Source organism: Rhodococcus phenolicus, assembly GCF_001646785.1.
Lineage (GTDB): Bacteria > Actinomycetota > Actinomycetes > Mycobacteriales > Mycobacteriaceae > Rhodococcus > Rhodococcus phenolicus.
Window position 1 is genome coordinate 1 of sequence record NZ_LRRH01000073.1, and the last position, 46,910, is coordinate 46,910.

At 69.6% G+C, this 46,910-nt stretch carries 44 protein-coding genes, 1 tRNA gene and 1 pseudogene; 31 read left to right on the plus strand and 15 right to left on the minus strand.

The window, feature by feature from the left end:
• Nucleotides 1-150 precede the first annotated feature (150 nt).
• From A8G15_RS19805 to A8G15_RS19905, 21 genes are all read left to right on the plus strand, one after another.
• A tRNA-Val gene (locus A8G15_RS19805) sits at nucleotides 151-222 on the plus strand.
• A gap of 205 nt (nucleotides 223-427) precedes the next feature.
• Nucleotides 428-1,027, plus strand: coding sequence for a DUF742 domain-containing protein (locus A8G15_RS32545; RefSeq protein ID WP_068163470.1), 600 nt, complete (start codon nucleotides 428-430; stop codon nucleotides 1,025-1,027).
• 170 nt (nucleotides 1,028-1,197) lie between these two features.
• Nucleotides 1,198-3,264, plus strand: a complete 2,067-nt coding sequence (gene thrS / locus A8G15_RS19815; RefSeq protein ID WP_068163473.1) for a threonine--tRNA ligase — start codon at nucleotides 1,198-1,200, stop codon at nucleotides 3,262-3,264.
• Complete coding sequence (locus A8G15_RS19820; protein ID WP_068163475.1) at nucleotides 3,261-3,824, plus strand: ATP adenylyltransferase; 564 nt, start codon at nucleotides 3,261-3,263, stop codon at nucleotides 3,822-3,824. Before thrS ends, A8G15_RS19820 begins: the two co-directional genes overlap by 4 nt.
• Nucleotides 3,825-3,945: 121 nt before the next feature.
• On the plus strand, nucleotides 3,946-4,617 hold the full coding sequence (gene pgsA, locus A8G15_RS19825) for a phosphatidylinositol phosphate synthase (RefSeq protein WP_068163478.1): 672 nt from the start codon (nucleotides 3,946-3,948) through the stop codon (nucleotides 4,615-4,617).
• Nucleotides 4,614-5,516, plus strand: coding sequence for a phosphatidylinositol mannoside acyltransferase (locus tag A8G15_RS19830; protein WP_068163480.1), 903 nt, complete (start codon nucleotides 4,614-4,616; stop codon nucleotides 5,514-5,516). Before pgsA ends, A8G15_RS19830 begins: the two co-directional genes overlap by 4 nt.
• Complete coding sequence (locus A8G15_RS19835; protein ID WP_068163482.1) at nucleotides 5,517-6,644, plus strand: glycosyltransferase family 4 protein; 1,128 nt, start codon at nucleotides 5,517-5,519, stop codon at nucleotides 6,642-6,644.
• The gene (locus A8G15_RS19840; protein ID WP_068163486.1) at nucleotides 6,641-7,660 is read left to right on the plus strand and encodes an NUDIX hydrolase; all 1,020 of its coding nucleotides are present in this window, start codon (nucleotides 6,641-6,643) and stop codon (nucleotides 7,658-7,660) included. The genes A8G15_RS19835 and A8G15_RS19840 overlap by 4 nt, the downstream gene beginning before the upstream one ends.
• Nucleotides 7,661-7,898: 238 nt before the next feature.
• Complete coding sequence (pdxS, locus tag A8G15_RS19845) at nucleotides 7,899-8,801, plus strand: pyridoxal 5'-phosphate synthase lyase subunit PdxS (RefSeq protein WP_068163487.1); 903 nt, start codon at nucleotides 7,899-7,901, stop codon at nucleotides 8,799-8,801.
• Between the two features lie 120 nt (nucleotides 8,802-8,921).
• Nucleotides 8,922-9,743, plus strand: a complete 822-nt coding sequence (gene tesB, locus A8G15_RS19850; RefSeq protein ID WP_068163488.1) for an acyl-CoA thioesterase II — start codon at nucleotides 8,922-8,924, stop codon at nucleotides 9,741-9,743.
• Between the two features lie 50 nt (nucleotides 9,744-9,793).
• A complete protein-coding gene (pdxT, locus tag A8G15_RS19855) occupies nucleotides 9,794-10,459 on the plus strand; it encodes a pyridoxal 5'-phosphate synthase glutaminase subunit PdxT (RefSeq protein ID WP_068163490.1) in 666 nt (221 codons plus the stop codon).
• A gap of 62 nt (nucleotides 10,460-10,521) precedes the next feature.
• On the plus strand, nucleotides 10,522-11,274 hold the full coding sequence (locus tag A8G15_RS19860; RefSeq protein WP_068163492.1) for a YebC/PmpR family DNA-binding transcriptional regulator: 753 nt from the start codon (nucleotides 10,522-10,524) through the stop codon (nucleotides 11,272-11,274).
• 101 nt (nucleotides 11,275-11,375) lie between these two features.
• Nucleotides 11,376-11,954, plus strand: a complete 579-nt coding sequence (ruvC, locus tag A8G15_RS19865; protein WP_068163494.1) for a crossover junction endodeoxyribonuclease RuvC — start codon at nucleotides 11,376-11,378, stop codon at nucleotides 11,952-11,954.
• Nucleotides 11,951-12,544 carry a Holliday junction branch migration protein RuvA gene (gene ruvA, locus A8G15_RS19870; protein WP_068163495.1) on the plus strand — a complete coding sequence of 198 codons (594 nt, stop codon included), beginning with the start codon at nucleotides 11,951-11,953 and terminating at the stop codon, nucleotides 12,542-12,544. Before ruvC ends, ruvA begins: the two co-directional genes overlap by 4 nt.
• Entirely contained in the window at nucleotides 12,541-13,656 is a 1,116-nt protein-coding gene (ruvB, locus tag A8G15_RS19875) for a Holliday junction branch migration DNA helicase RuvB (RefSeq protein ID WP_068163497.1), read from the plus strand. The genes ruvA and ruvB overlap by 4 nt, the downstream gene beginning before the upstream one ends.
• A 203-nt stretch (nucleotides 13,657-13,859) precedes the next feature.
• Nucleotides 13,860-14,210 carry a preprotein translocase subunit YajC gene (yajC, locus tag A8G15_RS19880; RefSeq protein WP_068163498.1) on the plus strand — a complete coding sequence of 117 codons (351 nt, stop codon included), beginning with the start codon at nucleotides 13,860-13,862 and terminating at the stop codon, nucleotides 14,208-14,210.
• A gap of 106 nt (nucleotides 14,211-14,316) precedes the next feature.
• A complete protein-coding gene (gene secD, locus A8G15_RS19885) occupies nucleotides 14,317-16,092 on the plus strand; it encodes a protein translocase subunit SecD (protein WP_068163499.1) in 1,776 nt (591 codons plus the stop codon).
• Between the two features lie 2 nt (nucleotides 16,093-16,094).
• A complete protein-coding gene (secF, locus tag A8G15_RS19890; RefSeq protein WP_169833919.1) occupies nucleotides 16,095-17,276 on the plus strand; it encodes a protein translocase subunit SecF in 1,182 nt (393 codons plus the stop codon).
• A gap of 1 nt (nucleotide 17,277) precedes the next feature.
• Nucleotides 17,278-19,032: an ABC transporter substrate-binding protein gene (locus A8G15_RS19895; protein ID WP_068163501.1), complete on the plus strand. Its 1,755-nt coding sequence runs from the start codon at nucleotides 17,278-17,280 to the stop codon at nucleotides 19,030-19,032.
• Complete coding sequence (locus tag A8G15_RS19900) at nucleotides 19,029-19,586, plus strand: adenine phosphoribosyltransferase (RefSeq protein ID WP_068163502.1); 558 nt, start codon at nucleotides 19,029-19,031, stop codon at nucleotides 19,584-19,586. Before A8G15_RS19895 ends, A8G15_RS19900 begins: the two co-directional genes overlap by 4 nt.
• 88 nt (nucleotides 19,587-19,674) lie before the next feature.
• Entirely contained in the window at nucleotides 19,675-21,981 is a 2,307-nt protein-coding gene (locus A8G15_RS19905) for a RelA/SpoT family protein (RefSeq protein ID WP_068163503.1), read from the plus strand.
• Between the two features lie 19 nt (nucleotides 21,982-22,000).
• On the opposite strand, the gene A8G15_RS19910 is transcribed toward A8G15_RS19905, so the two are convergent.
• From A8G15_RS19910 to A8G15_RS19925, 4 genes are all read right to left on the minus strand, one after another.
• On the minus strand, nucleotides 22,001-22,807 hold the full coding sequence (locus A8G15_RS19910) for a peptidylprolyl isomerase (RefSeq protein ID WP_245687912.1): 807 nt from the start codon (nucleotides 22,805-22,807) through the stop codon (nucleotides 22,001-22,003).
• Nucleotides 22,808-22,878: 71 nt separating this feature from the next.
• The gene (locus A8G15_RS19915; protein ID WP_245687913.1) at nucleotides 22,879-23,724 is read right to left on the minus strand and encodes a peptidylprolyl isomerase; all 846 of its coding nucleotides are present in this window, start codon (nucleotides 23,722-23,724) and stop codon (nucleotides 22,879-22,881) included.
• A gap of 178 nt (nucleotides 23,725-23,902) precedes the next feature.
• Nucleotides 23,903-24,688, minus strand: coding sequence for a peptidylprolyl isomerase (locus A8G15_RS19920; RefSeq protein WP_068163505.1), 786 nt, complete (start codon nucleotides 24,686-24,688; stop codon nucleotides 23,903-23,905).
• Nucleotides 24,688-25,560: a peptidylprolyl isomerase gene (locus tag A8G15_RS19925; protein ID WP_068163506.1), complete on the minus strand. Its 873-nt coding sequence runs from the start codon at nucleotides 25,558-25,560 to the stop codon at nucleotides 24,688-24,690. Before A8G15_RS19925 ends, A8G15_RS19920 begins: the two co-directional genes overlap by 1 nt.
• 152 nt (nucleotides 25,561-25,712) lie before the next feature.
• On the opposite strand from A8G15_RS19925, the gene A8G15_RS19930 reads away from it, so the two are divergent.
• The 3 genes from A8G15_RS19930 to A8G15_RS19940 are packed head-to-tail and all read left to right on the plus strand — an operon-like array spanning nucleotide 25,713 to nucleotide 28,348.
• Nucleotides 25,713-26,396, plus strand: coding sequence for an MBL fold metallo-hydrolase (locus A8G15_RS19930; protein WP_211270204.1), 684 nt, complete (start codon nucleotides 25,713-25,715; stop codon nucleotides 26,394-26,396).
• Between the two features lie 46 nt (nucleotides 26,397-26,442).
• Nucleotides 26,443-27,717, plus strand: coding sequence for a histidine--tRNA ligase (gene hisS, locus A8G15_RS19935; RefSeq protein ID WP_068163509.1), 1,275 nt, complete (start codon nucleotides 26,443-26,445; stop codon nucleotides 27,715-27,717).
• On the plus strand, nucleotides 27,704-28,348 hold the full coding sequence (locus A8G15_RS19940; protein WP_068163511.1) for a hypothetical protein: 645 nt from the start codon (nucleotides 27,704-27,706) through the stop codon (nucleotides 28,346-28,348). Before hisS ends, A8G15_RS19940 begins: the two co-directional genes overlap by 14 nt.
• Nucleotides 28,349-28,363: 15 nt before the next feature.
• Here A8G15_RS19940 and A8G15_RS19945 read toward each other — a convergent pair whose 3' ends face one another.
• From A8G15_RS19945 to A8G15_RS19975, 7 genes are all read right to left on the minus strand, one after another.
• Nucleotides 28,364-29,494 (minus strand): amidohydrolase, encoded by a 1,131-nt coding sequence (locus tag A8G15_RS19945; protein WP_068163513.1) that lies wholly within the window; start codon nucleotides 29,492-29,494, stop codon nucleotides 28,364-28,366.
• The gene (locus tag A8G15_RS19950; RefSeq protein ID WP_245687914.1) at nucleotides 29,491-31,359 is read right to left on the minus strand and encodes an alpha/beta hydrolase family protein; all 1,869 of its coding nucleotides are present in this window, start codon (nucleotides 31,357-31,359) and stop codon (nucleotides 29,491-29,493) included. The genes A8G15_RS19945 and A8G15_RS19950 overlap by 4 nt, the downstream gene beginning before the upstream one ends.
• Nucleotides 31,360-31,365: 6 nt before the next feature.
• Nucleotides 31,366-33,192 carry an N-acetylglutaminylglutamine amidotransferase gene (locus A8G15_RS19955; protein WP_068163515.1) on the minus strand — a complete coding sequence of 609 codons (1,827 nt, stop codon included), beginning with the start codon at nucleotides 33,190-33,192 and terminating at the stop codon, nucleotides 31,366-31,368.
• 22 nt (nucleotides 33,193-33,214) lie between these two features.
• Nucleotides 33,215-35,830: a glutamate--cysteine ligase gene (locus A8G15_RS19960; protein ID WP_156665479.1), complete on the minus strand. Its 2,616-nt coding sequence runs from the start codon at nucleotides 35,828-35,830 to the stop codon at nucleotides 33,215-33,217.
• A gap of 67 nt (nucleotides 35,831-35,897) precedes the next feature.
• Complete coding sequence (locus A8G15_RS19965) at nucleotides 35,898-37,106, minus strand: hypothetical protein (RefSeq protein ID WP_068163516.1); 1,209 nt, start codon at nucleotides 37,104-37,106, stop codon at nucleotides 35,898-35,900.
• Nucleotides 37,103-37,459: a type VII secretion target gene (locus tag A8G15_RS19970; protein ID WP_068163519.1), complete on the minus strand. Its 357-nt coding sequence runs from the start codon at nucleotides 37,457-37,459 to the stop codon at nucleotides 37,103-37,105. The genes A8G15_RS19965 and A8G15_RS19970 overlap by 4 nt, the downstream gene beginning before the upstream one ends.
• A 103-nt stretch (nucleotides 37,460-37,562) precedes the next feature.
• Complete coding sequence (locus tag A8G15_RS19975) at nucleotides 37,563-37,925, minus strand: RidA family protein (RefSeq protein ID WP_068163521.1); 363 nt, start codon at nucleotides 37,923-37,925, stop codon at nucleotides 37,563-37,565.
• An 86-nt stretch (nucleotides 37,926-38,011) separates the two neighbouring features.
• Here A8G15_RS19975 and A8G15_RS19980 point away from each other — a divergent pair, with 86 nt between their 5' ends.
• Both A8G15_RS19980 and A8G15_RS19985 read left to right on the plus strand, forming a co-directional pair.
• On the plus strand, nucleotides 38,012-39,031 hold the full coding sequence (locus A8G15_RS19980; protein WP_068163524.1) for an Rv2578c family radical SAM protein: 1,020 nt from the start codon (nucleotides 38,012-38,014) through the stop codon (nucleotides 39,029-39,031).
• Nucleotides 39,032-39,139: 108 nt separating this feature from the next.
• Nucleotides 39,140-39,466 carry a hypothetical protein gene (locus A8G15_RS19985; protein WP_156665480.1) on the plus strand — a complete coding sequence of 109 codons (327 nt, stop codon included), beginning with the start codon at nucleotides 39,140-39,142 and terminating at the stop codon, nucleotides 39,464-39,466.
• Nucleotides 39,467-39,473: 7 nt separating this feature from the next.
• On the opposite strand, the gene A8G15_RS19990 is transcribed toward A8G15_RS19985, so the two are convergent.
• Nucleotides 39,474-40,733 (minus strand): sigma-54-dependent transcriptional regulator family protein, encoded by a 1,260-nt coding sequence (locus tag A8G15_RS19990; RefSeq protein WP_068163531.1) that lies wholly within the window; start codon nucleotides 40,731-40,733, stop codon nucleotides 39,474-39,476.
• A gap of 156 nt (nucleotides 40,734-40,889) precedes the next feature.
• On the opposite strand from A8G15_RS19990, the gene A8G15_RS19995 reads away from it, so the two are divergent.
• Together A8G15_RS19995 and A8G15_RS20000 are read left to right on the plus strand one after the other, a co-directional pair.
• Nucleotides 40,890-42,710 carry an NAD(P)/FAD-dependent oxidoreductase gene (locus A8G15_RS19995; protein WP_068163535.1) on the plus strand — a complete coding sequence of 607 codons (1,821 nt, stop codon included), beginning with the start codon at nucleotides 40,890-40,892 and terminating at the stop codon, nucleotides 42,708-42,710.
• Between the two features lie 82 nt (nucleotides 42,711-42,792).
• Nucleotides 42,793-43,563 carry a nucleotidyltransferase domain-containing protein gene (locus A8G15_RS20000; RefSeq protein WP_245687915.1) on the plus strand — a complete coding sequence of 257 codons (771 nt, stop codon included), beginning with the start codon at nucleotides 42,793-42,795 and terminating at the stop codon, nucleotides 43,561-43,563.
• 1 nt (nucleotide 43,564) lies between these two features.
• Here A8G15_RS20000 and A8G15_RS30750 read toward each other — a convergent pair whose 3' ends face one another.
• A complete protein-coding gene (locus A8G15_RS30750) occupies nucleotides 43,565-43,717 on the minus strand; it encodes a hypothetical protein (protein WP_156665481.1) in 153 nt (50 codons plus the stop codon).
• A gap of 174 nt (nucleotides 43,718-43,891) precedes the next feature.
• Here A8G15_RS30750 and A8G15_RS20005 point away from each other — a divergent pair, with 174 nt between their 5' ends.
• The 3 genes from A8G15_RS20005 to A8G15_RS20015 all read left to right on the plus strand — a co-directional run bounded on the left by A8G15_RS20005 (nucleotide 43,892) and on the right by A8G15_RS20015 (nucleotide 45,690).
• Nucleotides 43,892-44,605 (plus strand): GNAT family N-acetyltransferase, encoded by a 714-nt coding sequence (locus A8G15_RS20005; protein ID WP_156665482.1) that lies wholly within the window; start codon nucleotides 43,892-43,894, stop codon nucleotides 44,603-44,605.
• A gap of 72 nt (nucleotides 44,606-44,677) precedes the next feature.
• Complete coding sequence (locus tag A8G15_RS20010) at nucleotides 44,678-45,061, plus strand: VOC family protein (RefSeq protein WP_068163543.1); 384 nt, start codon at nucleotides 44,678-44,680, stop codon at nucleotides 45,059-45,061.
• A 113-nt stretch (nucleotides 45,062-45,174) separates the two neighbouring features.
• A complete protein-coding gene (locus tag A8G15_RS20015) occupies nucleotides 45,175-45,690 on the plus strand; it encodes a nuclear transport factor 2 family protein (RefSeq protein WP_068163546.1) in 516 nt (171 codons plus the stop codon).
• A gap of 55 nt (nucleotides 45,691-45,745) precedes the next feature.
• Here the strand turns inward: A8G15_RS20015 and A8G15_RS20020 are convergent, their stop codons facing one another.
• Both A8G15_RS20020 and A8G15_RS20025 read right to left on the minus strand, forming a co-directional pair.
• Nucleotides 45,746-46,036, minus strand: a complete 291-nt coding sequence (locus A8G15_RS20020) for a hypothetical protein (RefSeq protein WP_068163549.1) — start codon at nucleotides 46,034-46,036, stop codon at nucleotides 45,746-45,748.
• Between the two features lie 193 nt (nucleotides 46,037-46,229).
• Nucleotides 46,230-46,795: pseudogene (locus tag A8G15_RS20025) on the minus strand (LLM class flavin-dependent oxidoreductase); the annotation flags it as partial.
• Between the last annotated feature and the right edge of the window lie 115 nt (nucleotides 46,796-46,910).

The window sequence follows — 46,910 nt, forward strand, 5'->3', positions numbered from 1 at the left end:
GGCGGGGGTGAGTCCCGGGCTGCGGATCGGCATGCGAGATCTCGCCCGAATCCCACCGTTCGTCCGGAATTACACTCTGACCTGGCGATTCGTGTTCATCCGGTTGTCGTGTTAGTGTTCCTTCTCGTTCGAGCCGCTGCGAAGCGGCACGGTCCCGTGGCTCAGTGGAAGAGCGTCCCGTTCACACCGGGGAGGTCGCTGGTTCGATCCCAGCCGGGACCACAACAACTGCACGAACGCCAGAGCACCCCGGTGGGGTGCTCTTTTTCGTATTCGCCCCTCGCCCGCCTGTGCTCGTTGCGTCTGCAGATCCGGAAGTGTCCGATGAGGATCCGGATGCTCCTGTGACGGCTGTGACCTGCGCAACCGCCCTCGATGGGGCGACTGATGGCAGGATCGTCCTCACCGCGAGGAGGATGGGGCTGAGATGAGTGTCGCCGACAATCAATGGCCGGCCGTGGGGGCGACGGGGGCCCGATTCGGCACTGCAGGGCGCCGGCGCCGGACCTACGTTCCGAAACACGCCGCGGCGTCCACCCCGGAAATCGACGCCCAGGCGCCGTACATGGGCCATGATCCTGTGGCGGACGAGCCCATCGGAGGGCATTCTGTGCAATCGGTGGGGGTGACACCGCCGGGGGTGTCCGAGAATTTCGTGGGGGACAGGACAATGGATCAGGAAGCGCCGTCGTTCGTGCGCCCGTTCGTGCGCAGTCAGGGGCGCACCAGGGCCGAAGTGGATCTTCCACTCGAGGCGCTGGTGTCGACCTCGGCGCTGGTGGCGTCGTCCGAGAAGACCGGATCGATCCCGGGGCTCGACGAACACCGCGTCGTGCTGGGGCTGTGCTCGCAACCGCGCTCGATCATGGAAGTCGCCGCCCTCGCCGGAATCCCGCTCGGGGTTGCGCGCGTGCTCGTGGGCGACCTGGCGGCCTCGGGCGAGCTCACCGTCCACCGGACCGTCGATCGGGTCGGCCCCGGCGCGGAACTGCTTCGGCGGGTCCTGACCGGACTCAACGAGCTCTGACAGCGGCCCTCGCGGTCGCGTCGGCGCGCGCGTCGGCGACGGAGGTGCTGCACCGTGCCGCTAGCGGGGGGATCCGGCCGTGCCGATAGCATGGGGAGGTTGCCGACGCGCGCATTCGCGCGATCGGTCACCGTCCATCGTCAGGCATCGAGCCGGAGGAGTTCACCACAGTGACCACGCCCGCATCCGCGAAAACAGCCACGCTCGTCCGGGTGCCCGCGGGAACCACTGCCGGTGCCGCCGTGCGCGAGGCAGGACTGCCAGTCAAGGGACCCGACACGATCGTCGTCGTCCGGGACGAGGACGGCGCACTGCGCGACCTGTCGTGGACGCCCGACGCCGACGTCGAGGTCGAGGCGGTCGCCGCGGACACCGAAGACGGCCGCAGCGTCATCCGGCATTCCGCCGCGCACGTCCTCGCGCAGGCCGTGCAGCAGGAATTTCCGGAGGCCAAGCTCGGCATCGGCCCGCCGATCAAGGACGGCTTCTACTACGACTTCCAGGTCGAGCGCCCCTTCACCCCGGAGGATCTCACGAAGCTCGAGAAGCGGATGAAGAAGATCGTCAAGGACGCGCAGCGCTTCTCCCGCCGCGTCGTCGAGAACCTCGAGGACGCGCGCGACGAGCTGAAGAACGAGCCGTTCAAACTCGAGCTGATCGACGACAAATCGGGGATCGACGATCCCGAGATCATGGAGGTCGGTGGCGCCGAGCTGACCATCTACGACAACCTCAACCCGCGGACGGGCGAGGTCGTCTGGAAGGACCTGTGCCGCGGCCCGCACCTGCCGACCACGAAGTTCATCCCCGCGTTCAAGCTGACCCGCAGCTCCGCCGCCTACTGGCGCGGCGACCAGGACAACGCGGGCCTCCAGCGTGTCTACGGCACCGCCTGGGAGTCCGTCGAAGCGCAGGACCGGCACCTCGAGCTGCTCGCCGAGGCCGAACGCCGCGACCACCGCAAGCTCGGTGCCGAACTCGACCTGTTCTCCTTCCCCGACGAACTGGGCTCGGGCCTGCCGGTGTTCCATCCCAAGGGCGGAATCATCCGCCAGGAGATGGAGAACTACTCCCGCGAGCGGCACGTGAAGGCCGGCTACGACTTCGTCAACACCCCGCACATCACCAAAGGCCATCTGTACGAGGTCTCCGGTCACCTCGACTGGTACCGCGACGGCATGTTCCCCGCGATGCACATCGACGAGGAGCTCAACGAGGACGGCACGATCCGCAAGCCGGGTCAGGACTACTACCTCAAGCCCATGAACTGCCCGATGCACGATCTGATCTTCCGTTCTCGCGGCCGGTCGTACCGGGAGTTGCCGCTGCGGATGTTCGAGTTCGGCTCCGTCTACCGGTACGAGAAGTCCGGTGTCGTGCACGGTCTGACCCGCGTTCGTGGCATGACGCAGGACGACGCGCACATCTTCTGCACCCCGGAGCAGATGCGCGACGAGCTGACCACGGTCCTGAACTTCATCCTGGACCTGCTCAAGGACTACGGCCTCGACGACTACTACCTGGAGCTGTCGACGAAGAACCCGAAGAAGTTCGTCGGCAGCGACGAACTGTGGGAGACGGCCACCGAGACGCTGCGCGAGGTCGCCGAGGCGTCCGGCCTGAACCTGGTGCCGGACCCGGGCGGCGCCGCGTTCTACGGACCCAAGATCTCCGTGCAGGTCAACGACGCGCTCGGCCGCAACTGGCAGATGTCGACGATCCAGCTCGACTTCAACCTGCCCGAGCGGTTCGAACTCGAGTACACCGGCACCGACGGCGCCAAGCACCGGCCGGTCATGATCCACCGCGCACTGTTCGGCTCGATCGAACGCTTCTTCGGTGTGCTCACCGAGCACTACGCGGGCGCGTTCCCGGCGTGGCTGTCCCCGGTGCAGGTCGTCGGTATCCCGGTCGCCGAGAACTTCGCCGACCATCTGCTGGACGTCACGCGGCAGCTGAAGGCCGAGGGCATCCGCGCCGAGGTCGACCTCAGCGACGACCGCATGCAGAAGAAGATCCGTAACCACACCACCCAGAAGGTGCCGTTCATGCTGCTCGCCGGCGAACGCGACGTCGAGGCCGGTGCGGTGAGCTTCCGGTTCCGGGACGGCACACAGGTCAACGGTGTGCCGGTGGCCGACGCCGTGCGCATCGTCACGGACTGGGTCCGGCGCCGCGAGAACGCATCGCCGACCGCCGCGCTCGTCGCGCCCGACGGCGCGGAGCTCGGGTCGTGACCGGCGACCGGGTCGGCGGTCCCGCCGAGACCGACGCGCTCGTCGACCGGGGCGTCGGCGAGTCCGACCATCTGCAGCGGCTGTGGTCGCCGCACCGCATGTCGTACATCACCGAGTCGCCGCGGGCGGAGGACGGACCGTACGAGCCGTTCACCGACATCCCGAAGATGACGGACGAGGAGGGGCTCGTCGTCGCGCGCGGCGAGTTCGTGTACGCGGTGCTCAACCTGTACCCGTACAACCCGGGACACCTGATGGTGGTGCCGTACCGGCGGGTGGCGAACCTCGAGGACCTGACCTTCGAGGAGAGCACCGAGCTGATGGCGTTCGCGCAGCGCGCGCTGAAGGTCATCAAGCGGGTGTCGCGTCCGCACGGCTTCAACGTCGGCCTCAATCTCGGTGCGGCGGCGGGCGGTTCGCTTTCCGAGCATCTGCACCTGCACGTGGTTCCGCGGTGGGGCGGCGACGCCAACTTCATCACGGTCCTCGGGGGTTCGAAGGTGATGGTGCAGTTGCTGCGCGACACGCGGGCACTGTTGGCCTCCGCATGGGACGAGTGACACCCTCCACCCGGGAACGCGGCCCTCGCGGGTTCGATGTGACCAGCGAACGGACGGCCGCGGGGCGTGGCAGGATCGGGTCCCGAACGGGACGAACAGAGCGGGAAACGGGGGTCGCGAGATGCTGAGCTTCTTCGGGCGGGCATCGGTGTCGAAGGTCACCGCGCCGCTCGGCAGGGCACTGATCCGCACCGGCCTGACCCCCGATGCGGTGACGCTGATCGGCACGGTCGCGACCATCGCCGCCGCCCTGACACTGTTCCCGATGGGACAGCTGTTCTGGGGCACGATGGTCATCTGGCTGTTCGTGATGTTCGACATGCTCGACGGCGCCATGGCCCGCGCCCGCGGAGGCGGAACCCGGTTCGGTGCCGTCCTCGACGCCACCTGCGACCGGGTCGCCGACGGCGCGATCTTCGCGGGCCTGGCGTGGTGGGCGGTCTACGACGAGCAGAGCCGGCCGCTGCTGGTGGCCACGCTGATCTGCCTCGTGTCGTCGCAGGTCATCTCGTACGCGAAGGCCCGGGCGGAGGCCAGCGGCCTGTCCGCCGACGGCGGCCTGATCGAGCGGCCCGACCGGCTCGTCATCGTGCTCGTCGGCGCCGGGTTCACCGGCCTGGGAATCGACTGGGCGATCCACGTGGCGATGTGGCTGCTCGCGGCGGGGTCCGTGATCACCGTCTTCCAGCGGGTCCTCGCCGTGCGCCGCTCACCCGGAGCCCGGGACCTGCTGCCGATGACACCGGCACCGGCACCGGCACCGGCCACCGGCACCGACGGTGAGGCCGCATGACGCCCGGCGAGCGCCTGTCCGACCTCGGATACGGCGCCGGATGGCGGCTCGTGCGTGCGCTACCGGACCCGGTCGCCCGGGCACTGTTCGACGCCGGCGCCGACATCGCGGCCCGGCGGGGCGGCGGACCGCACCAGTTGCGGCGCAACCTCTCTCGCGTGGTCGGTGTCGCCCCCGAACACGTGCCGGACGATCTGATCCGGCGCTCGATGCGTTCCTACGCTCGGTACTGGCGCGAGGCGTTCCGGTTGCCGTCGATGGACCTCGACGCGACCGCCGCGGCCATCGACTCGTCGATCGAGGGCCGCGAGCACATCGAACAGGCGCTGGCCGCCGGGCGCGGTGTGATCCTGGCGCTGCCGCACAGCGGCAACTGGGACATGGCCGGGGTGTGGTGTGCCCGCACCTACGGGAAGTTCTCGACGGTGGCCGAGCGGCTGCGCCCCGAGTCGCTGTACGAGCGTTTCGTCGACTACCGCGAGCAGCTCGGGTTCGAGGTGTTCCCGCTCTCGGGCGGCGAGAGTCCGCCCTTCGTCGAATTGTCGACCCGCCTGCGTGACAATCGGATCGTGGCTCTGCTCGGGGAACGCGATCTGGCCCGCAAGGGTGTGCCGGTGACGTTCTTCGGCGAACCCACCCGGATGCCGGCGGGTCCCGCGAAGCTCGCCGTCGAAACCGGCGCCGCGCTGTTGCCGGTGCACTGCTGGTTCACCGACGACGGCTGGGGGTTCCGGGTGCACCCGGAGGTCGACGCGACCGGCGGGCTCGCGCCCGCCACCCAGGCGCTCGCCGACCGGTTCGCCGCCGACATCGCCGAACACCCAGCAGACTGGCACATGCTGCAGCCGCTGTGGCTCGACGACCTGTCGGCCGAGCGTCGCGCCCGAATGGAGGCGTAGTTGAGGATCGGCATGGTCTGCCCGTATTCGTTCGACGTGCCGGGTGGGGTGCAAGCACACGTCGTGGACCTGGCCCAGGTGCTGATCGAGCGTGGCCACAAGGTGAGCGTGCTCGCGCCGGCCTCCGAGGACACGGTGCTGCCGCCCTTCGTGGTGTCCGCGGGCCGGGCCGTCGCGATCCCGTACAACGGGTCGGTGGCGCGGCTGAGCTTCGGGCCGGTGTCCTACGCCCGGGTGCGGCGCTGGATCAACGACAACGATTTCGACGTCCTGCACATCCACGAACCGAACGCGCCGAGCCTGTCGATGCTGGCCATGAAGGTCGCGGAGGGCCCGATCGTCGCGACCTTCCACACCTCGACGACCAAATCGCTCGTGCTCAGCACGTTCCAGGGGGTACTGCAGCCGTATCTGGAGAAGATCAGCGGCCGCATCGCGGTGTCGGAGCTGGCCCGCCGCTGGCAGGTGACGTCCCTCGGCGGTGACGCGGTGGAGATCCCCAACGGGGTGGATGTACCGTTCTTCGCGCACGCCCCGCTGCTGCCCGGCTATCCGCGCGCCGGTCGCACGGTTCTGTTCCTGGGTCGTTACGACGAACCCCGCAAGGGCATGGCCGTACTTCTCGGCGCGCTGCCGACGCTCGTCGAGAAGTATCCCGATCTCGAGGTGCTCGTGGTCGGTCGCGGCGACGAGGACAAACTTCGCAAGGAAGCCGGACGTCACGCCCGGCACCTGCGGCTGCTCGGGCAGGTCGGCGACGCCGAGAAGGCATCGGCGATGCGCAGTGCCGATGTGTACTGCGCCCCGAACCTCGGCGGTGAGAGCTTCGGGATCGTGCTGGTCGAGGCGATGGCCGCCGGAACCGCCGTGGTCGCCAGCGAACTCGACGCGTTCCGTCGCGTGCTGCGCGACGGCCGCGCCGGGGTGCTGGTGCCGGTCGGCGACTCCGCCGCCCTCGCCGAGGGCATCCTCGGGGTTCTCGACGACGACATCCACCGCACCGGACTGGTCGAGGAGGGGTCCTCGGTGGTCGGAACCTACGACTGGCCGGTGGTCGCCGAGCAGATCCTGCGGGTGTACGAGACGGTCACGGTCGGCGCCGGACGGGTGCGGGAGGTCCGCTCGTGACCCTCAGCGCGATGACGATCCTCGTCCTTGCCGTGATCGCGGCGGTCGTCCTCGGCCTCGGTCTGTGGACGTATGCGACCGCCAACCGGCTCGACCGGCTCCACGTGCGCTCGGATCTGTCGTGGCAGGCGCTCGATGCGGCGCTGGCCCGGCGCGCCGTGGTGGTGCGCGGCATCGCCGCGTCGGTGCCCTCCGGGGACGGCAAACGCCTCGCCGCCCTCGCCGATCGGGCCGAACGCGCGGACCGGGAACACCGGGAGGCCAGCGAGAACGCTCTGTCGTCGACGCTCGCGACGATCGACAGTGAACGGCTGCGCCCGCAACTGGTCGCCGAGCTGGCGGACGCCGAGGCCCGCGTCATGATCGCCCGGCGGTTCCACAACGACGCGGTGCGCGACACGCTGGCGCTGCGCACCCGCCGCCCGGTGCGGTGGCTGCATCTGGGCGGCACCGCGCCGCTGCCGACGTTCTTCGAGATCGCCGAGCGATCGGGGGCGTCCGCGAGGTCTTCCCAGGTACCCGACGAGACGCGCACGTCCGCTCGGGTCGTGCTGTTCGACGACGAGGGCCGGGTGCTGCTGCTGCGCGGCAACGACCCGATGACGCCGGATGTGCACTTCTGGTTCACGGTGGGCGGTGCCGTCGAGGTGGGGGAGTCGTTGCGTACCGCGGCGATCCGGGAGCTGAAGGAGGAAACGGGTCTGGTGGCAGACCCGGACCGGCTCAGCGGGCCGATGTGGCGTCGTGTCGCGGTGTTCCCGTTCAACGGTGAGGTGATCCGCTCGGAGGAGCTGTTCTTCGCGTTGCAGGCACCGGTGTTCGTGGCGGGCGATGCGGGTTTCACCGATCTCGAGCGTGCGATGGGTCTCGAGCATCGCTGGTTCACCGCCGACGAGGTCCGGGCGCTGCAGCAGTGCGGTGAACCGGTGTATCCGCAGGATCTGCCGGATCTGCTGGGGGAGGCCCGGGATGTCGCCGTGAGGCGTACCGAACCGGAGGTTCGTGCGATTCGGTGACCGGAGCTTCGTGCGATTTGGTGACCGGAGCTTCGTGCGATTCGGTGACCGGAGCTTCGTGCGAGCTGGTGACCGGAGCTTCGCGGCTCGGTGATCGGGGCCACAAGGCCAGGTCCCCGCGACTGGCTATCGGTGACCGGCCGGGTGCGGTCATAGGCTTTTCCCGGCCCGGAACCCGTCGAGGACCACGGTGTTTCCACGGCCTGAGACCGGCATACCGCACGTGTAGGAGTTCATTGTGAGCACCCCCGAATCCGCCCCCACCACCGGCACGGCGCGCGTCAAGCGCGGCATGGCCGAGATGCTCAAGGGTGGCGTGATCATGGACGTCGTCACTCCCGAGCAGGCGAAGATCGCCGAGGATGCGGGCGCTGTCGCGGTCATGGCGCTCGAGCGGGTGCCCGCGGACATCCGCGCCCAGGGCGGGGTGTCCCGGATGAGCGACCCGGACATGATCGACGGCATCATCTCGGCCGTGTCGATCCCGGTGATGGCCAAGGCCCGTATCGGGCATTTCGTCGAGGCGCAGATCCTGCAGTCTCTCGGCGTGGATTACATCGACGAGTCGGAGGTGCTGACGCCGGCCGACTACGAGAACCACATCGACAAGTTCGCCTTCACGGTGCCGTTCGTGTGTGGCGCGACGAATCTCGGTGAGGCACTGCGTCGTATCAACGAGGGCGCCGCGATGATCCGTTCCAAGGGCGAGGCGGGGACCGGTGACGTCTCGAACGCCACGACCCACATGCGGAAGATCCGGCAGGAGATCCGCCGGCTCACGTCACTGCCGGAGGACGAGCTGTACGTCGCGGCGAAGGAACTGCAGGCGCCGTACGATCTGGTCGTCGAGGTCGCCAAGGCCGGGAAGCTGCCGGTCACGCTGTTCACCGCCGGTGGTATCGCGACTCCCGCGGACGCGGCGATGATGATGCAGCTCGGCGCGGAGGGCGTGTTCGTCGGTTCGGGCATCTTCAAGTCCGGCAACCCCGCGCAGCGCGCGGCGGCGATCGTCAAGGCCACCACCTTCTTCGACGATCCGGACGTGCTCGCGAAGGTTTCCCGCGGCCTCGGCGAGGCGATGGTGGGCATCAACGTCGACGAGATCCCGCAGCCGCACCGCCTGGCCGAGCGCGGCTGGTGATCCGCCGCCGGTGATCTCCGGGTGAGGGGAACCTTCGACCAGGTCGACCGAGTGAAGGTTCCCTTCGCCGTGCGCTGAGGTGCGCGTTATAGCCTGGTTCGCACAGTGGAAGGGGCCGGTATGGCGAAGATCGAAGAGATCCTGGCGCTCGAGCAGATCGAGAAGGACATCTTCCGGGGTATCGCGACGGAGACGTTGCTGCCGCGGACGTTCGGCGGGCAGGTTGCGGGCCAGGCTCTGGTGTCGGCGGTGCGGACCGTGGATCCCGAGTTCGCGGTGCATTCGCTGCACGGCTATTTCCTGAGGCCCGGCAATCCGACGATGCAGATCGTCTACCTCGTCGATCGTATCCGCGACGGCCGCTCGTTCTGCACCCGCCGGGTGACCGCGGTGCAGGACGGCAAGGCGATCTTCACGATGTCGGCCTCCTTCCACGTGGAGGACCGGGGAATCGAGCACCAGGACACGATGCCGCGGGTCCCGCTGCCCGAGGAACTGCCGGACCCGGATCTGCTCGACGATCAGGCGGTGCGCTGGGCGCGGATCGAATGGGCCGAGTGGGAGTTCCGGTTCGTTCCCCCGGACCGGATGGACACCTCGCGCCGGTGGGCAGCGCAGCAGCAGGTCTGGTTCCGCTCGCGCGAGGCGCTGCCGGACGACCCGGTCTTCCACGTGTGCACCCTCGCGTACATGAGCGACATGACGTTGCTCGGGTCCGCGAGTGTCGGCCACGCCGACGAGAAGACCCAGGGAGCCTCGCTCGATCACGCGATGTGGTTCATGCGCCCGTTCCGCGCCGACGACTGGCTGCTCTACGACCAGACGTCCCCGTCCGCGGGCTTCGGGCGGGCTCTGACACAGGGCCGGATCTTCGACCGGAACGGCAACATGGTCGCCGCGGTCGTGCAGGAAGGGTTGACCCGCTACCTGCGCGATTCGTGAGCACCCCGCCGGGGCCACCCGGCGGCACAACGAACAGGCAGGTATTTTCCATGGGCACCACACCGACCATCGGCGTGCTGGCGTTGCAGGGCGACGTCCGCGAGCATCGGGCCGCGCTCGACGCGGCCGGCGCGCGCACCGTCGCGCTGCGCCGCGCGAGCGAACTCGACGCAGTCGACGGTGTGGTGATCCCCGGCGGTGAATCGACGACGATGAGCCGGTTGTTGCAGGTGTTCGATCTGCTCGAGCCGCTGCGGGCACGGCTGCGCGACGGCCTGCCCGCGTTCGGTTCGTGCGCAGGCATGATCCTGCTCGCGTCCGAGGTCCTCGACACCCGGCCCGACGCCGAACACCTCGACGCACTCGATATCACAGTGCGCCGCAACGCTTTCGGTCGGCAGGTCGACTCCTTCGAGGCCGACCTCGAGGTTCTCGGTATCGACGACGGGCCGGTGCGCGCGGTGTTCATCCGCGCGCCCTGGGTCGAGAAGGTCGGTGCCGGTGTGGAAGTGCTCGCCGCGGTACCCGACGGGCCCGCGGCGGGCCGCGTCGTGGCGGTGCGTCAGGGGGTGGTGATGGCGACGTCCTTCCATCCCGAGGTCACCGGCGACCTGCGGGTGCACCGGATGTTCGTGGACACCGTCCGTAAAGCCGGATGGTCCGGGACGACCGGGGCCGGGGAGGACTCGTTCCCGTCCCTCGACCGGGAACGGTAGAATTCACGTTCCGACCTGTCGGTGCATGCCGACTTCACCTCGCCGGAAGGGGCTCGAAGCGAATGAGCGGCCACTCCAAATGGGCCACCACCAAGCACAAGAAGGCGGTCATCGACGCCAAGCGCGGCAAGATGTTCGCGAAGCTGATCAAGAACATCGAGGTGGCGGCCCGGACGGGTGGTAGTGACCCCTCGGGCAACCCGACGCTGTACGACGCGATCCAGAAGGCGAAGAAGAGCTCGGTCCCCAACGACAACATCGAACGCGCCCGCAAGCGCGGCGGTGGCGAAGAGGCCGGCGGTGCCGACTGGCAGACCATCACCTACGAGGGCTACGGGCCCAACGGTGTCGCCATCCTCATCGAGTGCCTGACCGACAACCGCAACCGCGCGGCCGGTGAGGTGCGGACCGCGATGACGCGCAACGGCGGCAACATGGCCGACCCGGGTTCGGTGTCGTACCTGTTCACCCGCAAGGGTGTGGTCGTTCTGGAGAAGAACGACCGTTCCGAGGACGATCTCCTCGAGGTCGTGCTCGAGGCCGGCGCGGAGGAGATCAACGATCTGGGCGACAGCTTCGAGATCGTCTCCGAGGCCTCCGACCTGATCCCGGTGCGGACCGCGCTGGTCGACGCCGGAATCGACTACGACTCCGCCGACCCGGACTTCCGGGCCTCGGTCGAGGTACCCGTCGATGCCGAGGGCGCCCGCAAGGTCTTCAAGCTGGTCGACGCGCTCGAGGATTGCGACGACGTTCAGAACGTGTACACCAACGTCGACGTCTCCGACGAGGTGCTCGCCGAGCTCGACGCCTGATCGACGTCTTCCCGCCGCCGGGGCTGCGTGTCGGACTGCCGGCACGCAGCCCCGGCGGCTATGCTCTCGAACAGGTGTTCGTGGCGGTGAGAGGTGGTCGGGTGCGTGTCATGGGTGTCGATCCCGGCCTGACCCGTTGCGGGCTCGGCGTGGTCGACACCGGCCGCGGCAGGGAGGTGCTTCCCGTGGCCGTCGGGGTCGTGCGGACGCCCCCCGACCTCGATCTCGCGCAGCGCCTGCTGCGGATCTCCGAATCCGCCGAGGAGTGGATGGACCGCTACCGGCCGGATGTCGTCGCCGTCGAACGTGTCTTCGCGCAGCACAACGTGCGCACCGCGATGGGGACGGCCCAGGCGGGTGGTGTGGTGGCACTGGCCGCGGCCCGCCGGTCGATCCCGGTCATGTTCCACACCCCGAGCGAGGTCAAGGCCGCGGTCACGGGGAACGGCAGTGCCGACAAGAAGCAGGTGACGGCAATGATCACCCGCATTCTCGAACTCGAGACAGCGCCCAGACCGGCGGACGCGGCGGATGCTCTGGCCCTGGCGGTCGCGCACTGCTGGCGCGCACCGATGCTCGCGCGCCTCGCCGCGGCCGAGGCCATGGCCGCTGCCCAGAAACGACGATACGAAGAGCGGCTGCGGGAGCAGGCGGCCGCACGGAAAGCGGGTGCCCAGTGATCGGGTCGGTGCGCGGCGAGGTGCTGGAGATCGCCCTCGACCATGTCGTGATCGAGGCCGGCGGAATCGGCTACCGGGTGAACGCGACACCGGCGACCCTCGGCACGCTGCGCCGCGGCGACGAAACCCGGCTGGTCACCGCGATGATCGTGCGCGAGGATTCGATGACCCTCTACGGGTTCGCGAACAGGGAGGCGCGGGAGTTGTTCGGGCTGTTGCAGACCGTGTCGGGGGTCGGCCCGCGGCTCGCGATGGCAACGCTCGCGGTGCTGGAACCGGACGCGTTGCGCGCCGCGCTCGCCGACGGCAACACCACCGCACTGACCCGTGTTCCCGGCATCGGCAAACGCGGCGCCGAACGCATGATCGTCGAACTGCGCGACAAGGTCGCGGCGTTCGGGGGTGGTGACGCCGCTCCGATCGCGACCGGATCGCCGGTCCGCGATCAGATCGTCGAGGCGCTGGTCGGGCTCGGATTCACCGCGAAACAGGCCGAACCGGCCACCGACACGGTGCTCGCGGAGACTCCGAACGCGGAGGTGTCCACGGCTCTGCGTGCCGCGCTCAAGTTGCTCGGCAGGTCGCGGTGACTGACGAATATCAGGAGTTCGACCGCGCTCGCACATCCGGCGACGGGGACGAGCCGTCGCCCGTGACCGCGCAGCAGCTGCCGTCCGACGGGGACATCGAGACGAGCCTGCGCCCGAAGAGCCTCGACGACTTCATCGGCCAGCCGCGGGTGCGTGAGCAGCTCCAGCTGGTGCTGCGAGCGGCGAAACTGCGTGGCGGCACCCCGGACCACATCCTGCTGTCCGGGCCGCCGGGCCTCGGTAAGACGTCGATGGCGATGATCATCGCCGCCGAGCTCGGTACGTCGCTGCGGCTCACATCCGGCCCGGCGCTCGAACGCGCCGGCGACCTTGCCGCGATGCTGTCGAACCTCACCGAGGGCGACGTGCTGTTCATCGACGAGATCCACCGCATCGCCCGGCCCGCCGAGGAGATGCTGTACCTCGCGATGGAGGACTTCCGCGTCGACGTCGTCGTCGGGAAGGGCCCGGGCGCCACGTCCATCCCGCTCGAGGTCGCGCCGTTCACGCTCGTCGGCGCGACCACTCGCTCCGGTGCGCTGACCGGCCCGCTGCGCGATCGGTTCGGGTTCACCGCGCACATGGACTTCTACGAACCCGCCGAACTACAGCAGATTCTGCATCGTTCGGCGCGGATCCTGGGTATCGACCTGCGCGAGGATGCCGGCGCGGAGATCGCCGGACGGTCCCGGGGCACGCCCCGCATCGCGAACCGGTTGCTGCGCCGCGTCCGGGACTACGCGGACGTGCGAGCCGACGGGATCGTCACCCGCGACATCGCGCACGCGGCTCTGGCGGTGTACGACGTGGACCCGATCGGCCTGGACCGGCTGGACCGCGCCGTGCTCGGAGCTCTGGTGCGCAGTTTCGGGGGAGGGCCGGTCGGGGTGTCCACCCTGGCGGTCGCGGTCGGTGAGGAACCGGCCACCGTCGAAGAGGTGTGCGAGCCGTTCCTGGTGCGCGCGGGCATGATCGCCCGTACCCCCCGAGGCCGGGTCGCGACGCAGGCCGCGTGGCTACAGCTCGGTTTGACGCCACCGCCGGAGGCCGCCACCGGCGGCATCGAGGTACGAGCGCGCGAACCACAGCTCGACGCGTCCGACGGCGACTGAGCGCGCAGCGCGACGGGCCGCTGAGCGCGCAGCGCGACGGGCGACCGACCGCGCAGCGCGGCGGCGGGCACACCGGCCGGACGGCGAGTGATGGCACACTGGTCTATTGCGTCGGTCCGTGGAGGCCGTTCGCGTGGTCGCCGTGACACCACCCGGCACGGTGACGACCGCTTGCCTACCAACACCGAGGACTGACTTCAACGATGGAACTGCTCTTCCCGCTCTTGATCCTTGCCCTGCTGGTGCCGACCTTCCTCGGGATCCGGCGCCAGAAGAAGGAGATGCAGAAGGTCACGGAGCTGCAGGATTCGCTGCACGTCGGCGATCGCGTGACGACGACGGCGGGCCTGCACGCGACGGTCGCCGCGCTGTCCGACACGACCGTCGACCTCGAGATCGCGCCCGGCGTTGTGACCACGTGGGCCCGCATGGTGGTGCGTGAGCGGATCGAAGAGGACACCACCGGCACCGACGACTTCCCCGGTACCGGTACGGTCTCGTTCGGCAAGGACGACGACACCGATCCGCCGGCCGGTCGTCCCGTCGAGCACTGAGCTTCACCGCGGCGGCGGCACCGGAGGGTTCCGGGTGCCGCCCCGCGGCGGTCGTTGCGACCGCCACCACCGAACCACTCACTCGTGACGAGGAGACTGACTGACCGTGGCACCTTCCAACGGATCGGTGCATCCAGCGCGTTCCCTCGCCCTGTTCGGGGCGATTCTGGTGGCGCTGTATGCCCTGGTCTTCTTCACCGGTGACAAGTCGCCGACGCCGAAACTCGGTATCGACCTCCAGGGTGGAACCCGCGTCACGCTCACGGCCCGTACACCGGACGGCAGCAGCCCCAGCCAGGACAGTCTCCGGCAGGCGCAGCAGATCATCGAGACCCGGGTCAACGGTCTCGGCGTGTCCGGCTCCGAGGTGGTCGTCGACGGCGACAACCTGGTCATTACTGTGCCCGGCGACGACAGCGCCCAGGCCAAGACGCTCGGTCAGACCGCGCGGCTCTACATCCGGCCGGTGATCGGTGGCCCGATCGCCAGCGCCAACACCGCGGCCCAGAACCCGGAGGCGCAGACCCCGGAAACCCAGACCCCGGCGGAACCGGCCCCGGCGGAACCGGCCCCGGTGGAACCGGCGCCCGAGAATCAGGCGCCCGAGAACCCGGCACCGGAGAACCCCGAGCCGCAGGGCCGGCCGTTCCCCGCCCAGGAGCCGACGGACACACCCGTCGCCCCGGAGAACCCGGCACCCGAGACCACCACGCCGGAGGCGCCCGCAACTCCCGCGCCGGAGGCGCCGGCCCCCGGTGACCTCGACCCGCAGGAGCAGGCGGCCGCGGACATCGCCGCCGCGAAGGCGCTGCGCCAGAGCGAGGATCCCGCGATCCAGCAGCAGGCCGCGATGTCCCTCGACTGCTCGGTGGCCGATCCGCTCGCCGGCAACGACGATCCGGCACTGCCCCTCGTCGCGTGCTCGACCGACGGAACGTCCGTCTACCTGCTCGGCCCCAGCATCATCGACGGCCAGCAGATCACCGACGCCTCCGCCGGATTCAACAGCCAGCAGTCCCGCTACGAGGTCAGCCTGACCTTCGACAGCGAGGGCAGCAACACCTGGGCGCAGTTCACCGCCGCGAACATCGGCCAGCAGGCGGCGTTCACCCTCGACTCGAAGGTCGTCAGCGCTCCCGTCATCCAGGGCGCGACACCCGCCGGCAGCGCCACCTCGATCACCGGCAACTTCACGAACACGCAGGCGACCGAGCTGGCGAACACCCTCAAGTACGGTTCGCTGCCGCTCTCGTTCGTCGCGTCGGAAGCCGAGACCGTCTCCGCCACCCTCGGTTTCGCGTCGCTGCAGGCCGGTCTGATCGCCGGCGCCGTCGGTCTCGTGGCGGTCCTGCTGTTCTGTCTCGCCTACTACCGGATGCTCGGACTCGTCACGGCGCTGTCGCTGGTGCTGTCGGGCCTGGCCGTGTACGCGATCATGGTGCTGCTCGGCCGCTACATCGGCTACACCCTCGATCTCGCGGGCATCGCCGGCCTGATCATCGGTATCGGCATGACCGCCGACTCGTTCGTGGTGTTCTTCGAACGCATCAAGGACGAGATCAGGGAGGGCCGCAGCTTCCGCTCGGCGGTTCCGCGCGGCTGGGCGCGTGCCCGCCGCACCATCCTGTCCGGCAACGCGGTCAGCTTCATCGCCGCGGCGGTGCTGTACTTCCTCGCTGTCGGGCAGGTTCGCGGCTTCGCGTTCACCCTCGGCCTGACCACCATCCTCGACGTCGTCGTCGTGTTCCTGGTGACCGCGCCGCTGGTGCACATGGCCTCCACTTCGAAGTTCTGGTCCAAGCCGAGTGTCAACGGTCTCGGCGCCATCCAGCAGGTGGCGCGTGAGCGTCAGCTCGCAGCGTCCTCGGCGAAGGAGGCGTGACGATGACCGACACGACCACGGCGGCACCGCACCACAGCGGACTGTCGCGCCTGTACACCGGCACCGGCGGTTTCGACATCATCGGCCGCCGCAAGTTCTACTACCTGCTCACCGGCGGCATCGTGCTCGTCGCGCTGCTGAGCATGCTCATCCGCGGCTTCTCCTGGGGCATCGACTTCGAGGGCGGCACCCGCATCCAGATGCCGGCCGTCGAGGGCGTGACCGTCGAACAGGTCGAAACCGTCTACAGCGACACCCTCGGCACCGATCCGGTCGCGGTCCAGACCGTCGGATCCGGCGCGGGCGCGACCATCCAGATCCGCTCCGAGGCCCTGGACCTCACCCAGGTCAACGCGCTCCAGTCCGCGTTGTACGACGAGTTCCAACCCACCGGCAGCGACGGGGTGCCCTCCCGCAACGCGATCAGCGTCGCCGACGTCAGCGAGACCTGGGGCGGACAGATCACCCAGAAGGCGCTGATCGCGCTCGTGGTGTTCCTCGTGATCGTGAGCATCTACATCGCGGTGCGCTACGAACGGGACATGGCACTCGCGGCGATCGCGGCGCTGTTCTTCGACATGATCGTCACCGCCGGCATCTACTCGCTGGTGGGCTTCGAGGTCTCCCCGGCGACCGTCATCGGTCTGCTCACCATCCTCGGTTTCTCGCTGTACGACTCGGTCGTCGTGTTCGACAAGGTCGAGGAGAACACCCGCGGCATCCTGCATCTGCATCGGCGCACCTATGCCGAGCAGGCGAACCTGGCCGTCAATCAGACGCTGATGCGGTCGATCAACACCACGATCATCTCGGTGCTGCCGGTGATCGCGCTGATGGTGATCGCGGTGTGGCTGCTGGGGGTCGGGACGCTCAAGGACCTGGCGCTCGTGCAGCTCGTCGGCATCGTCGTCGGTGCCTACTCGTCGATCTTCTTCGCGACACCGCTGCTGGTGACGTTGAAGGAGTGGCGCGGTCCGATCGCCGCGCACACCCGCAAGGTGCTCGCCAAGCGGGAGGCCGCCGCCGGCCGGGCCGCGGCCGGTGCCGCCGACGCCGAGCCGGTGGTGGCGGTCGCCGATCGTCCCGGAGCGCCGGTGGCGCGTCGCCAGCCGGCCGCGCAGGCCCAGCGTTCCCCGAGACCCGGTGCGCGTCCGACGGGGAAGCGCGCCAAGAGAAGGCCCTGACATGGCGGCAACCGAGCGGAGCCAGCACACAGGACGAAGCCGACGGTCGTTCCGGGCCGCGGTCACGGCGACGGCGGTGACCGCGATCGCGGCCGGAGCCGTGGCCTGCGGCTCTTCCGAGGAACCGCTGCACTCGATCGGGTACGCGATCGACGGCACCGTCACCACCTACAACGCCAACACCGTCGACGGTGCGGCCTCCGGGGTCCGGCAGGCGCTTGCGCGCGTGCAGCCCGGATTCGGCTATGTGGGGCCGGCCGGCCGGGTCGTCTCGGACACCGACATCGGCACCGCGACCGTCATGCCCGCCGATCGGCTCACCGTCCAGTACCGTCTGGCCGCGGATTCGGTGTACTCCGACGGGGTCCCGATGAGCTGCGACGATCTCGTGCTGGCGTGGGCAGCGGCGTCGGGCCGTTTCACCGCGCCGGACGAGACGGGCGCCGTGGTGAACGTGTTCGACTCCGCGCAGCGCGGCGGATACGCCGACATCGACCGGGTCGAGTGCCAGCCCGGCTCGAAGGACGCCACCGTCGTCTTCCGCGCGGACCGGGGCGACACGGATTGGCAGTCGCTGTTCGGGGCCACCGAACTGCTGCCGTCGCACGTGGTGGCCCGCGCGTCCGGGGTCGCCGACCCGGTCGCGGCGATCACCAACGGTGACATCGACGCGGTGCGCCGCATGGCGGAGTTCTGGAACACCGGCTGGAACCTCACTCCGGGGGCCCTCGACCCGGCGCTGGTGCCGTCGGCGGGCCCCTACCGCATCGAGTCCTACACGGTCGACGACGGCCTCGTCCTCGTCGCGAACGAACGTTGGTGGGGCAACCGGCCGGCCACCGACACGATCGTGGTGTGGCCTCGCGGTACCGCCGCGTCGGCCGCGGCCGAGGACGGCCGGATCCATGTCGTCGACAGCGCCGAGGGCGCACTCGAGGAGGTCGGCGCCGGGGACGGCGCCGCCGTCACGACCGGCCCGTCCCGCAACGTCGAACAGCTGACGCTCGCCACACGCGGCGTGTTCGAGAACGCCGCCGCCCGGCGCGCATTCGCCCTGTGTATCCCACGAACCGAACTGTTCGAGCAGTTCGGCAAGGCCGGGGACGTACCCGAATCGGGTATCGGTGCAGGCCCGGTCGATTCGCGGGTCCTCGGTGCGGATTCGCCGCTGTACCCGGGCGTGGCCGGCACCGCGTCCCGGTACGCGCAGCCGGACACGGAGGCCGCGAAGAACGAACTCGCCGGAAGCGGTCAGGACCGGATCACCGTGCGGGTCGGCTATCTCGGCCCGGACGCGCGGCGTGCCCGGACGGTCGAGCTGATCGCCGGCTCCTGCCGCGACGCCGGCATCGAGGTCGTGGACGCGGCGTCCGAGACGTTCACCCCGTCGCAGTTGACGGCCGGACAGGTCGACGCCGTGCTCGCGGGCACGGCCGCGGTCGCCGGCGCCGGCGGACGTGCGGACCAGAGTGCCGCACGCGACGCGCTGCATTCCGGGACCGGCAGCAACGTCGGGGACTTCGCGAACCGGCGGGTCGACGAGATTCTCGACGCGCTGCTCGTCACGTCGGACAATGCCGCGGTGGCCGGTCTCGCCGGGGAGGCCGAGACGATTCTGTGGAACGAGATGCCGACGGTGCCGCTGTTCGCGCAGCCCCGCACCGCCGCGTTCGCGCCGGGCATGCACGTCGCGGTCGCGAATCCGACGACCGCGGGTGCGGGCTGGAACATGGACCGGTGGATACTGACGAAGTGAACACGCACGGAATCGTCGAACCCGCTCTCCTCGAACACGCCGCGAACGCGGTGGCCGAACGGACACGCTGGGTCGACGACTTTCCGACCCCCGGCGTGCGATTCGCGGATCTGACCCCGGTGTTCGCGGACGGCCGGGCCTTCGGTGCGGTGATCGCCGCATTGGCCGCGGCCGCGGACGGCGCTCAACTCGTCGCCGGTGTCGATGCGCGCGGCTTCCTCCTCGGCGGGGGGATCGCCCGTGAACTGGGTGTCGGCGTGCTGGCCGTGCGCAAGGCCGGCAAGCTGCCGCCGCCCGTGCGCACCTGCGAATACTCGCTCGAGTACGGCTCCGCGTCCATCGAGATCCCGGACGACTCGATTGAGCTCGAGGGCCGCCGGGTATTCGTCGTCGACGACGTGCTGGCCACCGGCGGCACCCTCTGCGCGACCGTGCAGTTGCTCGAGGAGGCCGGCGCGGACGTCGTCGGGGTGTCGGTCGTCACCGAGATCGAGGCGCTGGCCGGACGCGCACGGCTGGGAAAGCACCCGCTGACGTCGATCGTGCGGATCTGAGTACTACAGTTGGCGCAGGTACCGGGGCTCATCGGCCCCGGCGGGCCGAGCACGACGGTCCCGGCAGGTTGCGGTGGGAGGAGCGGGTATGACCCAGAATCTTGATCGGTCGTCGAACTCCGGACCCACCCCGACACCGGCATCGACGTCCGCGTCGCGCCGGGTGCGGGCACGGCTGGCCCGGCGCATCACCGGCCAGCGCGGAACCGCCCTCAAACCGGTGCTCGAGCCGCTGGTCACGATCCACCGCGAGCTGTATCCGAAGGCGGATCTGTCCCAGCTGCAGCGTGCCTACGATGTCGCCGAGGAACGCCACTCGACGCAGAAACGCAAGTCGGGCGACCCGTACATCACGCATCCGCTGGCGGTCGCGACGATCCTCGCCGAACTCGGGATGGACACGACCACCCTCGTGGCGGCACTGTTGCACGACACGGTGGAGGACACCGGCTACAGCCTCGAGCAGCTCACCGCCGAGTTCGGGGAGGAGGTCGCGCATCTCGTCGACGGGGTCACCAAGCTCGACAAGGTCGTGCTCGGCAACGCCGCCGAGGCCGAGACCATCCGCAAGATGATCATCGCGATGGCGCGGGACCCCCGGGTTCTGGTCATCAAGGTCGCCGACCGGCTGCACAACATGCGCACGATGCGGTTCCTGCCGCCGGAGAAGCAGGCGCGCAAGGCCCGTGAAACCCTCGAGGTGATCGCTCCGCTCGCGCACCGGCTCGGGATGGCGACGGTCAAGTGGGAACTCGAGGACCTGTCGTTCGCGATCCTGCATCCGAAGAAGTACGAGGAGATCGTCCGCCTCGTCGCGACCCGGGCACCGTCCCGCGATACCTACCTGGCGAAGGTGCGCGCCGAGATCAACGCGACGCTGTCGGCCTCGCGGATCGACGCGACCGTCGAAGGCAGGCCCAAGCACTACTGGTCGATCTACCAGAAGATGATCGTCAAGGGCCGCGACTTCGACGACATCCACGACCTGGTCGGGGTGCGCATCCTGTGCAACGAGATCCGCGACTGCTATGCCGCGGTCGGTGTCGTGCACTCGCTGTGGCAGCCGATGGCCGGCCGATTCAAGGACTACATCGCCCAGCCGCGCTACGGGGTGTACCAGTCGCTGCACACCACGGTCATCGGCCCCGAGGGCAAGCCGCTCGAGGTGCAGATCCGCACTCGCGAAATGCACCGGACCGCCGAGTTCGGGATCGCCGCGCACTGGCGCTACAAGGAAACCAAGGGCAGGCATTCGGGCGACGCCAACGAGCTCGACGACATGGCGTGGATGCGCCAGCTGCTCGACTGGCAGCGTGAGGCCGCCGATCCGGGGGAGTTCCTCGAGTCGCTGCGGTACGACCTGGCGGTCAAGGAGATCTTCGTGTTCACCCCGAAGGGCGACGTGATCACGTTGCCGTCGGGGTCGACGCCGGTGGACTTCGCGTACGCGGTGCACACCGAGGTCGGGCACCGGTGCATCGGCGCCCGCGTCAACGGCCGGCTCGTCGCGCTCGAACGCAAGCTCGAGAACGGTGAGGTCGTCGAGGTGTTCACCTCGAAGGACCCGAACGCGGGACCGAGCCGCGACTGGCAGTCGTTCGTCGGGTCGCCGCGCGCGAAGGCGAAGATCCGCCAGTGGTTCGCGAAGGAGCGCCGTGAGGAGGCCCTGGAGGCGGGCAAGGACGCCATCGCGAAGGAGGTGCGGCGCGTCGGGTTGCCCCTGCAGCGGTTGATGAACGCCGATCTGATGCTCGCGGCGTCCAAGGAACTGCACTACGCCGACGTGTCGACGCTGTACACGGCGGTGGGGGAGCACCATGTCTCGGCGCAGCACGTGGTGCAGCGTCTCGTGACGATGCTCGGTGGTGTCGGTGGTGTCGAGGAGGAACTCGCCGAACGGTCGACGCCGTCGACGATCCCGACGCGGTCGCGGCAGAGCGGCGATTCGGGTGTCGAGGTTCCCGGGGCTCCGGGCACCGTCTCGAAGCTCGCCAAGTGCTGCACCCCGGTCCCGGGCGACGAGATCATGGGGTTCGTGACGCGCACCGGTTCGGTGAGCGTGCACCGCACCGACTGCACCAACGCCGGATCGTTGCAGGAACAGTCGGAGCGGATCATCGAGGTGCGGTGGGCGCCGTCCCCGTCGTCGGTGTTCCTCGTCGCGATCCAGATCGAGGCGCTCGACCGGCACCGGTTGCTGTCGGACGTCACGAAGGCGCTCGCCGACGAGCGGGTGAACATCCTGTCGGCGTCGGTGACCACCTCCGGCGACCGGGTCGCGGTCAGCCGGTTCACGTTCGAGATGGGGGACCCGAAGCACCTGGGGCACGTCCTGAACGTGGTCCGCAACGTCGAGGGTGTCTACGACGTGTACCGGGTGACCTCGGCGGCCTGACCTCGGACGGAGGTCCGGCTCACCGGACGCCGGTGATCACCACCGGCGTCGCGGGAACGCCGCCGCCGAGCGGACTGCTGCCGTCGTGTCCGGCGGCCGCGGCCGCGTCGAGGGCCGACAGCCCCGCCTCGCCGAGGGTGCCCACCACCGTGTACTGCGGGTACAGCACGGAATCCCCGATGACCAGGAGGAACTGGCTGCCGTTGGTGTTCGCGCGGCCGGTGTTGGCCATCGCGATCGTGCCGCGGGGGTAGAGCGCGGGCGTCGCCGCGTACCCGCCGGAGCCGTGCGACACCGTCACCGGCCATTCGTCGGCGAACGTGTAGCCGGGACCGCCGGTCCCCGTGCCCGACGGGTCGCCGCACTGGTAGAGGCGGGCGCCCTCGTCGGTGGACAGACGGTGGCAGGCCACGTCGTCGTAGAAGCCCTGGCGTGCCAGCGAGACCAGGCTGTTCACCGCGCACGGAGCGGGTGCACGATCGAGCACGAGCGGCACCGCGCCGACGGTGGTCTCGAGCGTGATCTCGGTCGTCCCGCTCGTGGGCACCGACGTCGTGGCCGGAGTCGTCGCGGGACGGGCCGCCGGGCCACCGGGGACGTACGAACACGTCACGCTCGTCGCGGATGGCACCGGCGCCGGGGGAAGCGGCGCGCCCGCGGGCACGGCCGTGGCCGGAGCCGGCGTGGTGAACGTTGTGGGAGGCGGGGTGTCGGCGGTGGTCGCGGCACCGGTGCTACACCCGGCCACGACCACCGCGACGACACCGAGCGTGCAGGCCCAGGACCAGCGCACGACCCCCTGCGTCGTGGCTGTAACGGCTGTCACGGATCCGGACCGTAACCGACGGTGACCGGTTCCGGACAGCTCCGGGTGGCGGTAGTGAGCCTGTTTCACCCTCAGATCACCCTGTTGATCATGATCGGGGTGAGGGGACGGCCGCGGCCGAAGGAGCCCGGTCCTCCCTCGTGTCCGGCTTCCGCGGCGGCATCGAGGAGCGGCAGCGCGGATTCGCCGATCGTGCCGAAGATCGTGTACTGGGCCGGCATCACGCTGTCGCCGAAAACGAGCAGGAACCGGCTCCCGTTGCTGTCGGCCCGCCCGTCCGACGCCATCGCCAGCGTTCCACGGGGGTGCAGCACCGGCGTGAGGAATCCGTTCACGTGGGAGGTCACCGTAACCGGGTACTCGTCCGGGAACCGATAGCCGGGACCACCGGTACCCGTCCCGGTGGGGTCACCACAGGTGAACAGCTGGGTCCCCGGTTCGTCGACCAGCTGATCGCACGTGCTGCGGTTGTAGAAGCCCTGGCGTGCCAGGTTGATGAAGCTGTTGACCGTGCACGGCGCCTTGGCCCGGTCGAGGACCAGCGGAATCGGGCCGACGGTCGTCTCGAGGGTCAGCTCGACGGTGCCGACCGTCGAGACCGTGGCCACCCGGGAGAACCGGGCCTGCGGCGTCGCCGGTCCTCCCTCGGTGTACCGGCACTCGACGGTGGCGCCCGCAGGTGCGGGAACCGGTGGGAGCGGCGGATAGGCGGACGGGTCGAACGCGTCCGGTCCGGGGACCGGTGCGGACGTGGTGGACGCAACCGTGGTCGCCGGCGGTTCGGTGGCGGCGCCGCTGTCGGCGGTGCATCCCGTCGCGAGAACTGCGGCGACGAGCAGCACGAGGCCTCGCAGCACGAAGCCGCGACGCGTCCGATCGCGGGCGGGAACCGGCGAGCTGTCTGGGGTCACAGCCACGGCACGATATCCGATCCACCACCGATGGGACAGGAGTACGAGAGAACACGGGAACCGTACCCGTGACCACCCCGCGGGCTCGGTGATCGGCCACAGGTGGCAGCAGGACGGCCCGTCGACCGGCGACGCGGCCGAGAGGACGGTGCCCCCGACGGGAAGGCACCGTCCGTCCGGTACATCAGGATGCGACCGTCACCGATTCGATCCGAACGGGCTGGTTGGGGGCACCGCCACCGACACTGCCCATCGAGCCGTCGTCGCCCGCTGCCGCGACCTTCTCGATCGTCGCGAGTCCGGCCTCGTCGATCGTGCCGAAGATCGTGTACGCCGGCGGGAGCTGCGAATCCTCGTAGACGAGGAAGAACTGGCTGCCGTTGCTGCCGGGCTGCCCGGTGTTCGCCATCGCGATCGTGCCCCGCGGGTACACCACGGCCCGGGCGAGGGCGGGATCGTTCGGTGCGTAGGCCGTCTCCGGGTACTCGGTGTCGAATCCGTAGCCCGGTCCGCCCGAGCCGGTGCCGGACGGGTCGCCGCACTGCAGCACCTGCAGGCCCGGCGAGGTGACGAGGCGGTGGCACGGCGTGTCGTCGAAGTAGCCCTGCTCGGCGAGCGAGACGAAGCTGTTGACCGTGCACGGTGCGGCGGCCGGATCGAGGGTGAGACCGATCGGGCCCGCGCTGGTCGTCATCGTCACCGCCGGTGATCCCTCGGTCGTCACGCCGCTCGCCTGCGGCGGCGTCACCTCCTTCGCCGCGGGACCGTCCGGGGTGTAACTGCAGTCGACGGGCGCGCCCGCGGCGGGACGTTCGGGCAGCGCGCCCGACTGTGCCGGTGCGCTCTGTGTGGCCGTCGCGGTCCGCGTCGTGGTGGTCGTGGTCGAGTCGCCACCGTCGTCGGAACAGCCGGCCAGCAGCAGTGCTGCACCTGCCGCGGCGACCGCGAGGCGGATCGGGGTGCTGATCATCAGTCCATCCTCACACTGGTCAGCTTGGTCGCGAGGGCGGGCGCGCCGTCGGCGCCACCACCGGCGACGCCGTCCGCGGCGATCTTGTCGAGCGTGGCCAGGCCGGTCTCGTCGATCGTGCCGAACACCGTGTACTGCGGCGGCAGCACCGAATCCCCGTAGACCAGGAAGAACTGGCTTCCGTTGGTGCCCGGGCCGGCGTTGGCCATCGCCACGGTGCCGCGAGCGTAGGACATCGGCTCCTGTGAAGCCGGGTCGTCGGCGGCGAACTGGTCGGTGGGGAACTCGTTCGCGAACTGGTAGCCCGGTCCGCCACTGCCGGTGCCGGTCGGATCGCCGCACTGCAGCACCTGCAGCGACGGTGACGTCGTCAACCGGTGGCAGTCGGTGTTGTCGAAATAGCCCTGCGATGCGAGCGACAGGAAATTGTTCACCGTGCACGGCGAGTCCGCGTTGTGCAGGACCAGCCCGATGTTCCCCTGGGTCGTCTCGACACTGACGCTGATGTCGGTGTTGCCTTCGCCGGTGGTGAGGATGCCCTCGGTGCGCGGCGGCTCCACCGGCCGCGACGGCTCGCGCCCGTCGGCCGGGTACGCGCAGTTCACGGAGTCGGGCAGCGGTTCGGCGCGCCCGGCGGGCAGCGCCGCGTATTCGGAGGTCTGCTCGGTGCCGTCCGCGGCGGTGGTGGCGCCCTCGTCGTCGCCGCGGTTGACCGCCCACAGCGCGACACCGGCACCGACCACGACGATCACCCCCAGGGCCGCCAGGCCGATGTTGCGCTGACGGCGCTTGCGTGCGCGTTCCGCGCGACGCGCGAGCTGCCGTTCGAGTTTGCGTTTCGCGGCCTGGCGCCGCTGTGCATTGCTCGGCACTGCTGTAGTCCTCCCGTAACCGATCGGTCGTCGCTGAGCTGTGAAGTCAGGCCGGATCGAGTCTGCCACCCGAACCTGGAAGCGGGCGGACCGGGCGTTGCACCTACGCTGTAGGAGCCCCCAGAACTGTCCTCACCGTAGGAGCGATGCCCGTGCTCGTCACCGGATTCCCCGCCGGGATGTTCCAGACCAACTGTTACATCCTCGCGCAGGACAACGCGAAGGACTGCGTCGTCGTCGATCCCGGTCAGGACGCCGCCGAACCGTTGAACGAGTTCCTCACCGGATCCGACCTCCGGCCGCGCGCCGTGCTGCTCACCCACGGCCACCTCGACCACGTCTGGTCGGCGCAGGCGGTCGCGGACCGCTACGAGATCCCCACCTACATTCATCCGGGCGACCGGCACATGCTCTCCGACCCCGGTGTCGGGATGGGTTCGAGCCTGGCGCCGCTCCTCGCGGGTGTCACCTTCACCGAGCCGCACGAGGTCATCGAACTGGCCGACGGCGACGTCGTCGAGCACGCCGGTATCCGTTTCGTCGTCGACCACACCCCCGGCCACACCCAGGGCTCGGTGGTTTTGCGCACCGTCGCGACCACCCCCGACGGCAGTGAGGTCCCGGTCGCGTTGACCGGCGACACCCTGTTCGAGGGATCCATCGGCCGGACGGACCTGCCGGGTGGCAACCACGAGCAGCTGCTCGAGTCGCTCGCCGCGAAACTGCTGGTGCTCGACGACACCACGAACATCCTGCCCGGCCATGGCCGGTCCAGCACGATCGGACGGGAGCGGGCGTCGAATCCCTTCCTGACCGGTCTGGCCGGATCCCGCTGATCCGGGCACACACGCACATCGTTCCGACGAGAGAAAGCAGCGACAGGTGAGCAAGGTCTCCACGTTCTCGGCCCCGAAGGGTGTCCCGGACTACGTTCCGCCGCAGTCCGCGGAGTTCGTGGCCGTGCGCGACGGGTTGACGCGTGCCGCGCGTCTGGCCGGTTACGGGCACATCGAGCTGCCGATCTTCGAGGACACCGGGTTGTTCGCGCGCGGCGTCGGCGAATCCACCGATGTCGTCACGAAGGAGATGTACACGTTCGCCGATCGTGGCGACCGGTCCGTCACGCTCCGCCCCGAAGGCACCGCCGGTGTGATGCGCGCGGTCATCGAACACGGTCTCGACCGTGGCCAGCTGCCCGTCAAGCTCAGCTACTCGGGTCCGTTCTTCCGCTACGAGCGTCCTCAGGCCGGCCGGTACCGGCAGTTGCAGCAGGTCGGGGTGGAGGCGATCGGCATCGACGATCCGGCGCTCGACGCCGAGGTCATCGCGATCGCCGATGCCGGGTTCCGGGGTCTGGGACTCGACGGGTTCCGGCTCGAGATCACCTCGCTCGGCGACGACACCTGCCGCCCCCAGTATCGGGAGTTGCTGCAGCAGTTCCTGTTCGGGCTCCCGCTCGACGAGGAGACCCGTCGTCGCGCGGAGATCAACCCGTTGCGGGTGCTCGACGACAAGCGCCGCGAGGTCCGGGAGATGACCGCCGACGCGCCGCTGATGCTCGACCACCTGTCCGACAGCGCCAAGGCCCACTTCGACGAGGTGCTGAGCCACCTCGACGCGCTCGGGGTGCCGTACGTCGTCAACCCGCGCATGGTGCGCGGTCTCGACTACTACACCAAGACCACCTTCGAGTTCGTGCACGACGGGCTCGGCGCGCAGTCCGGTATCGGCGGCGGCGGCCGTTACGACGGCCTGATGGAGCAGCTCGGCGGGCAGCCGCTCTCGGGAATCGGGTTCGGTCTCGGTGTGGACCGCACGATTCTCGCGCTCGCCGCCGAAGGCAAGAGCGCGGCCACCCCGGCGCGCTGCGAGGTGTACGGCGTGCCGATGGGCGATGCCGCCAAGGCCGCGCTGGTTCCGCTCGCCCACCGGTTGCGCGGCGCGGGCATCCGCGTCGACCTGGCGTACGGCGGCCGTGGACTCAAGGGTGCGATGAAGGCCGCCGACAAGTCCGGCGCCGTGGTCGCACTGGTCCTCGGTGACCGGGAACTCGAGGCCGGCGAGATCGTCGTCAAGGATCTGCGCAACGGCGAGCAGCAGACCGTGCCGCTCACCGAGGCGGTCGTGCGCGTGGGTGAGGTCGTTGCCCGGGGCTGACGGGCCGGCGCCCGACCCCGTTTCGCTCGACCTGCTGCCGCCACACCTGCTGCTGCCGCGTGCCCGGCGGGTGGCTCTCGCATCGGTGCTGGTCGGAATCGTGCTCGGCGTCGTGGCATGGCTGTTCGTGCCGATGTCGATCGCCGTCGCGCTCGGCCTGATCTTCGGGCTGCCGCCCGCCGTCGGCGCGTTCGTCGTGACACGCCGGCACCTCCGCCTGGGAGGTACGGTGCTGACCGCCTCGGGAGTGTTGCGTTCGCGCAGTGTGGAATTGCGGCACCTGGCCGGTGTCGAATTGCTCGTGCGGGTCGGGCGGGTGAGTCAGGTGATCCTGCGGGTCAACGACGGCGAGCACCGGCTCGTGTCGGTGCCGCTGGCGCTGTACGCGGACGGGGGTGGACGCGAACTCGACGTGCTCGCGCTCCGTCGGCTCGCCGATGCCCTCGCCACCGCGGAACTCGCGCCGGCGGCGGCGGTGTCGTCTGTCCTCCTCGAACAGCTGCGGGCGGAGGCGCGCAGCGCGGCGCTCGAGGAGCGGCCGCTGTACCGGGCGATCGACCTCGCCCGCAGAGCGGGCCGGGTGCCGCAGACGACACTGACCGATCATGAGGTGGCAGCGCTCGTCGAGTGAGCGGGATCGGGCACGTCATCCCTGCCGGGCCAGTGCGACGAACGTGCGCATGCCGTGGACCAGTGCGCGCTCGTCGAGGGTGAACTCGGGGCGATGCAGATCGCAGCGCGGCCCGACCCCGTCCCACACGCCGAGCCGTGCCATCGCACCGGGGACCTCTTCGAGGTACCACGCGAAATCCTCACCGCCACTGGACTGCTGGGCCTCGGCCAGATTGTCCAGCCCGACCACCGTCTCGATCGCGGCGAGCAGGTCCGCGGCGCAGTCCGGGTCGTTGACCACCGGCGGTACGCCCTGCGCGAAGATCAGTTCGTGCCCGACGTCGTAGGGCGCCAGCAGTTCGCCCACGGTGCGCCGGACGAGAGGTTCGAGTTCCCTCCAGGTGGTGTGCGACGCGCTGCGCAGCGTGCCGACCAGCTCCCCGGACTCGGGGATCGCGTTGCCCACGTGGCCCGCCGAGATCCTGCCCCACGTGAGCACCGTCGCGCTGCGTGCGTCGATGCGCCGGTCGAGGACCGACGCCAGGCCGGTGACCAGCACCGCCGCGGCGTGGATCAGATCGCCGGTGAGGTAGGGACGTGCCGAATGCCCGCCGGTGGACGACAGGTGGACGGTCACGGTGGCGCTCGACGAGGTGATCGGCCCGGCCCGGGTGGCGAGCCTGCCCACCTCGAGTTGCGGAGCGCAGTGCAAGGCGAAGATCTTTGTCGCGCCGTCGAGCGCGCCGGCCGCGACGACATCCAGCGCGCCACCCGGAGTCGTCTCCTCGGCCGGCTGAAAGATCAGACGGACCCGTTGGGGCGGAGGATTTTCGGCGAGCTCGGCGGCGGCCCCCATGAGCATCGCGGTGTGCCCATCGTGTCCGCAGGCGTGACACACCCCGTCCACCGTCGACGCGAAGGGCAGTCCCGTGGCCTCGGTCAGCGGCAGCGCGTCGAGGTCGGCCCGCAGGGCGAGGCAGTGCGGGGTCGGCGGGCCCACGTCGCACCACAACCCGGTGCCACGAGGCAATGTCACCGGATCCAGTCCGAGCGAGCGCAGATGGTCACGGACCAGCGCGGTGGTGCGGTGCTCGGCGAACGCCAGTTCGGGGTGCGCGTGCAGGTCGCGCCGCCACGCGACCAGCTGGTCGAACGGGACGGTCATCGCGCGGCCTCCGTCTCTCGGGTCGCGCCCAGATGCGTGGTGAGCCAGGTGGCCATCGCAGTGGCGAGCGCGCGGCGGTTCTCCTGTTTCACGATCTCATGGCCTTCGTCGTCGAACAGCAGGAATTCGGCGACGCCGCCCCGGGCACGGACGGCCGCAACCACCTGCTCGGACTCGCCGACCGGCACGTTCGTGTCGTGCGCGCCGTGGACGACGAGCAGTGGTGCCTTCAACTCGGCGATCCGGTGGATGGGGGACAGTTCCTGCAGCAGTTCCCGGTCGTGCACCGGATGTCCGTACTTGGGGTAGGCGGCCGCCGCGATCCACGGTTCGGTGTTGGCGTAGAAGCTCTCCAGATCGCTCATCCCGCAGATCGCGATGCCCGCGGCGAACAGCGGGGCATGGAACGTCAGCGATGCCAGCGTGAGATAACCGCCGTAGGAGCGTCCGGCGCACGCGATCCGTGCCGGATCGGCGACACCGCGCTCGACGAGGAACTGCACGCAGTCCGCGACGTCGTCGATGCCGGCGAAGCGACCGTACCGGTCGTCGGCGTGCATGAAAGTGCGTCCGAACCCACCGGAACCCCGGACGTTCGGGGCGAACACGGTGATGCCGGCCTCCACCAGGGCGGGGAAGTAGTCGCTGTAACCCGGTCGTTCCTGGGCTTCGGGGCCGCCGTGGAAGTACAGCATCACCGGACCCGGTTCGGTCCGGGCCCGGTAACACCAACCGGACAACGGCATTCCGTCCCGCGCTTCGAATTCGAGCAGCTCCGGCTCGTCCGCCGGATCGACCCGGGTGCGGGCGTGCTCGACCGGAACCCAGTCTCCGGAACGAGGATTGACCAGTTCGACGGACGGCGGCATGCCCGGTCCCTGCACCGTGACGGCGAGCAGTGCGCCGGTCGCACTCAGCGACAACTCCGACGCGACGAGACCGGGCAGCAGGATCGGCGGTGCGAGCGAGCCGTCCGTCAGAGTGAGAATCTGTAACTCACTGACCCCCTTGATGTTCCACAGCAGCGCCACGGTGGTGTGATCTTCGCTCACCGCGAACTCGTCGAGGTCCGCATCCGGGCGCTCCGCGAGCACCCGGTACGACACCCCTTCCTCGGACACCGCGACACCGAGCAACCGCGCGAACTCGCAATCGTGATCGCTGCGCACCAGTGCCCGCACGTACCGGCCCGGCTCGCCCTCGCTGGAGGCCCACGGGGACGTGTGCCGATCGAGCATGCCGAGCAGGCGATGGTCGTCGAGGATGACCCCGGCATCGGTCGTCGATCCGAAATCGGCGGGCAGCAGGGGTGTCCGGCTTCCGTCCGCACGGAGCAGCAACAGCTCCCGGTGTCCACGCGGCCCGACTCGCAGCAACGCCGAACCGCCCCAGGAATCGACCAGGTGGCCGCCGACCCGCCGGTCGAGCACGACCGACTCGAGCGTCTGCGGGTCGATCAGCCGGGATTCGGCGACACCCTGATCGTCCGTGGCGGTCACCGCGACGAGGGGACCGTCCCAGCACACCAGTTCCGTCGACGAGTCGCCCTCCGTGTCCAGTTGCCGGGCGCTGCGGTCGTCCGGATCCGTCCGCACCACCCACACCCGGGTGCGCGTGCCTGCGTCGGGAGCGACCTGGCAGGCGAGCCACCGGCCGTCCTCGGAATGCAGGATCCGCGTGACCGGTCCGGCGACGGGCAGAGCCACGCGACGGGAGGGACCGGCCGACCGGCCCGTCAGGAACCGCTGCACCGCCCACGGATAGCCGCCGTCGTCGACGAGGTGCGCGAACCCCGTCGCGTCGGGCGACATCGACGCCCCCGACGTGAATCGCACGTGTGCCGGATTCCCGGGCGCCGCATCCATTCCGGATCACTCCTTTCGCTCCCGCGCGGCCCGCGCGGTGGTCGTTCCGGTCTGCTCCTCCATTGCCTGCAACCACAATTCGAGCAGCGCGACCTGCCAGAGCGCGTTCGCGCCGAGCGTGGTGCGGGTGTCGTTGGGCGCGGCCAGCAGGGCCTCGACCGCCTGTGGCCGGTACAGAGCGCGTTCGCGCGCGGCTCGACTGTGCAGTGCGTCGCGTACCAGCGTGAGCAGTTCCCCGTCGAGGTTCCGGATTCCCGGGACGGGGAAGTAGCCCTTCGTGCGGTCGACGACACGCGCCGGCAGCAGCCCGCGGCTCGCGTCCTTGAGCACGCCCTTGCCGCCCGATGCCAGTTTCAGTTCCGGTGGGCAGGTCGCGGCGAGTTCGACGAATTCGTGGTCGAGGAACGGTACGCGTGCCTCGAGACCCCACGCCATCGTCATCGTGTCGACCCGTTTGACGGGGTCCTCGACCAGCATGACCGTCGTGTCGAGTCGCAACGCCGCGTCGACCGACGTGCGGGCACCGGGTTCGGCGTGCCGCGCGATCAGGAAATCGTCGCTCGGGTCCCCGTCGAGCCGGTGCTCAGGGCACAACAACGCGTCGATCTCGTCGTGCGAACGGTCGACGAAGACCCGGGAGTACGCCTCGGCGGATCGGGCGCGGGGAACGCCGAGCATCGGCGGATACCAGTCGTATCCGGCCAGGATCTCGTCGGCGCCCTGACCGGATTGGACCACCTTCACCGATCGGCGCACCTCCTCCGACAGGAGGTAGAACGCGACACAGTCGTGACTGACCATCGGCTCGCTCATCGCCGCGATGGTCGCAGGCACCGCAGGCAGCAGGCGCGAGGAATCGATGTGGATCTTGTGGTGCGCGGTGCCGAACGTCTCGGCGACCAGATCCGAGTACTCGTATTCGTCCCCGGATTCTCCTGCCGCCGAATCGAATCCGATGCTGAAGGTCGCGAGACCGTGCTGCCTCTGCTCGGCGAGCAGTGCGACCACCAGACTCGAGTCGATGCCCCCGGACAGCAGTACCCCGACCGGCACGTCGGCGACCATCCGGCGGGACACCGCCGTGCGCAGGGCGTCGAGCAGCGCTTGCTGCCAGTCGAATCCGGTCCATGCAGCGCGATCCGGATCCGGGCCGAACACCGGCTGCCAGTAACGGGTGTCGGTGCTGCGGCCGTCGGGCCGGACGACGCGCACGGTCGCCGCCGGCAGTTTGCGCACGCCCCGGAAGATGGTGCGGGGGGCCGGAACCACCGAATGAAAGCTCAGATAGTGGTGCAGCGCCACCCGATCGAGGTCCGTGTCCACGTCCCCGGCGCGCAGCAGCGCCGGAAGCGTCGACGCGAACCGGAGCCGGCCGGGTGATTCGGCCAGATACAGCGGTTTGATCCCGAGCCGGTCGCGGGCCAGGGTGACCACCCCGGTGTCGGTGTCGGCGATCGCGAACGCGAACATCCCGGCGAAACGGCGCACGCAGTCCGCGCCCCATCGGTGGAATGCCTTGAGCACCACCTCGCTGTCCGCGGTCGAGAAGAACCGGTAGCCGGCCGCTTCGAGCCGGTCTCGCAGCTGCCGGTAGTTGTAGATGCACCCGTTGAACACGAGCGCCAGTCCGAGGTCGCTGTCGATCATCGGCTGGCGACCCCGCGGTGACAGGTCGATGATGCTCAGCCTGCGGTGCCCCAGAGCGATCGATTCCTGCGCGTACATTCCCCCGGAGTCGGGGCCGCGGGGTGCCATCGCCTCGGTCATCCGGGACACGGCATCGGTATCGGCCGCGGTGCCGTCGAACCGGATCTCGCCGCACACACCGCACACGGAACGCTCCTTTCGGTTGCCTCTATCGGGGCCCTGCCGCCCGGGAGGACCGCAGAATCCAGGTGTCCTTGCCGCCCCCGCCCTGCGACGAATTGACCACCAGGCTCCCGGCGGGCGCCACGCGCGTCAGCGCCGCGGGCGCGACGTGCGCGGTGACCGCGTCGCCGTCCGCGCGCACGTGCACGAACACCCGCAGGTCGACGTGGTGCGGGTACAGCCCGGTGGAGTCGAACGTCGGGTGCGTCGACAACGGCAGCACCTCCTGGGCGACGAACCGCTCCGGGTGACCCACCAGCTCGATTCGGCGACGGTCCAGTTCGGCCGGGGTCGCTTCCGGGCCGATCGTGATCCCGCCGCCCCCGAATCCGTCGATGGGTTTGACCACGAGCTCGGAGAGCCGGTCCAGTACCTCGTCGCGCTGCTGCCGTTCGGCGCACAGCAGCGTGGGGACCTGTTCGAGCAACGGCCGCTCCCCGAGGTAGTACTCGATCAGCTTCGGCACGTAGGAGTACACGGCCTTGTCGTCGGCGACCCCGTTGCCGAGCGCGTTGACCACGGTCACGGACCCGGCACGCAGCGCGCCGAGCAGACCGGGCCGCAGCGGTTGCCCGTCGTGGCCGGTGGAGGAGAGCAACATGTCCTCGTCGACGCGGGCGTAGAGCACGTCGACCCGAGACACCGTCGGCCCGCGGTGGGCGAACACGATGTCGTCACGCACCGACAGGTCCTGGGTCTGTACCAGCGGCAGGCCCGTGCGTTCGGCGAGCATCGTGTGCTCGAACCAGGCGGAGTCCTCCGGACCCGCGCTGAGCACCACGGCCGCGACCTCCCCGCCTCGCGCCGCGGGCGGCGCCGCCGCCCGGAGCGTCCGCACGATCATGTCCGAGGTGTCCTCGACGTCGAGGACCTCGGTGTCGACGAGGAGCTTCCCGAGGAACATGCGGGTCATCGCGCGGTGTGCCCACGCATAGCCGACGCCCGACGGCACGCGCAGATTGTCCTCGAGCACCACGAACCGTCCGGGACCGGTCGTCACCAGGTCGATACCGCAGATGTGTGCGCGCACCCGGTGCAGATGGGCCGCGGCGCCGCTGCGCCGGAACCCCGGCGCGCGGTCGAGGACCTCCGCGGGCAGCACACCGTCCCGCACCACTGCGGCGTCGCCGTACACGTCCACGAGGAACGCGTTGAGCGCCAGGGCCCGCTGCTCGAGTCCCGGGACGAGGCGTTCCCAGTGCTCGGCCGGGATGATGCGCGGCACCACGTCCATCGGGAAGACCCGCGCTCGGGACTCACCGGTGACCCGGAACATCACCCCGTCCAGGCCCAGCTCGCGGTCGATGTCGTCCTGGGCGGTGCGCAGTGCGTCGACGCCGAGGTCGGCGAGGGTCGCCAGCACGTGTGCATACGCCGGTCGTGGCCGGCCGTGGGCGTCGACGGCCTCGTCGTATCCGTCGTTCGTTTCCTCCACCCGCAACGGCGCGTAGCCGTGCAGCAGTGTCCCGTGGGGGTCGGCGACCTCCGGGACCGGCTGGACCTGTCCCGCCGTCTCGGCGAGCAGCAGGTCCACCACATCGGTGAGCCTGCCGCGCCGTCGCAGCACCCGCCGCTGCCGCGCGGCGGAGCTGCCGACGCGGGCGGCCGCCGCGGCCAGTTCGGACACGGTTTCCCAGTCGCCCATCTGCTCGAGTTCGGGGCGCAGCATCGAACTGAGCCGGTCGATCATCTCCACGGCCGGCCGCGGTACCGCGGCTTCGACGTCGACGAGATCGCCCTCGAGTCCCGACCGCGCGGCCCGCCACATCGCCGCGCGGATCAGGGTGGGGTTCGCCCGCACGGGGGGAGTGCCCGCACGCAGTCCCGCGCACTCGTGCTCGACGAGGGCCCGGAACAGACCCGCGATCAAGGTGATCGTGTCGACCGACGGGCAGCTGTCGCACACCCGGAGCTCGAGGGTCGGCTGGTGTGCGGAGGGGCGGATGTCGAAGTACACCATGCCCGGGTCGGTGATCACCCCGCTCGACACCAGGTCCGCGATCAGCCGGTCGTACTCGGCGGCCGACGACACCGGGGCGGCAGGACCGGTGCTCGGCCACCTGATCCACACCAGGCTGCGCACGCTCGCATAACCCGTGTCGGTACCGTCCGCCCAGAACGGCGAACTCGCACTCAGCGCCAGGAACACCGGTAGGTACGGTGCAATGCGGTTCGCGACCTGGACCGCTTCGTCCCGATCGGGAACGTCGACGTGCACCTGGGTACCGCAGATCAGCTGTTCGCGCGCGAGCAACTGATAGTCGGCGAGCATCCGGCGATAGCGTGGTGTCTCGCTGACCTGCAGTTCCGCCGGGACGGCGAGCGGCACGGCACCGGCCGCGGCGACCCCCAGTCCCAGTTCCGCGGCCGCCGCGACGAGCTGCGCGCGACGATCCACCAGATCAGCGCGCAGCTTCGACAGGTCCGGATGGACGTCGCTGTTCACCTCGACGACGCAGCGTTGCAGTTCGTCGACGTAGGTGTCGTGCGGCAGCCGGGCGAGAAGTTCGGGTGCTCGCGGGACGAGACGGCGCGTTCCGACGTCGATGAGCTGGAATTCCTCTTCGACACCCAGATGTCGAATCTCATCGGCGGGACGCATCTTCGAGAGGTACCCGCTCGGGTCACGGGGTAATCCGTCCCCGCGGACGGAGGCCTGGCGCCCGCGGCTACCGGTCGTCCTCCGAGCCGCCGATCACCGACGGCACGACCTTCGGCAGTTCCCCGACCACTTCGGTGGAATTCGCTGCGGACACCAGGAATCCCGGTGTGCCACGGTGCTCGGGTCTGTCGTCGGCGCGCGAGGTCCCGGACGACGGGACGCCGCCGTACATGCCGCGCCCCGGTGTCGCGGCCAGCGGTGCGGCTGCGCCTGTCGCCGGGGATGCCGCGCCCGGACCCGGCACGAGACCGAGAGCCGATGCCGCGGGTATCGCGCCGGTTCCGCCGCCGAGCCCGGACCCTCCGACGCCCACGCCGCCGAACCCGGCCGGCGAGGCCATCGCGCCGCTCCCACCGGCCGACGCCACGGTCGGCGCCGCGGCCGCGGCCCGGGTCGGGACGAGTCCGTCACCGGATCCGCCGAACATCGGCCCCGGCGTGGACGCCCGGTCGGATGCGAGGGATTTCACCGCCTCGGACGCCACGGACGCGACTTTTCCGGCGTCGGGCAGACCGTCCGGTGCGATGGGAGGGGGAACCGGAACCGGCGTGGTGAGGGTGTTCATCGCCGCGGTGTGCATGCTCAGTTCGCCGCGGCTGCGGCTCACCACGGCGAGCGCGGCCTGCAGGTGCTCGGCGGCGGCCGATATCAGCAGGGCCTGGCCGGGCGGTGTCAGCGCGACCGGCGCCGCCGCCGACGCGACGGCCACGAACGACCGGGCGATGCCGGACAGTTCGATGTTGCCGCGTTCGACCGTGGCGGTGGCGGCGCGGGTCAGTTGCCCGATGTGGTCGCCGCGCGCACTCAATTCCAGCGCACAGGCCTGGGCCCGGCGGCCGTGGTCGATCGCGGACTCGGCCGGCACGCCCTCCCATGCATCGGGCAGCACGTCGACGGCGCTGCGCCCGATCGATGCGGCGGTGTCGAGGAACCGGGACGACTGCTGGAGGATCGCGGCGGGGTCGACCGCGTCGAGGATGCCGGTGCCGAAGAGCCCACCGAGATCGGTCAATGGCGTCAGCAGTTGGTCGAGGCCGGGCAACTGCGGAATCGGAATCGACTGCAGCAGTTCGACGATCGAACCCGCGCCGGGGTCGGCCGGTGGGGGTGGGACGGCCGGTGCGGGCAGCGGCATGTCCAGTACCGGGCCGATCGGTGAGGCGCGCAGCGCATCGAGAACGGTCGGTATCGTCTCGGGTGTTCCGGATCCGGTCACTGCGCTGCCCCGGGCAGGTTGCTCACGGCGGCGTTCGTCAACGCTGCGGCCTGCTCGGCCACGACGGTTTCGTAACCGGTCGCGGTGTCGTGTGCGGCGGTGCCGCTGGAGGCGTAGGCCAGCGACAGGTGCGCGACCGCGCGGGTGTGCTCGCTCTGGGCTGCGGCGAACGCCGCCAGAAAGTCTCCACCGATCAGGCCGAGTGCCGAGCTCAGGGCCGACAGGTTCGCCTGCAGGTCCACCGCCCCGGCGCGTGCGACGTGATCGGCGGCTTCGAGCGCCGTGTTCCCGAACGCGCGAACGCCGTCGGGTACGACCTTCACCGAATTGCCGACGGCGGCATGATCACCCATCACGATCCCCCCAGATCAGAACTTCGTGTGCAGCACTCTAGCCGAGGCCGGGGCGCCGCGCGCGGTGCGTCCTCCGGGGCCTCCCGGAAGACGCACCGGTCGCTCACCCGACGACTGCGTCGGCCTCGACCTCGATGAGCAGATCGGCGTCGACGAGGCGGCTGACCTCGAGAATCGTGCTGGCAGGCCGGATCTCGCCGAACACCGCACCGTGCGCGGCGGCGGCTTCCTCCCACCGGGACATGTCGGTGAGGTACATGCGGGTGCGGATCACGTCGGTCAGCTTCGCCCCGGCCTCGGCCAGCGCGGCTTCGATGGTGCGCAGGGCGCCGCGGGTCTGCTCCTCGAGGGTCGCACCGGGCGAGGTCGTGCCGGAGACCGCGACCTGGTTGCCGATCCGCACCGCGCGGGAGTAGCCGATCTTCGGTTCCCATGCGGAACCGGACGAGACGTTCTGACGAGTCATGGGCGAATTCTGTCAGGTGCGGGGTCGCCGAACGAAATTTCGACGACCGGTTGACAGGAGTCTCGCACAGGTGTTCGACTGGATGCATGCGGTGGGCGGCACAGACCCTGGACGCCGACGACGGCGCGTTGCCCGGCTTCGACCGGGCCGGGCTCGTCCGCACTGTGCAGACACCGGACTTCGAGGGCATCACGTTCCACGAGGTGTTGTGCAAGAGCGCCCTCAACAGGACGCCGGAAGCGTCGAATCTGCCGTTCCGGTACACGGTCAACACCTTCCGCGGCTGCAGTCATGCGTGCCGCTACTGTTTCGCCCGGCCCACCCACGAATATCTCGACCTCGACCCGGGCCACGATTTCGACAGCCAGCTCGTCGTCAAGACGAATGTGGCGGCGGTGCTGCGGCGGGAACTGTCCCGCAAATCCTGGAAGCGCGAGCATGTCGCGCTCGGCACCAACACCGATCCCTATCAGCGTGCCGAGGGCCGGTATCGCCTGATGCCCGGGGTGGTTCGGGCCCTCGCGGAATCCGGGACACCCTTCTCGATCCTCACCAAGGGCACGCTGCTGCGGCGCGATCTGCCGTTGCTCAAACTCGCAGCCGATCAGGTCGACGTCGGTGTCGCGGTCTCCCTCGCCGTCGGCGACCGCGACCTGCAGCGCCGGCTCGAACCCGGTACTCCGTCGCCGCAGGCCCGGCTCGACCTGATCCGCGCGGTCTCCGAGGCCGGCCTGCGGTGCCACGTGATGGTGGCGCCCGTCATCCCGTACCTCACCGACTCGACGGGGCACCTGGACGAACTCTTCGCCGCCCTCGCCGAAGCGGGCGCCTCGGGCGCGACCGTGATACCCATGCACCTGCGTGGCGCCACCCGCGGATGGTTCCTGTCCTGGCTCGCCGCCGAGCATCCGGCCTTGGTCCGCCGATACCGGCAGCTCTATGGGCGCGGCGCGTACGTCACTCCGGAATACAAGCGCTGGCTCCGGGCCCGGGTCGACCCGCTGGTGGAGCGATACGGCCTCGCCGGCGCCGAAGCCGAGCATCGGGACGTGCCGTCCCCGGTGCGCGCACCGCGGCCGGCGGATCCGGCGCTCACCTTGTTCTGACGATGCCGCCGTCCCGGTCGCGCCGATCGGGATCCCGAGGAAGCCGACGCCGAACGGTCGGGCAAGATCGTGTCCTGTCGTGCCGTCGAGGAGAGGGGTGGGTTGCCGGTGAAGAGTCGTGTGGTGGCCGCGGTGTTCGTCCCCGCTGTGTTCGTGCTCGGCACGAGCGTGGCGGGCTGTGGCGGTTCCGGCGCGGGTGCGAACTGTGACGACTTCGCGGCCCAGGACGATGCTGCGCGCGGCGAAACCGTCCTCGCCCTTCTCGAACCGCACGGCATCTCCTCCCGCGACCTGGAGAGCTACCGCGTCGTGTTCGGCAAGGTCAACGAGTACTGCGGCCTGCGCAGCGGCACCGCCCGCGAGAGTGGCGAAGCGACGCAGAACAACTCGGAACCCATCGCCGCGGCCGTCGACTGGGACGGCCTCACGCACTGACGCGCCGTCACCGGGCCAGGGCACGCACCCCCGGGCTGGTCGACCGGCGCACGAAGGCACAATCGGACAGGCGTTCGGCGTCGGGTGTCTCCACCGCGAGGTCGACGGATTCGGCCAGCCGGTACGGCCGGCTCTCGACGACGGTGCCGAGCGCGCGGCGGAGTCGCGACACCTCGGCGCGCACCGCCACCGCGTGATCGGCGTCGCCGAACAGGGCGTGACCGAGCTCGGTGACCGTCATCCCGTCGCGGCCCCGGTGGTGCAGCAGGAGCAGGATCTCGGCGTGCCGCACCGTCACGGGACTGTGCCACGAGGAGTCCGCACCGCTCACCTCAACTGCGGGAGTAGACGAAAGGCGAAGTGTCATGGCAATTCTCGTCGTTCGCTCGACAGGCCGGATCAGCCATCCGTGGGAGAGCTGTTCCGGAATGCACAAGCCGAGCCCGGGAACGGTGAGGGCCCGGTCGCCCCGCGGGGCGGCGACCCGGCCGGTGGTCGCGACGCCCGAGGAGTGCGCCACCCAGCCGTGTTCGTCGACCAGCAGCAGCGGTCCCGACACCGACGCGAGCAACGGCGCGGCGCTGGTGCGCAGGTGATCGAGTCGTTGCTCGTGCCGGCGCCACAGCTGTGATTCCGCGAGCCGTACCGCGGTGTCGACCAGTGCGCTGATCGCCGGGTGCAGCGTCAGCGCCGGTCCGCTGACGTCGACGATTCCCAGCACGTCGCCGCCGATCGGATCGTGGATCGGTGCCGCCGTGCAGTACCACGGATGCTGGCTCTGCTCGAAATGCTCGCCCGAGAACAGTTGCACGGGAGCCGCTTCCGCGAGTGCGGTTCCGATCGCATTGGTGCCCACGGCGGATTCGGTCCACACGGATCCCTCGCGGAAGCCGAGAGTGTCGGCGCGTGCCCGGACCTTCGCCGAACCGTTGCGCCACAGGATCACGCCGTCGGCGTCCGTCACCACCAGCAGGAGCTGCGACGCATCCGCGACGGGCGCGACGATCTGCGTCAGGTCGCCGATCACGGCCGACAGCGGTGACTGCCGGCGTCGGCGTTCGATCTCCTCGATCGGGTACGGGGTGCGGACGTTGAGACCGGCCGGGTCGAGTCCGGTCTCGAACACTCGCGACCACGACCGCGCGACGACCGCCCGCGGGCGCATCGCCGGTTTTCCTCCCCCGAGCACCGCGTCGTGCATCCGGACGAGGTCGCGTGCATGACGTGACAGGTCGGTGCCGGGTGCGATCGCGCTGAAGCTGCTCACGGTTCCTCTCCGTTTTCCGGGTGTTCCCCCCGGAGCATAGGCGCGGCGGTGTGTTCTGTGCCACAGGCGGGGTTCGTGCAACCCGATGCAACGATTGCGGCCACCCGGCAACCGGATGTGTGCTGGATCACAACAACGACCGGAAGGGATCCCGCCATGACCGACATCCTCGAGCAGCCCACGGACCGGGCCGTCGACCCGCAACGACGCGTCGACGAATGGCTGCGCGACTTCGAGACCGCGCTCGCCGCCCGCGACGTCGACGCGGCCGCGGGCATGTTCGCCACCGACAGCTTCTGGCGCGACCTGGTCGCCTTCACCTGGAACCTCAAGACGGTCGAGGGCCGCGACGGAGTCGCGACCATGCTGCACGAGCGACTCGACGACACCGATCCGCGCGGCTTCCGCACCACGGAGACGCCCACCGAGGACGGCGGGGTCGTCAGCGCCTGGATCGCGTTCGAGACCGCGACCGGCCGCGGGGAGGGACACCTGCGCCTCGTCGAGGAGGGCGCCTGGACGCTGCTCACGACGCTGCAGGAACTGGCGGGCCACGAGGAGAGCAAGGGCGTGCGGCGTCCGCGCGGCACCACCCACGGCGCCGACCGGAACCGGGTCACCTGGTCCGAACAGCGCGATGCCGAGGAACGCGAACTCGGCTACACCCGCCAGCCGTACGTGGTGATCGTCGGCGGTGGACAGGGCGGTATCGCACTCGGCGCGCGCATGCGGCAGCTCGGCGTGCCCGCCCTCGTGCTCGACAAGCACGACCGGCCCGGTGACCAGTGGCGCGGCCGCTACAAATCGCTGTGCCTGCACGACCCGGTCTGGTACGACCACCTGCCGTACATGCCGTTCCCCGACAACTGGCCGGTGTTCGCGCCGAAGGACAAGATCGGCGATTGGCTCGAGATGTACACGCGGGTCATGGAAGTGCCGTACTGGTCGAAGACGACGTGCACCTCGGCGTCCTACGACGAGACGGAAGGGGAGTGGACCGTCCACGTCGAACGTGACGGGCAGCCGCTGGTTCTCCGTCCGAAGCAGCTCGTCATCGCCACCGGGATGTCCGGCAAACCCAACATCCCGTCGTTCCCGGGCATGGACCGATTCGAGGGTGAACAACACCACTCGAGCCGGCATCCGGGCCCCGACGCCTACGCGGGCAAGAAGGTCGTGGTGATCGGCGCGAACAACTCCGCGCACGACATCTGCGGCGCGCTGTGGGAGGTCGGGGCGGACGTGACGATGGTGCAGCGGTCGTCCACGCACATCGTCAAATCCGACTCGCTCATGGATCTCGGCCTCGGCGACCTCTATTCGGAGCGGGCGCTCGCGGCCGGGGTGACCACCCACAAGGCCGATCTGACGTTCGCGTCGCTGCCGTACCGGATCATGCACGAATTCCAGATCCCCATCTACGACAAGATCCGCGAACGTGACGCCGACTTCTACGAGCGGCTCGAGAAGGCCGGGTTCCGGCACGACTGGGGCGACGACGGCTCCGGTCTGTTCATGAAGTACCTGCGGCGCGCGTCGGGCTACTACATCGACGTCGGTGCCGCCGAACTCGTCGCGAACGGCGATATCAAGCTCGCCCACGGCAACGTGCGGGAACTGACCGAACGCAGCGTGATCCTCGAGGACGGCACCGAACTGGACGCCGACCTCGTCGTCTATGCCACCGGATACGGGTCGATGAACGGCTGGGTCGCCGATCTGATCGGCCAGGACGTCGCGGACAAGGTCGGCAAGTGCTGGGGTCTGGGTTCGGACACCACCAAGGATCCGGGGCCCTGGGAAGGCGAGCAGCGCAACATGTGGAAGCCCACCCGGCAGGAAGGGCTGTGGTTCCACGGCGGGAACCTGCACCAGTCCCGCCACTACTCGCTGTATCTCGCGCTGCAGCTCAAGGCCCGATACGAGGGTATTCCGACGCCGGTGTACGGGCTGCAGGAGGTACATCACCTGAGCTGACCCCCGTCCCGTGCGTGGTTCCGGTAGCTCCCGCTACCGGAACCGCGCACGAGGTTGGGGGCTCGGCGCGATGATGAGCCGTGTGGACGACCACGCCTGGATCGAGGCGATCGCCGACCGGCTGTACCGGCTCGGCGGAGTCGAGGCGGTCGCGCTCGGTGGGTCCCGGGCCGAGGGCACCCATCGCGCGGACAGCGACTGGGATCTCGGCATCTACTACCGCGGCCACCTCGACCCGCAGGAGATCCGCGACATCGGATGGGCGGGCGAGGTCTTCGAGATCGGCGCCTGGGGCGGCGGAATCTTCAACGGCGGTGCCTGGCTGACGATCGACGGGCGGCGCGTCGACCTTCTCTACCGCGACCTGACCGTCGTCGAACGTGAACTGGAGGAGGCCCGGGCCGGCCGGTTCCACCGGGAGCAACTCCAGTTCCACCTCGCCGGAATTCCGTCGTATCTGCTGCTGGCGGAGCTGGCGATCGATGTGGTCCTGCGTGGCACCCTGCCGCGGCCGGAGTTTCCTCGGGCTCTGCGCGCCCGTGCCCCGCGCGTGTGGACCGCCGCGGCCGAGCAGGTGTTCGATTATGCGCGCGACGTCCACGCGCGGCACGGCAGGGTGGCGGAGTGCGCCGGGCTGATCGTCCAGGCGGCGGCGTTCGCCGCACACGCGGTCTGTGCCGCCGAGGGGGTGTGGTGCACCAACGAGAAGACGCTGGTCGAGCGGGCGGGTCTACGCGACATCGACCGCATCGTCGTCGGCCTGCGGCCGGACCCGGACGCGCTGGCCCGTTCGGTGGAGGAGACGCGAGCGTTGTGCCGTGAGCGCCTGGCGCGTCCGGTGGCTCGCGGATGAGCTACCCGGCCGCCCGGAAGTGCGGGCCGTGGTCGGCGGTCGTGCCGGTGTGCCTACCGGAATTGCGCGCACGTGCCACCCGCCACTGCAGAACGGCCACCGTCGCCAACGCGACGACCAGCAACAGCACGAGTTGGACGACGTTGGTGTTCATGCATGCCTCCTGCGCTGCCGGACCTGTGCCCGGGTCGGTACCCGCCCGGGTACCGGTTCAAACACGAACGGCGAATCGTTCGGCCGAATCGGTGGGCGACCGGCGGTAGGCTCCGATCCGGGACCCGCGCGCCGGGACAGGTCCAGGGCGCGGAAACGGGACACGGCGAAGGCGGTGACTGTGGAAGTGGACGTCCGTGACTCGAGGGGCCTTCCGGCATCGAAGGTCGAGGAGTTCTACGACTCGGTGCTCGCGCCGTCGTTCGTCGAATCCGAACTGGTGCCGCGCGCCGAACTGCTCGCGGACCTGGACGATCCCGGTGACGGGACCGTCGCCTCCGTGGCGCTCGACGACACCGGTGAGATCCTCGGTGGCGCCGTGGGCCAGTGGTTTCCGCAGTGCCGGGTGATGCTGACCGCGTACCTGGCGATCCGGCCGGGTCAACGCGGGGGTGGGATCGGCGGCACGATCCTGCGGGCCGTGATCGAGGACTGGCGGCACCGCGTCGATCCGCTGCTGATCGTCGGTGAGGTCGAGGACCCGCGTCACCACACGGACATCGGATTCGGCGATCCCGAGCGGCGCTTGAAGTTCTACGCGACGGCGGGCGCGAAGATCGTTCCGGTGCCGTACTTCCAGCCGGCGATCCACGCGGGCGGTGGCCGGGTCCCGCATCTGTTCCTGATGACCTTCGCCGTCGCCGACGAGTGCCGACGCGGCGAACGCGGCATCGACGCATCGGTCGTCCGCGCCTTCCTCGAAGCGAACCTCGCCGCGAACGAGGGGAGTGTCGATCCCGACGATCCCGCGACAGCGGCGCTGCTCGACGCTCTGTCGGCGCCGAGCGTCGAGCTCGTCGAACCCGCCGCGATCCGAATCGATCGGTGACGAACGCAACGGATCGTCCTACGGTGGAACGAGCCCGCACCTTCCGCGGCACACCACAAGGAGGCACGAGCCATGTCCGGCAAAGTTGTGCACTTCGAGATCCCGTTCGACGACGGCGACCGCGCCCGCAGCTTCTACCGTGATGCATTCGGGTGGCGCATCGACGAGATGCCCGAGATGGACTACACGATCGTCGTCACCGGCCCGGTCGACGACACCGGAATGTCGTCCGAACCCGGATACATCGGCGGCGGCATGATGCAGCGAGGGGAAGCCGCTGCACCGGTCGTCACCATCGACGTCGACGACATCGACGAGGCCCTGAAGAAGATCGAATCGCTCGGCGGCGAGACGGTCGCGCCCCGCTCACCGGTCGGCACGATGGGTTTCGCGGCCTACTTCAGAGACTCGGAGGGAAATCTCATGGGTCTGTGGGAGACCGCGCGCGAGAGCTGAATTCGTACCGGCACGACCGGGGCGGACGGCCGCACACTGCCCCGGAGACGCGTCGTGTCCGGTGAGCGGAAATGTGCATCGAGGCGCGTCTCCACCGATGGAACCATGACCGCATGAGCTCCGGAATCACGTTGAGTGCCCCCGAACAGCTTCTCGCGATCGAGGAGATCAAGAGAACCTTCGCCGCGCGACTGCGGTGTATGGACAACAAGCAGTGGCACGTCTATCCCACGCTGCACACCGACGACGTCGTCTCCGAAACCTGGGGCGGTCTGCCGGAGGACGAGCAGCCGCGGACCGGGGACACCGCGAACCGCGTCGTGGGCAAGGACAATCTGACTCGGGCGATCAGTGATCTGCTCGGGGGACCCACACACGTCACCACCGTCCACCATGGACACACGCCGGAGATCGAACTGATCTCGGACACGACGGCGCGCGGAATCTGGGCGATGGAGGACGAGCTGTGGTGGACGGACGGTGACCGCGAGGAACACCTGCACGGCTACGGGCACTACCACGAGGAATACCGCAAGGAGAACGGTCGCTGGCTCATCAGCTACCGGAAGCTGACTCGACTGCGGGAGGAGAAGACCCCGGGCTTCTTCGACTTTCTCCGGCGGGCGTGACGACCGGTCCGGACGCCGAAGAGGCGCCCGGACCGGTGGGGATCGTCGCGTGGTGTCAGGTCGTCGCGTCCGCGACGTCGCCGCGGGCGAAGAGCCGGACGAGCGCGTCACCGGCACTCATGCAGGGGATGGACGAGGCGGTGACGTCGTGCAGGGTGGATGCCTCGGTAGGGGTGCACACGCCTCCCAGGACGTCGCCGGTCACGATGGCGCACGTGATGAGGTCGGGGCTGAACCTGCGGGTCGTCTCCCATCCCTGTTGCGACGCGAGATCGCGCACGTACGTCCATTGGGAGATCTCGGCTTCGTCGGGATGGCCGACGAACAACAGTCGCCTCTGGGTCATGGTCACTGGAAACCCCCTGCAAATCGGCGTTTGAATTCCCTATCGTGTGACGCTAGCCGGTTTGTTACACGGGAGTGATGTACGACACACCCGCTGTCTCGTCTCACAGAATCGCGGGTCCGAGCGAGTGGAGCCGGAGCGAACGCCGCCGGGCGCCGACAGCGTGCTGTTGCCGACGCCCGGCCGGGAACGCTCAGACGGTTGCTGGCGCGAGGTCGCGGTCGGCGGCCTCGATCTCGCGGACCAGAGGCAGAACCTTCGCGCCGCAGTACTCGACCTCCTCCTGGAAGTGCAGGAATCCGGCGAGGATGAGGTCGACCCCGTGTCGGCGGCACTCGACGATGCGGTGCGCGACCTGCTCCGGGGTTCCGATCAGCTGCGTGCGGAAGCCGTCGTTGTACTGAACGAGATCCGCGAACGTCGAATCCGCCCACATGCACTTCTTGTCGCGGTGGACGAGCCCGCCGGCTGCACGGCGTTGCGGAAACCCTCGACCGCCGGCCGGTTGGCCTTCTCCACGATCTCGCGAAGGGTGTCGCGCGCTTCCTTCTCGGTGTCGCGGGCGATGATGAACCCGTTCAGTCCGACCTTCACCTCGCGCTTGTGGGCGCGGGCAACCTCGCGCAGCTCGTCGATCTGCGTGGTGATGCCGTCGTAGTCCTTGCCGTTGCTGAAGTACCAGTCGGTGAAGTACCAGTCGGCGTACCGGCCGCCGTCGGCGATCGCTGCGGTCGAGCAGCCGCCCTGGAACAGTTCGGGATTCGAACCCTGTGCCCGGCCCGCCCTCCCAGACACATGGGATACCGCTCACCAGGACAGACCGGGAGTTGGCCACCTTCACCCGGGAGGGGAGGGTGCGCGGGAGGGGTGGGTC

Coding starts and splice junctions, on each gene's coding strand:
- A8G15_RS19950 (WP_245687914.1), bottom strand. CDS start 31,359: ATGGATGCGGCGCCCGGGAATCCGGCACACGTGCGATTCACGTCGGGG.
- A8G15_RS19830 (WP_068163480.1), top strand. CDS start 4,614: ATGACGCCCGGCGAGCGCCTGTCCGACCTCGGATACGGCGCCGGATGG.
- A8G15_RS20020 (WP_068163549.1), bottom strand. CDS start 46,036: ATGACCCAGAGGCGACTGTTGTTCGTCGGCCATCCCGACGAAGCCGAG.
- A8G15_RS19995 (WP_068163535.1), top strand. CDS start 40,890: ATGACCGACATCCTCGAGCAGCCCACGGACCGGGCCGTCGACCCGCAA.
- secF (WP_169833919.1), top strand. CDS start 16,095: ATGACCGACACGACCACGGCGGCACCGCACCACAGCGGACTGTCGCGC.
- A8G15_RS20015 (WP_068163546.1), top strand. CDS start 45,175: ATGAGCTCCGGAATCACGTTGAGTGCCCCCGAACAGCTTCTCGCGATC.
- A8G15_RS19905 (WP_068163503.1), top strand. CDS start 19,675: ATGACCCAGAATCTTGATCGGTCGTCGAACTCCGGACCCACCCCGACA.
- pdxT (WP_068163490.1), top strand. CDS start 9,794: ATGGGCACCACACCGACCATCGGCGTGCTGGCGTTGCAGGGCGACGTC.
- A8G15_RS19920 (WP_068163505.1), bottom strand. CDS start 24,688: ATGATCAGCACCCCGATCCGCCTCGCGGTCGCCGCGGCAGGTGCAGCA.
- A8G15_RS30750 (WP_156665481.1), bottom strand. CDS start 43,717: ATGAACACCAACGTCGTCCAACTCGTGCTGTTGCTGGTCGTCGCGTTG.
- A8G15_RS19980 (WP_068163524.1), top strand. CDS start 38,012: ATGCGGTGGGCGGCACAGACCCTGGACGCCGACGACGGCGCGTTGCCC.
- A8G15_RS19975 (WP_068163521.1), bottom strand. CDS start 37,925: ATGACTCGTCAGAACGTCTCGTCCGGTTCCGCATGGGAACCGAAGATC.
- tesB (WP_068163488.1), top strand. CDS start 8,922: ATGGCGAAGATCGAAGAGATCCTGGCGCTCGAGCAGATCGAGAAGGAC.
- A8G15_RS19970 (WP_068163519.1), bottom strand. CDS start 37,459: ATGGGTGATCATGCCGCCGTCGGCAATTCGGTGAAGGTCGTACCCGAC.
- A8G15_RS32545 (WP_068163470.1), top strand. CDS start 428: ATGAGTGTCGCCGACAATCAATGGCCGGCCGTGGGGGCGACGGGGGCC.
- A8G15_RS20010 (WP_068163543.1), top strand. CDS start 44,678: ATGTCCGGCAAAGTTGTGCACTTCGAGATCCCGTTCGACGACGGCGAC.
- yajC (WP_068163498.1), top strand. CDS start 13,860: ATGGAACTGCTCTTCCCGCTCTTGATCCTTGCCCTGCTGGTGCCGACC.
- A8G15_RS19945 (WP_068163513.1), bottom strand. CDS start 29,494: ATGACCGTCCCGTTCGACCAGCTGGTCGCGTGGCGGCGCGACCTGCAC.
- A8G15_RS19960 (WP_156665479.1), bottom strand. CDS start 35,830: ATGCGTCCCGCCGATGAGATTCGACATCTGGGTGTCGAAGAGGAATTC.
- pgsA (WP_068163478.1), top strand. CDS start 3,946: ATGCTGAGCTTCTTCGGGCGGGCATCGGTGTCGAAGGTCACCGCGCCG.
- A8G15_RS19860 (WP_068163492.1), top strand. CDS start 10,522: ATGAGCGGCCACTCCAAATGGGCCACCACCAAGCACAAGAAGGCGGTC.
- A8G15_RS19895 (WP_068163501.1), top strand. CDS start 17,278: ATGGCGGCAACCGAGCGGAGCCAGCACACAGGACGAAGCCGACGGTCG.